The 45,898-nt window shown below is 63.9% G+C and carries 41 protein-coding genes; 20 read left to right on the top strand and 21 right to left on the bottom strand.

The window, feature by feature from the left end:
• Positions 1-121 precede the first annotated feature (121 nt).
• Positions 122-1,096 (bottom strand): Bug family tripartite tricarboxylate transporter substrate binding protein, encoded by a 975-nt coding sequence (locus AC07ZH_RS18915; RefSeq protein ID WP_495200878.1) that lies wholly within the window; start codon positions 1,094-1,096, stop codon positions 122-124.
• A gap of 69 nt (positions 1,097-1,165) precedes the next feature.
• Positions 1,166-2,227 (bottom strand): CDP-6-deoxy-delta-3,4-glucoseen reductase, encoded by a 1,062-nt coding sequence (locus tag AC07ZH_RS18920; RefSeq protein WP_495200879.1) that lies wholly within the window; start codon positions 2,225-2,227, stop codon positions 1,166-1,168.
• Between the two features lie 41 nt (positions 2,228-2,268).
• Here AC07ZH_RS18920 and AC07ZH_RS18925 point away from each other — a divergent pair, with 41 nt between their 5' ends.
• The 4 genes from AC07ZH_RS18925 to AC07ZH_RS18940 all read left to right on the top strand — a co-directional run bounded on the left by AC07ZH_RS18925 (position 2,269) and on the right by AC07ZH_RS18940 (position 8,967).
• The gene (locus AC07ZH_RS18925) at positions 2,269-3,204 is read left to right on the top strand and encodes an NAD-dependent epimerase/dehydratase family protein (protein WP_495200880.1); all 936 of its coding nucleotides are present in this window, start codon (positions 2,269-2,271) and stop codon (positions 3,202-3,204) included.
• A 350-nt stretch (positions 3,205-3,554) separates the two neighbouring features.
• Complete coding sequence (locus tag AC07ZH_RS18930) at positions 3,555-4,979, top strand: AAA family ATPase (RefSeq protein ID WP_495200881.1); 1,425 nt, start codon at positions 3,555-3,557, stop codon at positions 4,977-4,979.
• Positions 4,980-5,021: 42 nt separating this feature from the next.
• A protein-coding gene (locus tag AC07ZH_RS18935) for an IS5 family transposase (RefSeq protein WP_495200882.1) occupies positions 5,022-5,788 on the top strand; the annotation gives its coding sequence in 2 pieces (ribosomal slippage) (positions 5,022-5,337 and positions 5,337-5,788; 768 coding nt in all).
• A gap of 77 nt (positions 5,789-5,865) precedes the next feature.
• Complete coding sequence (locus tag AC07ZH_RS18940; protein WP_495200883.1) at positions 5,866-8,967, top strand: hypothetical protein; 3,102 nt, start codon at positions 5,866-5,868, stop codon at positions 8,965-8,967.
• Positions 8,968-9,476: 509 nt separating this feature from the next.
• Here AC07ZH_RS18940 and ubiM read toward each other — a convergent pair.
• Positions 9,477-10,688 carry a 5-demethoxyubiquinol-8 5-hydroxylase UbiM gene (gene ubiM / locus AC07ZH_RS18945; protein ID WP_495200884.1) on the bottom strand — a complete coding sequence of 404 codons (1,212 nt, stop codon included), beginning with the start codon at positions 10,686-10,688 and terminating at the stop codon, positions 9,477-9,479.
• A 138-nt stretch (positions 10,689-10,826) separates the two neighbouring features.
• On the opposite strand from ubiM, the gene AC07ZH_RS18950 reads away from it, so the two are divergent.
• The 4 genes from AC07ZH_RS18950 (at position 10,827) to AC07ZH_RS18965 (ending at position 14,571) form a co-directional block, all read left to right on the top strand.
• Positions 10,827-11,759, top strand: coding sequence for a prenyltransferase (locus AC07ZH_RS18950; RefSeq protein ID WP_495200885.1), 933 nt, complete (start codon positions 10,827-10,829; stop codon positions 11,757-11,759).
• 38 nt (positions 11,760-11,797) lie between these two features.
• Positions 11,798-12,739 (top strand): ribosome biogenesis GTPase YlqF, encoded by a 942-nt coding sequence (gene ylqF, locus AC07ZH_RS18955; protein ID WP_495200886.1) that lies wholly within the window; start codon positions 11,798-11,800, stop codon positions 12,737-12,739.
• A gap of 84 nt (positions 12,740-12,823) precedes the next feature.
• Positions 12,824-13,855 carry an OmpA family protein gene (locus AC07ZH_RS18960; RefSeq protein WP_495200887.1) on the top strand — a complete coding sequence of 344 codons (1,032 nt, stop codon included), beginning with the start codon at positions 12,824-12,826 and terminating at the stop codon, positions 13,853-13,855.
• A gap of 74 nt (positions 13,856-13,929) precedes the next feature.
• Positions 13,930-14,571 carry an HNH endonuclease gene (locus AC07ZH_RS18965; RefSeq protein ID WP_495200888.1) on the top strand — a complete coding sequence of 214 codons (642 nt, stop codon included), beginning with the start codon at positions 13,930-13,932 and terminating at the stop codon, positions 14,569-14,571.
• 120 nt (positions 14,572-14,691) lie between these two features.
• On the opposite strand, the gene AC07ZH_RS18970 is transcribed toward AC07ZH_RS18965, so the two are convergent.
• Genes AC07ZH_RS18970 through AC07ZH_RS18990 form a run of 5 tightly spaced genes read right to left on the bottom strand, consistent with a single transcriptional unit; the run spans position 14,692 to position 20,604 of the window.
• Positions 14,692-16,065, bottom strand: coding sequence for a sigma-54-dependent transcriptional regulator (locus AC07ZH_RS18970; protein ID WP_495200889.1), 1,374 nt, complete (start codon positions 16,063-16,065; stop codon positions 14,692-14,694).
• On the bottom strand, positions 16,052-17,938 hold the full coding sequence (locus tag AC07ZH_RS18975; protein ID WP_495200890.1) for a sensor histidine kinase: 1,887 nt from the start codon (positions 17,936-17,938) through the stop codon (positions 16,052-16,054). The genes AC07ZH_RS18970 and AC07ZH_RS18975 overlap by 14 nt, the downstream gene beginning before the upstream one ends.
• Before the next feature lie 60 nt (positions 17,939-17,998).
• A complete protein-coding gene (locus AC07ZH_RS18980; RefSeq protein WP_495200891.1) occupies positions 17,999-18,796 on the bottom strand; it encodes an ABC transporter ATP-binding protein in 798 nt (265 codons plus the stop codon).
• A gap of 1 nt (position 18,797) precedes the next feature.
• Complete coding sequence (locus AC07ZH_RS18985; protein ID WP_495200892.1) at positions 18,798-19,616, bottom strand: ABC transporter permease; 819 nt, start codon at positions 19,614-19,616, stop codon at positions 18,798-18,800.
• Between the two features lie 10 nt (positions 19,617-19,626).
• A complete protein-coding gene (locus AC07ZH_RS18990; RefSeq protein ID WP_495200893.1) occupies positions 19,627-20,604 on the bottom strand; it encodes an ABC transporter substrate-binding protein in 978 nt (325 codons plus the stop codon).
• Positions 20,605-20,828: 224 nt separating this feature from the next.
• Between AC07ZH_RS18990 and AC07ZH_RS18995 the strand changes: the two genes are divergently transcribed.
• The gene (locus AC07ZH_RS18995) at positions 20,829-21,770 is read left to right on the top strand and encodes a M14 family metallopeptidase (protein ID WP_495200894.1); all 942 of its coding nucleotides are present in this window, start codon (positions 20,829-20,831) and stop codon (positions 21,768-21,770) included.
• A 17-nt stretch (positions 21,771-21,787) separates the two neighbouring features.
• On the opposite strand, the gene AC07ZH_RS19000 is transcribed toward AC07ZH_RS18995, so the two are convergent.
• The 4 genes from AC07ZH_RS19000 to AC07ZH_RS19015 all read right to left on the bottom strand — a co-directional run bounded on the left by AC07ZH_RS19000 (position 21,788) and on the right by AC07ZH_RS19015 (position 24,334).
• Positions 21,788-22,345, bottom strand: a complete 558-nt coding sequence (locus tag AC07ZH_RS19000) for a DUF924 family protein (protein WP_495200895.1) — start codon at positions 22,343-22,345, stop codon at positions 21,788-21,790.
• A 56-nt stretch (positions 22,346-22,401) separates the two neighbouring features.
• Positions 22,402-22,626, bottom strand: coding sequence for a hypothetical protein (locus tag AC07ZH_RS19005; RefSeq protein ID WP_495200896.1), 225 nt, complete (start codon positions 22,624-22,626; stop codon positions 22,402-22,404).
• A gap of 94 nt (positions 22,627-22,720) precedes the next feature.
• On the bottom strand, positions 22,721-23,602 hold the full coding sequence (locus tag AC07ZH_RS19010) for a DMT family transporter (RefSeq protein WP_495200897.1): 882 nt from the start codon (positions 23,600-23,602) through the stop codon (positions 22,721-22,723).
• A 264-nt stretch (positions 23,603-23,866) separates the two neighbouring features.
• Positions 23,867-24,334, bottom strand: coding sequence for a tellurite resistance TerB family protein (locus AC07ZH_RS19015; RefSeq protein WP_495200898.1), 468 nt, complete (start codon positions 24,332-24,334; stop codon positions 23,867-23,869).
• Positions 24,335-24,441: 107 nt separating this feature from the next.
• Between AC07ZH_RS19015 and AC07ZH_RS19020 the strand changes: the two genes are divergently transcribed.
• The 5 genes from AC07ZH_RS19020 (at position 24,442) to AC07ZH_RS19040 (ending at position 31,971) form a co-directional block, all read left to right on the top strand.
• The gene (locus tag AC07ZH_RS19020) at positions 24,442-25,365 is read left to right on the top strand and encodes a DHH family phosphoesterase (RefSeq protein WP_495200899.1); all 924 of its coding nucleotides are present in this window, start codon (positions 24,442-24,444) and stop codon (positions 25,363-25,365) included.
• Positions 25,366-25,408: 43 nt separating this feature from the next.
• The gene (gene rarD / locus AC07ZH_RS19025; protein WP_495200900.1) at positions 25,409-26,305 is read left to right on the top strand and encodes an EamA family transporter RarD; all 897 of its coding nucleotides are present in this window, start codon (positions 25,409-25,411) and stop codon (positions 26,303-26,305) included.
• Between the two features lie 68 nt (positions 26,306-26,373).
• Complete coding sequence (locus AC07ZH_RS19030; protein ID WP_495200901.1) at positions 26,374-26,937, top strand: DUF2242 domain-containing protein; 564 nt, start codon at positions 26,374-26,376, stop codon at positions 26,935-26,937.
• 57 nt (positions 26,938-26,994) lie between these two features.
• Positions 26,995-30,939, top strand: coding sequence for an EAL domain-containing protein (locus AC07ZH_RS19035; protein WP_495200902.1), 3,945 nt, complete (start codon positions 26,995-26,997; stop codon positions 30,937-30,939).
• A gap of 84 nt (positions 30,940-31,023) precedes the next feature.
• Complete coding sequence (locus AC07ZH_RS19040) at positions 31,024-31,971, top strand: CBASS cGAMP-activated phospholipase (RefSeq protein WP_158606131.1); 948 nt, start codon at positions 31,024-31,026, stop codon at positions 31,969-31,971.
• Between the two features lie 8 nt (positions 31,972-31,979).
• Here AC07ZH_RS19040 and AC07ZH_RS19045 read toward each other — a convergent pair whose 3' ends face one another.
• Positions 31,980-32,897, bottom strand: a complete 918-nt coding sequence (locus tag AC07ZH_RS19045) for a peptidoglycan DD-metalloendopeptidase family protein (RefSeq protein WP_495200903.1) — start codon at positions 32,895-32,897, stop codon at positions 31,980-31,982.
• A 56-nt stretch (positions 32,898-32,953) separates the two neighbouring features.
• Positions 32,954-33,202 (bottom strand): hypothetical protein, encoded by a 249-nt coding sequence (locus AC07ZH_RS19050; protein ID WP_119108168.1) that lies wholly within the window; start codon positions 33,200-33,202, stop codon positions 32,954-32,956.
• A 144-nt stretch (positions 33,203-33,346) separates the two neighbouring features.
• Between AC07ZH_RS19050 and AC07ZH_RS19055 the strand changes: the two genes are divergently transcribed.
• Positions 33,347-33,811 carry a methyltransferase family protein gene (locus AC07ZH_RS19055; RefSeq protein WP_495200904.1) on the top strand — a complete coding sequence of 155 codons (465 nt, stop codon included), beginning with the start codon at positions 33,347-33,349 and terminating at the stop codon, positions 33,809-33,811.
• Between the two features lie 35 nt (positions 33,812-33,846).
• Here the strand turns inward: AC07ZH_RS19055 and AC07ZH_RS19060 are convergent, their stop codons facing one another.
• A complete protein-coding gene (locus tag AC07ZH_RS19060) occupies positions 33,847-34,275 on the bottom strand; it encodes a DUF6691 family protein (RefSeq protein ID WP_119108166.1) in 429 nt (142 codons plus the stop codon).
• Entirely contained in the window at positions 34,272-34,745 is a 474-nt protein-coding gene (locus tag AC07ZH_RS19065) for a YeeE/YedE family protein (RefSeq protein ID WP_495200905.1), read from the bottom strand. The genes AC07ZH_RS19060 and AC07ZH_RS19065 overlap by 4 nt, the downstream gene beginning before the upstream one ends.
• A gap of 59 nt (positions 34,746-34,804) precedes the next feature.
• Between AC07ZH_RS19065 and AC07ZH_RS19070 the strand changes: the two genes are divergently transcribed.
• From AC07ZH_RS19070 to trhO, 3 genes are all read left to right on the top strand, one after another.
• Positions 34,805-36,361: a class I adenylate-forming enzyme family protein gene (locus AC07ZH_RS19070; protein ID WP_495200906.1), complete on the top strand. Its 1,557-nt coding sequence runs from the start codon at positions 34,805-34,807 to the stop codon at positions 36,359-36,361.
• A gap of 117 nt (positions 36,362-36,478) precedes the next feature.
• Positions 36,479-38,887, top strand: a complete 2,409-nt coding sequence (locus AC07ZH_RS19075; protein ID WP_495200907.1) for a protein kinase domain-containing protein — start codon at positions 36,479-36,481, stop codon at positions 38,885-38,887.
• A gap of 202 nt (positions 38,888-39,089) precedes the next feature.
• Positions 39,090-40,103, top strand: a complete 1,014-nt coding sequence (trhO, locus tag AC07ZH_RS19080; protein WP_495200908.1) for an oxygen-dependent tRNA uridine(34) hydroxylase TrhO — start codon at positions 39,090-39,092, stop codon at positions 40,101-40,103.
• 138 nt (positions 40,104-40,241) lie between these two features.
• On the opposite strand, the gene AC07ZH_RS19085 is transcribed toward trhO, so the two are convergent.
• From AC07ZH_RS19085 to AC07ZH_RS19095, 3 genes are all read right to left on the bottom strand, one after another.
• Complete coding sequence (locus AC07ZH_RS19085; RefSeq protein WP_495200909.1) at positions 40,242-40,574, bottom strand: hypothetical protein; 333 nt, start codon at positions 40,572-40,574, stop codon at positions 40,242-40,244.
• A 248-nt stretch (positions 40,575-40,822) separates the two neighbouring features.
• On the bottom strand, positions 40,823-41,806 hold the full coding sequence (locus AC07ZH_RS19090; RefSeq protein WP_495200910.1) for an FHA domain-containing protein: 984 nt from the start codon (positions 41,804-41,806) through the stop codon (positions 40,823-40,825).
• A complete protein-coding gene (locus AC07ZH_RS19095) occupies positions 41,803-43,275 on the bottom strand; it encodes a S1 family peptidase (RefSeq protein ID WP_495200911.1) in 1,473 nt (490 codons plus the stop codon). Before AC07ZH_RS19095 ends, AC07ZH_RS19090 begins: the two co-directional genes overlap by 4 nt.
• A gap of 108 nt (positions 43,276-43,383) precedes the next feature.
• On the opposite strand from AC07ZH_RS19095, the gene AC07ZH_RS19100 reads away from it, so the two are divergent.
• Both AC07ZH_RS19100 and AC07ZH_RS19105 read left to right on the top strand, forming a co-directional pair.
• Positions 43,384-44,079, top strand: a complete 696-nt coding sequence (locus AC07ZH_RS19100; protein WP_495200912.1) for a M14 family metallopeptidase — start codon at positions 43,384-43,386, stop codon at positions 44,077-44,079.
• Positions 44,076-44,327, top strand: coding sequence for a hypothetical protein (locus AC07ZH_RS19105; protein WP_495200913.1), 252 nt, complete (start codon positions 44,076-44,078; stop codon positions 44,325-44,327). Before AC07ZH_RS19100 ends, AC07ZH_RS19105 begins: the two co-directional genes overlap by 4 nt.
• 161 nt (positions 44,328-44,488) lie before the next feature.
• On the opposite strand, the gene AC07ZH_RS19110 is transcribed toward AC07ZH_RS19105, so the two are convergent.
• Positions 44,489-45,400 carry a bifunctional GNAT family N-acetyltransferase/nucleoside diphosphate kinase regulator gene (locus AC07ZH_RS19110; RefSeq protein ID WP_495200914.1) on the bottom strand — a complete coding sequence of 304 codons (912 nt, stop codon included), beginning with the start codon at positions 45,398-45,400 and terminating at the stop codon, positions 44,489-44,491.
• Between the two features lie 219 nt (positions 45,401-45,619).
• Positions 45,620-45,898, bottom strand: a 279-nt coding sequence (locus AC07ZH_RS19115) for a hypothetical protein (protein WP_495200915.1), incomplete at its 5' end; no start/stop codon positions are given.

Consider the following 45,898-nt stretch of genomic DNA (forward strand, 5'->3'; position numbering starts at 1 on the left):
TTTGATCTGCTCGTATGTTTTCTTGCTCATGGATACCTCAATTCTGGAAGGTGTTGCACTTCAGATTTGAGGTCGCCAAGCGCTAGCAGCCGTTTTATTTAAAAAATTCAACGGTAGCCGGTCAATCCACCGTTGCGCCCGACGCCTTCACCAGCGTCTTGTATTTCGCGCGCTCGGCTGCCATGAAGTTGTCGAACTGCTCGGGCGTGGTCGGCACAGGTTCGGCCAGCAAATGGCCGAAGCGGGTCTTGGTTTCTGGCGCCTTCAGCGCGGCGACAAACGCCTTGCTCAGCTTGTCGAGGACAGGTTTTGGTGTGCCAGCGGGCGCCACCAGGCCCCACCAGGTGTCGATTTCAAAACCTTTGAACGTGTCGGCCACGGGTGGAACACCGGGCAGGGCAGGGCTTGCCTGGGCGCTCGTCACGGCCAATGCCAGGAGCTTGCCGCTTTTGATGTTGGGTGCTGCGGTGGCGAGGTTGTCAAAGTTGAAATCGACCTGGCCCGAGAGCAGGGCAAGCTGCGCCGGCTTGCCGCCGTTGTAGGGGATGTGCACGGCAAAGATGCCCGCCTGCTGCTTGAACATCTCACCGGCCAGGTGGCCGGCACTGCCGTTGCCGCCGCTGCCGTAGTTGAGTTTTCCGGGGTTGGCACGGGCGTAGGCAATCAGGTCGGCCAGGGTGGCGATATGGCGCTGTTTGGCTATGTCGGCATTCACCACGAGTACGTTGGGGATGCGCACCATCTGGGTGATGCCAGCAAAATCCTTGGCGGCGTTGTAGGGCATGCGCTTGAACAGCCAGGGGTTCACGGCATGCGTGGCGGTGGCGGCGATGCCGATGGTGTTGCCGTCCGGCGCGGCCTTGGCAACGATGTCAGCGCCGATGTTGCCGCCCGCGCCGGGTTTGTTCTCGACGATGACTGTGCCAAGGGCGTCTTTGACAGCTTCAGCCAGCACACGTGCGGTGACATCCACCGGGCCGCCGGGGCCGTAGGGGACGATGAGGCGAATCGGGTGCGACGCGTCTTGCGCCTGCGCGCCGGTGGCAAACAGCGCGGCTGCGGCGGCGCTGGCAAGGAGGAGGGTGCGGAGTTTCATGGCCCCATTGTGCAAAAAATGCCCTACGCACGCTGTCTGCACCCACCGCCGGGACGGCAGGAGCCGTTTTCAAGCCCCGTGCTTGTCGGCCTCTGAGGTGAAGGCATCGGCGAAAAACTCTTCTGCCGGCAGTCCGCGCTGGCTGCAGTAGGCGTCGCGCGCGCTGTCCACGACGATGGGGGCGCCGCAGGCATACACCTGGTGGCCCGAGAGGTCAGCAAAATCGTCGAGCACGGCCTGGTGGACAAAGCCGGTGCGGCCGCTCCAGCCGTCTTCGGGCAGGGCGTCGGAGACGACCGGGATGTAGCGCAACTGCGGCAGCTCGGCCAGGCGCTCTTGCACCCAGGCGTCCATGTACAGGTCGCGCGGGCGCCGTCCGCCCCAGTACAGCGCCACGGGCCGGGTGCTGCCGCTCTTTTGCAATTGCTCGATCAGCGCCTTGACGGGCGCAAAGCCGGTGCCCGACGCGAGCAGGACGATGGGTTTGTCGGAATCTTCACGCAAGTAGAAGCTGCCATACGGCCCTTCGATGCGCAGGATGTCGCGCTCTTTCATGCCGGCAAACACATGGTCGGTGAATTTTCCGCCGGGCATGTGGCGCAGGTGCAGTTCCACGCCGCCCACGGCTTCCTGCGTGTGCGGCGCGTTGGCGATCGAGTACGAACGCCGCACGCCGCCTTGCAGAATGAATTCGACGTACTGGCCGGCGTGGTAGCGGAAGGCTTCGGTCGCTGGCAGTTGCAGGCGCAGGCGCATCACGTCGTGCGAGAGCTGCTCCAGCGCGGCAATGCGCACCGGGAGCTTGCGGATGGGGAAAGCGCCTTCGTCGGTCACTTGGCGCGATTCGAGCACCACGTCGGTCTGCGCCACGCCGCAGCAGGTGAGCACGAAGCCGGCGGCTTCTTCCGCCGCGCTCAGGGCTTTTTCCTGGTGCTCGCCGTGCACCACGGTGCCCGATATTTTCTTGCACTTGCAGGAGCCGCAGGCGCCGTCCTTGCAGCCGTAAGGCAGGCCAACACCGGCACGGATGGCGGCCGTCAGCATGGGTTCGTTCGCTTCGGCGGCAAAGGCGCGGCCACTCGGCAGCACGGAAATCTGGAAGGGTGGTGCTGCGGGCGCGGCGCTGGTCATGCTTTGGGTATCCTCAAGGTTCTGCAAAAGGCGGCTCAATTTTGCCCTCAAACCAAAACCCCTCCGGCGCGCTGCCCGCGCGCTTTCGCCGCCCCAGGCTGCTCATCGTCGGCTGCGGCGACGTAGGCGTGCGCGTGCTGCGCGCGCTCTCGCAAGGCGGCCATGCCCCGCGCCTGCGCGTGCTGGCGCTGACGTCGAGCCCCGAGCGCGTGGCCGAGCTGCGCGCGCTGGGCGCCGAGCCGCTGCTGGGCAACCTCGATGCCCCCGCCACGCTGCGCCGCCTCGCGGGCTTGGCCACCCATGTGCTGCACCTGGCACCGCCGCCGCAGGCCGGGGCGACGGACCCGCGCACCGTGGCGCTGCTGGCCGCCTTGCGCCTGCGTACGCTGCCCAGGGCGTTGGTGTATGCCTCGACCAGTGGCGTGTACGGCGACTGCGGCGGCGCCTGGGTGGCCGAGACGCGCGCCGTGGCGCCGGCGACCGCCCGCGCCCGGCGCCGGGTGCATGCTGAGCAGCGCGTACGCCGTTTCGCCCGCGCCGGGGTGCGCGCCAGCGTGCTGCGTGTGCCGGGTATTTACGCACCAGACCGCGCGGGCGGCACGCCCGAGGCGCGCCTGCGCCGGGGCACGCCGGTGCTGAGGGCGCAGGACGACGTGGTTACCAACCACATCCATGCCGACGACCTGGCTCGCGCCTGCCTGGCGGCCCTGTGGCGCGGCGCGCCGCAGCGCATCTACAACCTGAGTGACGAAAGCCAGTTGCCCATGGGCGACTACTTCGACCTGGCTGCCGACCTGTACGGCTTGCCGCGTCCGCCGCGCATCGCGCGCAGCGAGATGGCCGAGCAGTTGGGTGCGATGCAGATGAGCTTCATGAGCGAATCGCGCCGTCTCGACACCACGCGCATGGCGTGCGAACTGGGTCTGCGGCTGGTCTACCCGACGGTGGAGCAGGGCCTGCGGGCAGCGAGTGCGTAGAAATGCCCCATGGGCACCCTTGGGCTGTTGTTCCTTGCCATTAATGTCCGAAACAGCGCATTAAAGCCTGAGGCATGGGGACAGACCGGAACGTTTGCTATGCAGCGGGAGCGGCTACTGGCCGACGGCTGCTTACTGGAAGTTCAAATTCAAACGTTAACGGGCCAGTCAGCGGTCGTTCGTGGCTGCCAGAAAAGCGCCCTTTAACCGACAATGAATTTTTTTGAAGTGCCTGCCCAATGCCAGTTATTGAGTCCGAATTGACGTTCAATGGAACAGCGATTGGGCAGCCGCCGCTTAAGCTTCTGACTTGATCAGGCGAACGAGCAGTATTCAACAGAAATCAACAAATGAGCAAAGCAGGCATTCAATCCAATCGAGGTGATGGCTACCAGACATTAGTGGCCTTTGACTGGGCCTTGACCGTTCTGTCAGACTCTGCATACCAATGGATTGAAGTCGATTCAGTGACATGGTCGGTGGACGACGTGGTGGTCGGGAAAGGCGATGGCACAAAAATTTGCTGCCAGTGCAAAAAAAATCAGACATCACATAAGGCTTGGTCTATTCCTGACCTCGCCGACGAGTTGCACAAGGCAAGCCGCTTGTTGGCCAGTGACTCAAAAGCGGTAGTTCGATTCTTTTCTCGCAGTGCCTTTGGCGAACTTGCCTCACTGCGCGAATACAGCACCAGCTATGCCGATGAATTGGCCTACCAAGACAACTTGGGCAAGGCGCATAAAAAAACAGATGCCGAGTTGACGGCGCAGATCGCATTACAAGCGCCCAATTTGACGACTTATGAATTCCTATGTCGTACGGAGTTTGTTATCAGCGACGAACTGGATCGCATGGAGACATTGCTGCACGAACGTTTGCGGCAGTTGGCAAGCAACCCATCAGCGGCTTACAACGCCCTATGGACATGCCTTGACCACCTTGGAATGCGCGTCAATGGCAACAACAGCCAAAGTGCCGCTACACAGCATCGACTGACCAAAGCCGACCTCAAAGCCCTACTGGCCAAAGCAGGTGCAATGCTGATTCCACCCATGGACATAGAGGAAGTCCGTGCTTCATTCCAAAGTACCTCCGCCATCGGTCGTACATGGCGCAGAGACATTGGTAACCAGCGCATACCGAGTCCAGTGATCAACGAGCTCATCGCAGCCATTGAGGCAAAAGAGAGCTCCATCTTGCTCACCGGCTTGCCCGGCTCTGGCAAAACCTGCGTGATGTTGGCCTTGCAAGAAAAACTGGAACAACTTGCCCAAACCCGCTCGGACCTGCTGCCCCTGTTCATCCAATCGCGCGAGTTCGCCGATATGGTCACTGCACAAGACCGCCAAGCCCAAGGCCTGCCTGCGCAATGGGTGGAAAAAGTGGCACGCATGGCAGAAGATGCGCACGTGGTCGTGGTGATCGACTCATTGGATGTGCTTTCCATCGCCCGCGAGCACAGCGTGCTGACGTATTTTCTAGCCCAAATTGATCGCCTGCTGCTGATCCCCAATGTCACCGTTATTACTGCCTGTCGTGATTTTGACCGCCGCTACGACCACCGCATTGCCCAGCGGACGTGGAACAAAGAATTCACTTGCCAGCCACTGGACTGGGACACCGAGATTGCACCGCTGCTCGCCAACCTCAGTATTGACGCATCTGTTACGGATTCGGCCACCCGCGAGCTGATTCGCAATCCGCATGAATTGGCCTTGTTTGTGGAACTGGCACAGCAAGGCGGCAGCTTCAATGTGGTAACTAGGGCGTGTTAACACTAATTGTCAGATTGGAGTTGCCCGGCGACACTGTCGGGCATGGAAATCACGCCCGAACAGTTTGCTCGTATCGAACACTGCCTGCCGACTCAACGCGGTAACGTGAGCATGACCAACCTTCAGGTGGTCAATGCCATGCTTTACGTGGCCGAGCACGGTTGCAAATGGCGTGGCCTGCCCAAGAGGTTTGGCAACTGGCACACCATCTACACGCGCATGCGCCGGTGGGAGAAAGCCGGTGTGCTGGACAAGATGTTTCAGGAGCTCCAGCGCGAGCAGGTGGTGCGCATTCGCATCGAGGCTGTCTCGCTCGACTCCACCAGCATCAAGGTTCACCCTGATGGGACGGGCGCGTTAAAAAAAACGGACCACAATCCATCGGCAAGTCCCGAGGCGGATGGAACACCAAGGTTCATCTGGTTGCCGCGGATGCTCGAACGGCCGTGACATTCAGCCTCTCGCCTGGACAGGCCCATGACGCCCCTGAGGGTCGCCGCCTGCTGCAAAGCCTGGGGCCAACGAGCAGGCCCATTCACCTGCTCATGGACCGAGCGTACGAGGGAAACGAGACACGGCAATTGGCGCTGGACCTGGGATTCATTCCGGTCGTTCCTCCAACGCGGACACGGCTCGACCCCTGGGAATACGACCGTGCCATGTACCGCCGTCGCAATGAGGTAGAGCGTTTGTTCCGGCGATTGAAGGGTTACCGCCGAATCTTCTCCCGGTTCGAGAAGCTTGACGCCATGTTCCTCGGCTTCCTCAGCTTTGTGCTCGTCGCGGATGGACTGCGCGGTTTGTGTTAACAGGCCCTAGTCAAGCGCTGGCACAGCGATACCTCTCCACAATCGTCCAAGCCAATAGCTCGCTAGGCGACCCCGCCATGCAAGCCATTGAGGCCATCGCTGCTGAAATGCTGAAGTTGCGCAGTCTGGCAGTGCCGCACCAGCGGTTTACCGCCTCGCAAGAGATTCAGCGCGCACTGCTCAGTCATAACGTGTTGCACAAAACGCAAGCCGGGCAGCTGACATTCGGGCACCAGACTCTATTGGACGTGCTGGTAATCAGCGGTGCAGTGCGTCAAGGTGTGACATTGAATGAGTTCATTCAAGGCTTGCCGCCCGTCCCCTTTGTGCGCCCCAGCATCCGCAGCTTTGTTGCGCAGTTGGCCACAGGGGATCGTCGCGAGTTCCGAAAGCAATTGCGCACCGTTCTTACGGGCAACAACGCCTTCCATATTCGCCGTCTGGTGGCAGAGTGTTTGGCGGAACAAATCCCGCTGGACGAGGATTGGTCACTAATACGCGACCTACGTGGCCCGCATCGCGACGTGTTTCAGGTGATCTATACCCAGGCGGTTCATCTTGAGTGGCACTACTTCTGGTTTAAGCATCTGGTCCCGGTATTAAGAGATGCACGAGATGTAGATGGATTAACGATGCATATGCATCGAGTGTCGCAATGGAAAAACGACGACGCTGCAGGGGTACTCAATTTCTGGGTCGAGGTGTTGGAGCTGGACGGTGTGGACAAAACCCAGTTTGCCAATTCAATGGCACATGCCATCACACAAGTTCATGCCAGCCATTCGGCGTTGCTTGTGCCCTTGCTGGTGGTCTTACTCAAGTTGCCGCGGCAGGAGCACAGCTTTCTCGGGCATGCGCTCGCTCACTGCATGAAAGCCGGTGGTCTCCCTGATGACGTGCTGTGGCGCTATGTCGCGGGTGACGTCAGTGACGAGGATGTGCTCGCCTATCGCTTTGACAAGAAACTGCATTGTCAACCGCATGAATTTGGCAACAGTAATGAAAAATTTCTCGCAGAACGAATGCAGCAGTCCACCGCATTGCTAGACCTAGCCGTGGCGACGATTGAGCGATGGAGTCAAGTCAAAAGGTCGCGTTATGGTGAAACACTCACAAGCTATTCGAGTGGCTTCCTGCGCGAAACTTCCTACAACGATAAACATAGCCAAACCAACCATCGGCACATAGACAGCGAGCGAATCCTGCTGGATGCCGTTGAAGTGGCTATCGTGCATCACGCAAACACTCAATCCGATTGGTGGCAAAACAACCGCGAACGCCTATGCTTCAGCGCTGAGGGGGCGTTTCGCTATTTCGCCATTCTGGCGTGCATCGCAGCACCAACGGTCAATCTTGACGCCATTGGCCGCATGCTGAGTGACAAAACATTGCTCGAATCCGATTTGTCGTATGAACTCGGCACGCTGCTACAACTCGCGTTTTTGCATCTTGATGCGGCTGGGCAAGACGCGGTACAGAAAACCGTATTGACCCTTCATCAGGAAGCGAGTTCCGACCTTGCACATCGCGCATGGATGATGCGAAAACAAGCGCAACTGGTTATCACTATCCCATGTCATTTGCGTTCTCCGGCCGCACAATCGGTATTGGACGAATGCGAAAAGGCGGCATGGCCGCTGGTTCGCCAGCCGGACATTGGAATGCGTGGCGGCATGGTTAGCGCGCCGTTTTCTTTTAAGGTGTTTATCGCCATAAACGATAACGCAGTGCTGCGCTTGCTGGCCCACTACAACGGGTATGCCCGAAATTCTTTTGATGATTTGCTGATGGGTGGCGAGCGAGAGGTAGGCTCGCAATTGGGCGAGGCCGTTTCTTGCAACCCCACTCGGTTTTTGAAGCTGTTGCCAGCGCATTGGAACCGGATAACTGACAGCTTTTGCGATGACATCATGGATGGCGTTGCCACCTATCTGGCTCACCGCCACGGCAACTTGCAACCCAACGCCACCTGGTCGCCCATTGAGGAGCCCAATGCTGCAACGCTGGCGCAACAAATCCTGGACGAGTTGGAAAGGCACCCTGCCCACTGGCACCACAATCGTGCCGCATCCAATGCGCTGCAAGCCTGCGCACACGTAGTTCAAGACACGCAGGATGCCGGGCGACTAGTGTTTTGGGCAATCGACTTTTCAACGCTACGCGAGAAAAGTTCTATCTCAGGTGATACCGTTGATCTGGTCACCACCGGCATCAATATGGCGCGAGGCCACGTCGCCGAAGCCTTGATGCTCGTCGCCAGTCAGCTTCAAAAGAACAGCGTGCCTTGGCCCGAGTTGCTCGCTCCCACGCTACGCGTATTTGCCGCTGATGAAAACGCTGCCATTCGCGCCTTACTTTTGCGGCGCTTGCCCTATTTTCAGAGTCTTCACCGTGAACTGGGTTGGGAGTTGTTTCACCTTGCCATGCAAGAAAATGCCACGGGGCTTTGGGCAACGGCAGAGCCGTGCCTGTATCACGCCTACCACCAACAATTTGAAATTGTCGCCCAATGGCTGGCACACCTTTACCGAGAAGGGAACGGTAAAGATATGGAAAGCTGGGGACGGATCTCGGCGTTGGCAGCATTTACAAAACAACTGGATTTTCCCACTTTGGTCGGAGAGCTCAAGACGCTGGACAGCGCCGAAGCTTGGCGGGGTGCGGCGAGCGTTTGGGCCCACGTTCAAAATGTACAGCAGCACAGAGCACAATGTTTCTCCGGCCTTGAGGCAGGGTTGAATGCAACAAGCCAACATGCCCATGCGGTTGCACGCAAATACACCAACCTTTTCCGAGAAACGACGCCATTGGTCTCTACGCCGATTTATTTGCTTCGGCGTTGCTTTGCCTTGCTTGAAGCCGAGGCCGAGGCCGAGTCTGCACGAAGCGACTTTTATGGGTTCGATGCATGGCTGAATGCCACTTCACTTCGCGATCCAATGTATGCACTGGAAGCGACCGAGATTTACCTTGAATTTGCTCGGCGCACAAAACCTAATTTGTACGACCACGAGAACAACCTCACGCAGTTACTGACCCGCCTTTTTGCGCAAGCCGAAGAGCAAGAAGATTCGGACAGCGGCGCAATGCTGCAGCGCGTGGTAGCGGTGCAGGATGCGCTGCTTGCTTTGGGCGTCAGTGGAGTGAATGAGTGGCTTAAGGCGGCGGAGCGCCCATAAATAGCCAAACATCGACTGACATAGATACAAGCATACATTTTTCTGCTGTCTGGAAGCCCGACACGGCAGCATTCGATTCTGGTTGGGCACCGATGGTCTTTAAGATGAGATCGTTGCCAGATGGTCGAATCCCCCTCAGTCAATGTCTATGACCGCTATAGAGGTACCAGATTGGAAATCCCTACAGCCGCACGCAGCCTGAAGCGATCGTCCTCGTTGCCTCACACATTGCCGCCGTGACTGCTCGCGAGTGGCCGGCTGGGAGCCTCCTGTCTCAGACTTCCGCAGCGAAAGAGCGGGGACCGCGTCACCGGGCCAGTTGTCTCAGGCTCCATTGGCCGTGAACAGTTGTCGCTGGGCACGCTGCCGGAACGCAGGGCGCAGCGTTGGCGCAACCACAATCCCGAATTTTGGCAGCACGCCCAACAGCGCATGGGCGGCTAAATATTTGAAGGAAATAGGCCTCTAGCGCTTATCTGGTAAGCGCTAGCAGCTATTGTTTTGGTATCTCAGTGGCTGCCCGACAGCGATGCCGCCACCATCCGCTTGAACGGCGGAAAGTTCTGCGCCAGCCGCAGCGCCGCGCCGCGCAGCAGGCGGGCGGGCCCGGCGTCGTCGGTGTAGAGGCGCGCGACCAGGTTGGTGGCCAGGTACAGCGGTAGGGTCGCGCGGCGGTGGGCGCGTTCGTAGTCGGCCAGCAGCCGGTGCGCGGCGATGTCGCCGGCATTGAGCTGGGCCGAGCGGATGGCGTCGGACAACGTCGCAATGCCCAGCAAGCCGAAATTGAAGCCGTGCGCCGTCACCGGGTGCATGCCCACCGCGGCGTCGCCCACGCAGGCAAAGCGCTGCGCCACCAGGCGGTGCGGCCGCACGCCGACCAGCGGGTACAAATGGCGCGTGCTGGCCAGTTCCATGCGGCCCAGCCGCTGCGAGAAGCGGGCCGTCAGCGCATCGCCAAACTCGGGCGCGGGGAGCTTTTCCAGGCCGTCGAGCTGGTGGTGCGGCAGCGTCAACACCACGCAGGAGCGGTGTGCGCCGGTCTCTGGCGCGTCGTTCATGGGCAGCAGGGCCAGCGTCTGTCCGTAGCCGAACCATTCCCAGGCGACATGGTGGTGCGGTGCTTCGTGCGTCATGGTGCACAGCAGCATGGAGCGGCCATAGTCGTGCATGTCGGCGCTGATGCCCATGGCCCGGCGCGTGCCAGAAAACCGGCTGTCGGCCGCCACCAGCAGGCGTGCTGTGAGTTCCTTGCCGCTGGCGAGCGTGGCGTGGGCCGCCTGTTCGTCGGTGTGCGCCTTGGCCACACTCTCGCCGGCAAGCAGGGTAATGTCGCCGTGCTGCTCTTGCGCCGCGCGCATTTCGGCGAATGCGGCCCGGCGGATCAGGTGGTTGGACACCAGCCAGCCGAGCTCGTCGTGGCGCGACAGGCCGTGGTCGATGCGCATGGCGTAGCGCGAATGGCCGTCGAGCACCTGGGCGTCGCGCAGCGCCGAAAAGGCGGTGGGCTCGTAGCCCTCGATGCGCTCCCACAGGCCCAGCGCGCGCATTTGCTGCGCCGAGCGCTGGGTGAGCGCAATCTCGCGCCCGTCGTAGGCGGGGGTTTCCAAGGCAGCGAGCGGCTGCGGCTCGACCACGCCAATGGAGAGACCACAGCCCGAGAGCGAGCGCGCCAGACACAGACCGGCAGGGCCGGCGCCACTGATGAGAATGTCGTAATCCATGGGGTGCAAGCCTAACCGCTGGCGCGGTCCCACGCGACAATTCGGGTCAATTGGGCTTGCGGCTTGCGGGAGCGTGGGGGCATGGGCTCCCGTGACGTAAGCTTGCCGCCTGCCTGTTCAATGGGCTCTGCTACCTCTGTGAATTCGCCCGTTCCCCTTTCCCCCGCCTCCTGGAGGCTCTGGCTGCGCATGGCGCGGCCCGGTTTTCTCGTTGTCACGGCGGTGGGCTGCGCCGTGGGTATGGCGTCTGCCGCAGCCTGCGGCTGCGGCTTTTCCTGGCCACGCGCCGTGGCCACGTTGGCGCTGGCGCTGCTGGCGCACGCCAGCGCCAACATGCACAACGATTTTGCCGACGCCGTGAGCGGTGCGGATGCCGCCAACACCGCCGGCCTGTACCCCTTCACTGGCGGCTCGCGCCTGGTGCAGGGCGGCGTGGTCACGGCGCAGGACATGCGCCAGGTTTCGCTCGGGCTCGGCATGATCGTGGCGCTGGGTGGGCTGCTGCTGGCGTTCCAAAGCGGCGGAGGGCTGCTGCTTATTGGGCTTGCTGGTCTGCTGCTGGCTTGGGCGTATTCCGCGCCGCCTTTGGCGCTGATGTCGCGCGGGCTGGGGGAAATCGCGGTTGCGCTGGCCTGGGCGCTGGTGGTGGTGGGCGCTGACTATGTGCAGCGCGGCCGTTTCTTCGTCATCCCGGCGGTGGCGGCGCTGGGCTATGGTTTGATGATAGGCAACGTGCTGCTGGCCAACGCCTGTCCCGATGCGGTGGCGGACGCCCGCGTGGGCAAGCGCACGCTGGCGGTGCGCCTGGGCCTGGCGCGTGCGGCCTGGCTGTATCTGGCCGTGGCGCTCGCGGCGCAGGCTTGGGTGGTGGCCATGGTGGCGGCACTGGTGCTGCCGCGGCCCACGCTCGCGGCGCTGGCAGCGGCGCCCTTGTCGTTGGCCGCTGGCGTGCTGCTGCGGCGCCATGCAGGCCAACCTGGCCGCTTGCGTCCGGCGCTGGTACTGGGGATCGCGGCAGCGCTGGTGTACGGCCTGGGGTTGGCTTGGGGATTCTGGATGGTGCGCGCGTGAGTGCGCCCTGCAAACAAACACGAGGGTGAGGCAGACGGATGGCGATTCAGTGGTTTCCAGGGCACATGCACCTGACAAAGAAAGCGATTGCCGAGCGCATCAAGGACATTGATGTGGTCATCGAGGTGCTCGACGCACGCTTGCCGGGATCGAGCGCGAATCCCTTGCTGGCCGAGCTCACCGGGCACAAGCCGACGCTCAAGGTGCTCAACAAGCAGGACGTGGCCGACCCGCTGCGCACGCCCGAGTGGGTGAATTGGTACAACGCCCAGCAGGGCACGCGTGCCATGGGGCTGGATGCATCGGAGGCCGCACCGGCGCGCCGGCTCATTGACGCCTGCCATCTGCTGGCGCCCAACCGGGGTGGCATGGCCAAGCCCATGCGGGTGCTTATTTGTGGTGTGCCCAACGTGGGCAAATCAACGCTTATCAACACGCTCTCGAACAAGCGCCAAGCCAAGACGGGCGACGAAGCCGGCATCACCAAGCTGGAGCAGCGCATCACCCTGGCGGACGATTTCTACCTCTGGGACACGCCGGGCATGCTCTGGCCGCGTATCACCGCGCCCGAGAGCGGCTACCACCTGGCGGCAAGCGGCGCCGTGGGGCGCAACGCCTACGATGAGGAGCTTGTCGCCCTGGAACTGCTGCGCCGTCTGCAGGCGCACTACGCGGCGCTGCTCGAAGCGCGCTACCGATTGGGCCTCGCGGAGGCGGCGCTGGCGGACATGCTGGACGAAGACTTGCTGGCTGCGATCGGAAGAAAGCGCGGCGCGGTCATGGCCGGCGGACGTGTCAATGTGCAAAAGGCGGCAGAAATCGTGCTCACCGACTTTCGCAGTGCGGTACTTGGACGCATCACGCTGGAGACGCCCGAAGAATTCGAGGGCTGGCGTGCGGCAGGTGCGCTCGAAGACGCAGCGCGCGAAGCGAAAAAGGCGGCCCGAAAGGGCCGCAAAACCCAAGCAATGGGTGAGTGAGCGAGAAGGGTGAGTTTGAGCGCGAACCTTGTGGTCGCGTGGCACCTCTATGATTCGTGTCTGGTGTTTTGAGAGGACTGGTGCATGCGAGCAGGTTTTTGGGTGCGCTGGGTGCTGTGGCTGGCACTCGCGCTGGGTGGGGTCGCCAGCGCCGTGGCGCAGGATGTGGCGGGGGGGCAAGACCACCCGCTGATTCAGCGGTATCCCGGTGCCACGCTGGTGGGGTATGCGCAACTGCACCATGGCAGCATCGATTTTCAGAGCACCAGTTACACCGGCTTTGACCTGGACACAGGCCGGCGCCGCTACGCCGAAGCGCCGCTCACCCTCGATGGCCGCGTCACGCGCCTGTGGTACGAGGCGGCAGGCAAGACCACTTCTGCGCAGATCTACGACTACCAGGCACGGGCGCTTACGGCCCAAGGGTTCAAGGCGCTCTACGATTCCACCAAGGACAGCGGCGCGGGCGCCGGCAAGTGGGTCAATTTTCTGGCCAGCTTTGCCAATGGCAAGCGCGACGCGTTGGTGAACAACCGTTCGTGCCAGGTGTTCTCGTCGGCGCGCACGGCCAGCCTGCGCACCGGCACGTTCCAGAAGGACAACACGACGGTCCGCCTGGTGGCGATCGACTGGCTACAAGGGGATGCGGCGTCCAAGGCCCGCAAAGGGGCTTATATCGCCATCGACATCGTGGAGGCGCGCGTGTTGCAGGAACCTGCGGTGCGCACCCTGGCGGCGCCGGCAGACGATGCCCTGATCCGCACCCTGGCCAGTAGTGGGCGTGTGCTGCTTGCAGGTGCAGGTTTTGGCTCGGGCAGTGCGGTGATGGACGAGACGACGCACGCTGTGCTGGCCCGTGTGGCCACCTACCTCAAGGCCAACCCGGCTGTGCGTCTCTATGTGGTGGGGCATACCGATGGCACGGGCGACCTGGAAGACAATCTCGAACTCTCGCGCCAGCGCGCGCAAGTGGTGGTCGATACGCTGGAACACGACTTCGAGATCGACCACAGCCGCTTGACTGCGCATGGCGTAGGCCCGCTGGCACCTGTTGCCGACAACAACACAGCCGCCGGCCGGGCGAAGAACCGGCGGGTGGAGCTGGTGCGGCACTGAGGCTTGGGGGCTTGTCCGTGCAGCGCAAGTTAGGCCTCTTCATTTAACCAGTTGCAATCAAACTCGGAGAAAAAATGCCCGTCCGTGATTGGAATCCAGAAAAAATTCGCAAGTCACACGTACGCCAAGCAGCCCGCACTTGGCGCGAAGATGGCCGCTATTTGAACTTTCGCGACTCGACCTCATACGATGTCCTCATTGATGGCAAGCCGTACCCACCCAAGGCCATATCTAGCAGGGCACACGAGCTAGCCACAGGAACTGCGCTACTCCCTAGCGAGTTTGGGGGAGCCCGTGATGGCTTATGGCATCGTCGCCTGAAGGAGCTTGGGTTTGACATCGTCGAGAAAGGGAGCGACGCATCGCTTTCATACGACGTAGCAAAGAGCCTCAAACTGTCACGAAAGACTCGCCTCGCAAAGATTGCAGAAGAAGCAAAAAAACCGCCCACTCAGTTAAAGGTTGAGGTTACTCGCTTCGTGCGTAGCCCTCATGTTGTCGCTGAGCGGCTATTTCTTGCTCAAGGGCACTGTGAGCAATGCAAAAAGCCAGCTCCTTTTCGCCGCTTGGTTGATAACTCGCCATACCTCGAGGTGCATCACGTCGAGCCCTTATCCAATGGCGGCTTTGACATCGTCGTTAACACTCAGGCGCTTTGCCCGAACTGTCATAGCGAAATTCATGATCGCCTTCGCATTGAACGGCAGGTTGAGTAGGTTTTATGCCTAGTCATCCGAAGCGGCAGCATAGCTTCAACTTGCAAGTGCACCACAACAGCCTTCGCATCTGTCACCAGCCTAACTGTAGGCCAACCTTGGCGTTGGCAGGGCCTCGGCTCAGAGCCGCATTCGGCCCGTGTTCAACGCGTGCTTCTTGAGCTTGTCGTACAGCGTTTTTTTGGGCAGGCCAAGGTGCTCTGCCACTGCCGCCACGTTGCTGTCGTGTGCTGCCAGCGCTTGCGCGATCAGCGAGCGCTCGTAGGCGTCCACTTGCTCGGAGAGCGTGTGTGGGCCACCCGCGCCCCATGCGTCTGAAGGCCGGGCGCTGGTATCGCCTTCCACCACTTTGAGCACCAGACGGTCGGCGAAATTGCGCAGCTCGCGAACGTTGCCGGGCCAGTCGCGCGCTTGCCAGGTGGCCATTTGCTGCGCGCTCCACTGGGGCGCCGGCATCTGGTAGCGCACGGCAGCGCCCTGGACAAAATGTGCCAGCAGCAGGGGGATGTCCTCACGGCGCTCGGCCAGACTGGGCAAATGCAGGCTGACCACACCGATGCGGTAGTACAGGTCTTCGCGAAAAGCGCCTTGCGCACTCATCTGCAGCAGATCGGCCTTGCTCGCGGCGACGATGCGGCAATCGATGCTGACCGGGTCGTTGCCGCCCAGCCGCTCCAGCCGCCGCTCCTGCAGCACGCGCAGCAGCTTGACCTGCAGGGCCATCGGCATGCTTTCGATCTCGTCCAGAAACACCGTGCCGCCGTTGGCGTATTCGAGTTTGCCAATGCGGCGTTTCTGCGCGCTGGTGAAGGCGCCGGCTTCGTGGCCGAAGATCTCGCTCTCAAAAACCGATTCCGGCAACGCCCCGCAGTTGATGGCGACAAACGGGCCCTTGCGGCCGCTGGCGGCGTGCAACTGGCGTGCGACCACTTCCTTGCCGGTTCCGGTCTGGCCATTGATCAGCACATCGGCCGGACTCGGACCAACCGACCCGATCAGGGTGCGCACCCGCTGTATGGCGGCAGACTGGCCGAGCAGCGGGGGAAGATCCGGCTGTTTCAGCCACACCGCCTTTAACAGGCGGTTTTCCATGATGAGGCGGCGCTTTTCCTGCGCCCGGCTGACGGCCTCCACCAGGCGCTCGGCAGCGAAAGGCTTTTCAATGAAGTCGTAGGCGCCGCGCCGCATCGCGTCCACCGCCATGCTGACGTCGCCATGGCCGGTGATGGCAATGACCGGCAAATCTGGATCGATGGCGACGATCTGGTCCAGCAGTTCGAGGCCGGATTGCTCTGGCAGCCGGACGTCGGTGACGACTACGCCGGCGAATCCGGCATGCAGCCAGGGCTGAGCCTGCCTGGCCGTGGCACAGGGGTGCACGGTGAAGCCTCCCAGTTCGAGCGTCTGGGCAATCGCCAGGCGCACTGCCTGCTCGTCTTCCACCAGCACGGCCTGGCATGCGCTTACCGGAGCGTGGTCGTTAGGGACTGTCAACGGTCGCTCCTGGGCTGGGGGGGTTGTCATTGTCACGCAGCGGAAGTCGCAGCGTGAACTCCGCGCCGCCGCCCTCCAGGTTCTGCGCATGCAGTTGCCCGCCCATCGCCTGAACGATGGACGAGGAAATGGCCAGCCCCAGCCCCAGCCCCTTGCCGGAGGCCTTGGTGGTGAAGAAGGGCTCGAACAGGTGCTGCGCCGCATCTATGGCAATACCAGGGCCGGAGTCGCGCACGTTCACCACGGCTTCCTGCGCTTCACGGCGCAGCACCACGTCCACGCGCCGCAGCGGCGCGTCTTCCACGGCATCCAGCGCGTTTCTCAGCAGGTTGATCAGGACTTGCTCGATGCGCAGTGCGTCGCCTGTCACCTGCACCTGCTCGCGTGCGTCGATCGCAAGCTGGGTCTGCTGGCGCCGGAAATCACCCTGAAGCAGCATGGCGGACGCTTCAATCGCTTGCGCCAGGTCCACGCTGGCAACGCTGCCGTGGCTCTTGCGCGCGAAGCCCTTGAGCTGGCCAATGATGGCGCCCATGCGCGCAGCCGCAGCACTGATGTGCGCCAGGTTCGCACCGGCCTGTTCCGCCTGGTTGCGCTGCAGGAACACCACGGCGTTGTCGGCAAAGGCGCGGATCGCTGTCAGGGGCTGGTTCAGCTCGTGCGTGACGCCGGCCGCCATCTGGCCCAGCGTGGCCAGCTTGCCAGCCTGCACCAGCTCGGTTTGCGTGCTGCGCAGCAGACGTTCGGTCTCCTGAAGCTTGGCGTAGCGGGCTTCGAGGTTGTGGTTGGTTTGCAAAAGCTCCCCGGTGCGCAGGGTGATCTGGCGCTCCAGCTCTTGCGCCGCGTGCTGCAAGGCCTTGCGCGACTCATGCCGCTCTTCCAGCCGCCGGCGCCGCTGGTGCATGGCCCAGAGCGAGACGATCGCCACCGCCAGCACCAAGGCCGCCGCCAGTGCCGAAAGCAGTGCCGAGCGCGCAACCCTTGCGGGGGAGGGGAACAGCATCAAGGACCAGCCCAGGCGGCCCACCGGCTTGCTGACGTACCCGCCAAAGCCGGTTTTCTCGTCTTGCGGCAGGGCCGAGATGGCGCCAATCACCTGGCGGGCGTATTGCTGCGTATGGGCCAGGTGGACCTGGGCTTCGCCGCCCAGCACCTGCATGCTGTGGTACTTCCACGGGCTGCGATTGCTGAGAAAGACGACGCCGTTGCGGTCCGCCAGTGCCAGCGGCTCTTCGCTGCTGGCCCAGGCGAGCTCGAACTCCGCCAGACTGATCTTGACCGCGATGACGCCTACCGGCGCCGCGCCGGCCGGTGCGCCCAGCGGGTACACCGGCTGGGCTATGAAATAGCCGGGTTCGCTGGTAGCGTTGCCAATGCCATAAAAGCGCCCGGCGCCGCCTGCCAGGGCGTCACGGAAATAGGGGCGAAAGCCGAAGTTTCTGCCGACGAAACTCAGGGCTTCGTTCCAGTTGCTCGACGCCAGGGTGTTGCCATCCCGGTCCATCAGGTAGATCGCGCTGGCTTTGGCATGCTCCTGAATCGCTTGCAGCGTCAGGTTGAGGCGGTGGATCAGGGCCGCGTCATCGGGTTGCGCCAGTGCTTGTACGACATCCGGGTGGAAGGCAATGGCAAAGGGCAGGGTTTCGAACTTCTCCAGCATCGACTCGAGGTCGAGGGCAATGATCTGCAACTGCCGGTCGGCAGCGGCATGGATATCGTTCGCCGCCTTGTGGGCAGCGACGCGGTAGACCAGAGAGATCAGGGCCACGGCCAAGGCCACCGCCAGCAGCGCCCACCCGATGCGCCGCCGCAGGCGCGGGCGATGCCCCGCCACAGCGGGCGTGTGTTCCTGCGCGGCGGGGTTGTGCTGCATGGCAGTGGTTTTGGCTTGGGTGCGCGCGCTCCAGCGACGACAAGGTTCAGGGAAAGAGCCTCAATCGATCGCCGCCAGCCGCAATTCGTCATTGTGATGGCGCTGCTGCTCTTCCATCACCAACTGGCCCAGCTCGCGCTTCAACTGGTTGAATTCCGGCGATGCCGGATCGCGCGGTCTGGTCAGTTCGATGCGCATGTCGCGCTTGACGGTGCCGGGTCGGTACGTCATGACGACGATGCGGTCGGCCAGGTAGATGGCTTCCTCGATGCTGTGGGTGACGAAGAGGATGGTCTTCTTCAGCTCTGCCCAGATGCGCAGCAGTTCGTCTTGCAGGTTACGGCGCGTCAGCGCGTCCAGCGCACCGAACGGCTCATCCATCAGCATGATGGGCGAGTCGAGCGCGAGCACCCGCGCAATCGCCACCCGCTGGCGCATGCCGCCGGACAGATCCTTCGGAAAGCGGTTGCGAAAATCGCTCAGGCCGAGTTTTTCCAGCAGGGCGCTGACACGCTGGCGCCGCTGCGCGGGCTCCATGCCACCGATTTCCAGGCCGAACGCAATGTTCTGCTCGACCGTCATCCAGGGAAACAGCGCGTATTCCTGGAACACCATGCCGCGGTCTGGCCCGGGGCCCGTCACGCGCTTGCCGTCTGTGGTGATGGTGCCGCTGGTGGGGGGAGAAAAACCGGCGACGGCGTTGAGCAGCGTCGATTTGCCGCAGCCCGACGGCCCCAGCAGGCAGACAAATTCGCCGGCCGAAATATCGAGGTTGATGTCCTTCAGCGCCACCACTTCCTTCTGGTCGGCCTTGAAGGATTTGTTGACACCGCAGACCTTGATTTGCGCAGTACCCATGTCAGTTCTCCAGGCCGCGGTGCCACCGCAGCAAATGGTTGTTCAACCGGTTCATGCCGATGTCGATGGCCAGCCCGAGCAGGCCAATGCTGATCATTCCGGCGATGATCTTGTCGGACCAGAAATATTCGCGTGCTTCGAGAATGCGAAACCCCAGTCCGTTGTTGACGGCAATCATTTCCGACACGATCACCACGATGAAGGCGGTGCCGATGCCGATGCGCACGCCCGTCAGCACGTAGGGAACTGCCGCCGGCAGCATCACGCGCAGAAAAATGGTGCGCTGGCTGGCCCCCAGGTTTCTCGCGGCGCGCAGGTAGATGCCATCGACATGGCGCACGCCTGCGACCGTGTTCATCAGCACCGGGAAGAAGGCACCCAGCGCAATCAGGAACACGGCGGGCGGGTTGCCCAGGCCGAACCACAGAATCGACAGCGGGATGTAGGCAATCGGTGGGATGGGCCGCACCACCTGCACCAGCGGGTTCAGCCACCGGTACACGCGCTCGCTGGCACCCATGGCCAGGCCTATGGGCAGCGCCAGAACGGCACCGGCCAGGAAACCCATGACGACGCGGTACATGCTGCACACGGCGTCGTACGGCAGTTCGCCCGACACGGCCCAGGCCAGCCAGTTGCCGCTGCCCTTGTAGGGCTCCAGGGGCAGCAGGTATTCGACCCATTTGCGTACCACGGCCAGAGGGGACGGCAGGATTTGCGGGTTCACCCAGCCCATCGCGGCCACCGCCTGCCAGAGCGCCACAATGACCACCGGCACCACGAGGCCGGTGCCCACCTCGCGCCATTTGATTTGCAACATGGCGCGCCCTTTACTGGATGTTCAGGCTCGCTTTGGCCTGTTCCAGCAAATCCGTTTTGACCCAGTCCATGGCGCGCGGCGGCTTGGCCATTTTGCCGACACCGTATTTCTGCATCAGGTCCGTGGTGGTCTGGATATGCGCCGGGCCAACGTCGTAGGAATAGGGCGAGTTGGCGATGGCATTGACGAAATCTTCCGGCGTGATCTGGTTCTTGAAGATGGTCTCGCGCACGTACTTTCCTGCCGTAGCGGGTTCGCGGATGAAGGTCGCGGTCGCCTTGACGAAGCACTGCATGAATTTCTCCGCAAGCGGGCGCTGCTCTTTATAGAACTTTTCGGTCATCACGAGCGTGCGCACCGGCTCGCCGATGGGCGTGTCGTAAGGCTTGATCACTTCCACGCCGTAGCCCTTGTTGATCGCCTGCGACGATTGCGGCTCGCTTTGCATGATGGCGTCCAGGTTCTTGCCCAGGAGCGCCTGGTTGAGGTCGGCAAAGGCCAGGTAAATGATCTGCACATCCTTGCCCGGCTGCTCCGACATCGTCAGGCCGTTCTTCGCCAGTTCGGCGGCGAGCAGGATTTCATGAATGCCGCCGCGGGTGACGCCGACTTTTTTGCCCTTGAGGTCCTTCACCGATTTGATGCCCGAGTCGGGCCGTGCCACGAGGCGTGCGCCGCCCTTGGCAAAGCCGGCCACCACGTAGATCGGCGCGCCGTTGGCACGCGCCGAAATCGCCGATTCAGAGGCCGCCGCACCCACATCGAGTTCGCCTGCCATGATGGCCTGCATGATGTCGGGGCCCTTGGCAAATACGTGTTCCTCCACTTTGATGCCGCAACTTGGCGCGATCTCCTTGATGTACGAGACGGCCCCGTAATGGGCAAACTTCAGATTGCCAAGGCGGACGGTGTCCTGGGCGTGCGCCGCCAGGCTGGACGCCAGGGCCATGCAGCCGAGAATCAGATGGGTGCGGGTGATGTGCTTCATGCGTAGTCTCCTTTGGGTTGGGTTGCCCGCTCCATAGAGCAGCCTTCGTGCCAGGGAGAGCCGCATTTGCAAGTAGTTGATTTGATTCACATTTGTTCACGCGACATGGAATAGGGACGTAGGTGTCTGCGAAAATCCGCAATGAAATCCCGCAAAATTCCGGTTTTCCGCGCAACCGTTCGTCGGACGGGCGCCGCTGATCGCACACATGAAGGTTGTGGTCCATGAAGCGAGCTGCCATGCCGTTTGAACTCCTGCCGCGTGACCTCTCGGCGTGGCGTGTCGGCAATACCGGCGTTGACTATGTGCACCGGTTTGACTCTGGCAAGCCCGGCCCGCAGGTGCTCATCAATGCGTTGACCCACGGCAACGAGTTCTGCGGCATGGTGGCCGCGCTGCACCTGCTGGAGTCGGGCGTGCGCCCGCGCATTGGCGCGCTCACGGTGAGCTTTGCCAACGTGGCGGCCTACGAAAGCTTTGACCCGGCGCGGCCGTTTGAGAGCCGCCAGCTCGTGCACAACCTCAACCGCGTGTGGTCGGCGGCCGATCTGGATGGCAGCGCCCTGAGCCCGGAGCTGGTGCGCGGACGCGCATTGCGCCCGGTGGTGGCGGCGGCCGACCACATTCTTGACCTGCATTCGACGAGCCAGGACGTCGAGCCCTTCTGGGTCTACCCCGCTTTCGAGCGCAACGCGCGCGCTGCGCTCGCCATTGGCATCCCGGCGGTGCATCTGGTGATGCCCAGGGGCCTGGGCACTGGTGTGCCGCTGATCGAGCACGGCCGCCACGGCCAAGTGGGCGGGAAGGGCGTGGGCCTGGTGGCGGAATGCGGCCAGCACTTTCGCAAGGCCTCGGGGGACACGGCGATTGCGGTCACGCTCGGGTTTCTGGCCCATTTCGGATTGGTAGCACCGCCTGAGCCGCCCCTCGCACTGGCTCCAGCCCGGCGCTTTGAGCTGCTCGATGTCTGCCTGGTGAAGACGGCCAGCTTTGCCTTCGTGCGCCCGCTGGTGGGGTTCGAGACCTTTGCCAGCGGCGAGCTCATCGCCACCGATGGCGCGCGCGAGATTCGTGCGCCGTGTGGCCACTGCACGGTGTTCATGCCGACCCGTGAGCCTGTCGTTGGGCGCGAGGGGGTTTACCTCACCCGCCCGCTGGCCGCCTGAGGGCTTGCGTCACGGGGTCAGAACGACGACCCCGGTTGCGCCAGGAACGCCAGTTCCTGCGCCGTCGACCTGCGGCCCAGCACCGCGTTGCGGTGCGGGTAGCGGCCAAAGCGTTGCAGGATTTCCAGGTGCGCCCGCTCGAAGCGCAGGTTGTTCTCCAGCCCGGGCTGGTCGAACAGCACCAGCGCCTGGGCGTGGAGCGCGAGCGATTCGCTGTGCATGAAGGGGAGGTAGGCAAAAGCGCGCTGCTCCACGGGCAACTGGCGGTCGTGCGCCCCTGCCACCAGCTCCTGCGCCAGCGCGAGCGCCAGGGCATCGTTGGCAAAGGCGCTGGCCTGGCCGCGGTAGATGTTGCGCGAGAACTGGTCGAGCACGATGATTTCAGCCAGCCGCCCGCCTGCCGTGGCGCGCCAGGCGGCGAGTTCGCAGCGCTCGGCCGCCCGCAGCAGCGTGCCAAAGCGCTCGGCGATGCGCGCGTCCAGTGCCGCGTCTTTGGCAAAGTGCTGCTCTGCCGTGAGCTCGCCGAACCAGAAGGTGAGAACGTCTTGCGCGCTGGGCAGAAAAATATCAGTCAAATTGGCCTCTAGCGCTTATGTAGATTGCGTAAGCAGCTATCAAAACTGATAGCCATTCAGGTGGGTTTGTCACCAAGCGCAATTTTGCCTTCACTCACATAGCGTTCGAACTCGGTACGCGGTATGGCGGCAGAGCCTGCCGCGTTGTTGTCCGCCGTCCACGATAGCGTGGCGCTGTCTTCGCTGTGCTCTATTTCTACCGGGCCGCGTGGAATGGCAATGGGCGCGCCGTCGCCGGGCGTGTAGGTGACGTCGCCGCAAATGGTGGCTTGCTGGGTCATGAACAGATCCTCCGTAACAGCATATTGGAAGCCGTCCGGCCCGCAGGCCTTGTGGGACGAGCGCGCAAAAGGCTGCGCACCCTGTCGCCTTCGGTCATGTCGGCGCGCGCCGCCGCTCGCCGTGTACCAGGTAGATGCCGCTGCCGATGATGATCGCGCCGCCCAGCAGCGTGGCGCCGTCGGGCAGTGCCTGCCACAGCAGCCAGTCGAGTCCCACGCCCCAAGCGAGCGCCGTGTATTCAAAAGGCGCAATCACGGCGGCCTGGCCATGGCGGAAGGCCTCGGTAATGGCGGTCTGTCCGAGGAAACCGGTCACGGCAAGGCCCACGACCAGAGGCCAGTGCTCCCTTGACACGGCCACCCAGCCAGGCAACGCCAGGATGCCGGCGCCGATGGCCAGCATGGTGGTGGTCCAGAAGACGATGGTGGCGCTGGAATCGGTGCGCGTCAGCACACGGCCGGCCACCGCGGATACAGCGTAGCAGGCTGCTGCCGCCAGCACCGCGAGGCCGCCCAGTGTCAGCATCGCGCTCTGCTCGGGCCGAAGCGCTACCAGCACGCCGAGCAAGCCCAGGCCAATGGCCAGCCAGTGGCTGGCCCGCACGCGCTCGCCCAGCACCGGGGCAGAAAGTGCCGTGATCAGCAGCGGGGCAATGAAAAACAGCGTGTAGGCCTCGGCCAACCCCAGGCTCTGCAGCCCGTATGTGAACAGTGCCAGCATCACCACCACCAGCATGCCGCGCAGCAGGTGCAGCCGCCAACGGGCCTGCAGCAGGGTATGCGCTTGGCGCTGCCAGAGAACGTACGCCAGCACGAGCGGCAAGGCGGCAAGCCCGCGCAGCGCGGCTACCTGCATGGGCGGGTAATGGCCTGCCAGGGTTTTCAGCAGCGCGTCCATCAGCGAAAAGCAGCCGACGGCGGCCAGCATGGCGAGCACGCCGCGCAGGTTGCCGTGGCCGTGGATGGGCTGAGACATCAAGAAGATGGGACCGTGGGCGTGCGTGCCAGCGCCAGAAGTGCCAGGGCACGAGCCTTCGATGGCGTTTTGGGGTGTACGCAATGTAGCGCAGGCGCCGAGGTATGGCCTGTCCCGCGCGGGTAGGCTTCAAATCCGTGGCTGCGTTCTGAGGTGCTGCTGGCCGCCAGCGTTTGCCGATACCTGACCCAGTGCAAAAAATCAATCAAAATGGCCGGCAGCGCCTACGCATGAAGCGTCTGTAGCTATTGTTTTAGATATTCGCTACTCGATATGCGCTGCCGCCTTGGCGCGCATCTTGGCGGCGATGTATTCGCCGTGCGTCACGTACAGCAGCCCGGCGATCTTGCTGATGGTGTGGTTCTCGTTGGCATCGACATGCGCGTCGGCATAGGCCACCTGCCACAGCGCCTCGACCAGGCGCACCTTGTCGTCGTGGCTGAAGGCGTCGTTGATGCGGCCGGTGAACTGCTGGTAGTCGTAGGCGGTTTGCGAGCTGTCCTGGGCATGTGTCAGCAGTTCGTCCAGCGCCTGGGGCGTGAGGTCAAAGCGTTGGTGCAGTGCGGCGAGCGCGACCGCGCGCTCCCTGACATCCATGCTGCCATCGGCACGCACCACTTCCACCAGTAGAACCGCCGTTGCCAGTTGCAGGCGCTGCGCGCGCTCCTCGGGCGTGGGCTCAGTGACAGCGCCGGTGATGTCGGCGAGAAAATCCTTGAAGCTCTGGAACATGGGACGGGTGCGAGGTAGCGAAAAGGGGCAGAAATGGGCTTGATCCGTCCTGGCGCGGCAAGGTTCCCTGCCCTGTATTTCAGGTAGCGGGCGACAATCGGAGGGTCATGAAAACGATACTCCCTTTGCAACTTCTTGTGGCGCCGCGCCACGACGACCCTGCGCCTCTGGTGCTCTACCACGGCCGCAACTGCCCCGACGGCTTTGCCGCGGCGCTCGCCGCCTGGCGCTTCTATGGCGGCCAGGTCGAACTGCGCGGGCTGGACCATGGCGAGGTGAAAACCCTCGCCGACCTGCCGGCAATCGACGGCCGCACGGTCTACATCCTCGATTTTTCCTTCCCGGCCGAGCTTCTGCGCGCCATCGACGAGCGCGCCGTGCGGCTGGTGCTGCTGGACCACCACAAGAGCGCCGCCGACGCGCTGGACGGTTTTGCCTGCCGCTGCGGCGTGGTGCACTTCGACATGGCCAAATCCGGCGCGCGCCTGGCCTGGGAGTTCTTTTTGCCTGAGGCGCCCGTGCCCGACCTGGTGCGCTACGTTGAAGACCGCGACCTGTGGAACTGGCAGTTCCCCGAAAGCCCGGCCTACCTCGCCGCCCTCGATATGGAGCCGCAGGAGCTGGCGCGCTGGAGCGAGTTGGCCGCGTTCACACCGCAGCAGAGCGCGCAGTTCATGGCGCGTGGCCAGGCCATGGACGAGAAATTCAGCAAGTTGGCCGCCGACATTGCCGAAGGCGCCGAGCCGCTGGTGTTCAACGGTGAGGCGGGCCTGATGGTGAATGCGCCCGGCGTGTTCCACAGCCTGGTGGGCGAGCTGCTCTCGCGCCGCTCGGGTACGTTTGCCTTGATGTGGACGGCGGGCAAGGGCGGCGTGGTCAAGGTGGGGCTGCGCTCGCAGCGGGGCTACGACTGCATCCCGCTGGCGCAAAGCATGGGCGGCGGCGGGCACGCGCAGGCTTGCGGTTTCAAGACCAGCGCTGCACGCCTGCCCGAGCTGCTGGGTGGGCGCTTCGACGCGGCCGGGCTGTGATGGCCAGGCTGACAGGGCAAGCGCTGGCCGGTAGAGGCGCACCATGCTGAAGGGTGTCATCGCGTCGGTGCTGGCGTCGGTGCTGTTTGGTGTCATCTACTGGATATCGCCGTCTCTGAAACCTCTGACGGGCGAGCAGATTTTTGGCTGGCGCATGATCGCGACACTGCCGTTCACCACCGTGCTGCTGCTCTGGCGCGGCGAATGGTGCCAGGTGCGCGCCATTGCAGCGCGGGTGCGCGCCCGGCCCCTGCTGGGCGCGGCGCTGCTGCTGAGCGCCGCCATGGTCGGTGTGCAGCTGTGGCTGTTCATGTGGGCGCCCATGGCCGGCCGTGCGCTGCCGGTGTCGCTGGGCTACTTTCTGCTGCCGCTGGTGATGGTGCTGGTCGGCCGGGTGCTGTACCGCGAGCGCCTCTCGGGCCCGCACAAGCTGGCGACGGTGCTGGCAAGCGCTGGCGTGGGGGCGGAACTGCTGCGGGCTGGCGGTGTGTCCTGGGAGACCTGGCTGGTGGCGCTGGGCTACCCGCTGTACTTCGCCCTGCGCCGGCGCCTGCGCACCGAGCAGCTCGGCGGCCACTGGGTGGACATGGCCCTGGCCCTGCCTGTGGCGGCGTGGTTCGTGTTGCGTGCGCCGTCCACCGTGCCCACGGTGGCGGGCGATGGCGCCCTGGCCGCGCTGGTGTTGCTGGTCGGCGTGCTCAGCGCGGTGGCGCTGGCGCTCTACATGGCTGCCAGCGGTCTGTTGCCCATGGGGCTGTTTGGCTTGCTGACTTACGTGGAACCTGTGCTGCTGGCGCTGGTCGCATGGTGGCTGGGCGAGCGCCTGGCGCCGGGGCAGTGGCTGCTGTATGGCCTGGTGTTCGCGGCTGTCGGTGTGCTGGTGGCGGATGCGCTGCGCACGATGCTGCGTGCACAAGTGCTTACGAAGAATGTTGGTTAAAAGTGCCATCAGCGCTTATTTGGCCTAGGTTTGTTGCTATTCTTTGAAGAGTTTTTTTGCGGTTTGACATGGCTTTCTTTGTTCAATTGCGTGCCGTGCTGGCGGCTCTCCTGTGCGCGGTCTTGCTGGCCGGCTGTGGCTCTCCGGGGCACAGCGCTGCCACGCAGGAGCGCTTTGGTTCGGGCAACATGCATTCGCGCCTGTTCGATGCCACGCCAGCGCGCACCTGCGAGGCTGGGCGGCGTGCCTTGCTCAGCCAGGGCTATTTCGTCAATGTCGCCAGGCCCGATCTGGTCGAAGGCAGCAAGAGCTTCCAGCCGGACGCCGAGTCGCATATGCAGATGACCATCCGCGTGGTTTGCGTGCCCGATGGCGGCCAGGGCAGTGTCTCACTGGGCTTCGTGACGGCGCTGCAGGACAGCTATACCGTCAAGAAGGCCAACAACTCTGCCAGCCTTGGCGTGCCAGCGCTGGGCTCGCTCTCGCTGCCGTTCATGGCGGGCAGCGAGTCCCTGGTGAAAGTGGGGAGCCAGACCATCAATTCGGAAAAGTTCTACGACAGTTTCTTTGACATCGTCAAAGGCTACCTGCGGGATGATCCCGTGGATGAACCCGCTGCCGAGGCGAAATAGGGTTTCCATGGTCCGCAGGCCTGGAAAGCTGGGCCCCAGGCCCGCCATAATGGCCGGATGGACGTGCCTGAGCCTCAGCCCGAAGATTCTGGACAGTGGACCGAGGCGGTAGAAGAGTCTTTGCCCCAGTTGGGCGAGATGCTCGATCTGCTGCGGCGGCTCTGCGGGATCGATTTTGCCGGCTACAAGACGACTACGCTGACCCGCCGGGTGCGCCAGCGCATGGTCCGGCTGGGCGTTGAAAGCCCCAGTGACTATCTCGATCTCCTGCACCAGCAGGCTGCTGAGCGCGAAGTGCTCAGCGCCGAGCTGCTGGTGAACGTCACCGAGTTTTTCCGCGACCCCGAGGTGTTCGAGCAACTGGCCAGCGCAGTGCTGCCGGATTTGCTGCGCGGGCGCAACCCGGGCGAGGATCTGCGCATCTGGTGTGCCGGCTGCGCCAGCGGCGAGGAGGCGTATTCGATCGCCATGCTGGCCCTCGACGCCGCAGGGCGCCTGGGGTTTCATGGCAATGTGAAGGTCTTCGCCACCGATCTGGCGCCAGAAGTTCTGGCACAGGCCTCGCGTGGGCGCTACGCCGCCGACGCCCTCGCCTCGGTGCCGGAGGACTTGCAGCGCCGCTTCCTGCAGGCCGACTCTGCAGGCAGCCTGCGCGCTGATACCAGCCTGCGCCGCCACCTGGTGTTTGCCCGCCACAACCTGCTCTCAGATCCACCATTCACCAACATTGATCTGGCGCTGTGCCGCAATTTGCTGATTTACCTCAAGCCCGAGGCGCAGTTCCGGGCTTTGTCGCAGTTGCATTTCGCGCTCAAGCAACAGGGTCTTCTGCTGCTGGGTGCCAGCGAGAACGTCGGCGCGTTTGAGTCCAGCGCGTTTTCGGTCGTGGACCGCACGCACAAGCTGTTTCGCAAACAACCGGCGGTGCTGCACCGCAATTTTGATGCCCACACGGTCAATGCCCAGGCGGTTCCGGCGATTCCGTCCATGCCGCCTTTGGAGTCCGCGCAAACGCCTGAAGGGCTGGCAGCCGAGTTGGACGCGACGCGCGAGCGCCTGCACGAGATGGTGCTGGAACTGCAAGCCAGCCACGAGCGCCTGGACCTGGGCAACGAGGAACTCACGGCGTCCAACGAGGAGCTGCAGAGCACCAATGAAGAGCTCAAATCCGTGAACGAGGACTTGTACGCACTCAATAAGGAACTGGAGAAGCGCAACGACGAACTCGATGCCCTCAACCGCGATTACGACCACCTGCTTGACAGCACCGAGATTGGCACCGTCTTCCTTGACATGAACCTGTGCGTACGGCGCTTCAGCCCCGGCGTGAACGACTTCCTGGCGCTGCGGGCCAGTGACATCGGCCGCTCCGTGGGGGATATCCGCTACCGCCTGGGTGCGCAGGAGGCATTCCTGGACGATCTGCGCCGCTGCGCCAGCGGCGAACAGCGCGTAGAGCGCGAAGCCATGCTGCCCGACGGGCGCTGGGTGTTCGAGCGCATGCTGCCCATTTTCAACGCCGACCGCCAGGGCGACGGAGTGGTCCTGACCTGGACCGAAATCAGCAAGATCAAGCACATCGAGTCGCTTGCAGAAAAGCTCGCCGCCGAGCGCCAGCGCCTGCTCGATATTCTGGAGGCATTGCCCGACGGGGTGTACATCGTCAATGCCGAGTACGAGATCGAATACATCAACCCAGCGCTGCAGCGCGAATTTGGCGACGTGATGGGGCGCAAGTGCCACGATTATTTTCACCAGAATGCCTCGCCATGCACCTGGTGCAAGAACCCCGAGGTGCTCGCCGGCAAGATGGTGCAATGGCAATGGGTGTCTCCCAAGGGGCGCACCTACGATCTTTTTGACATTCCGCTGAAGAATGCGGACGGCAGCATCAGCAAGCTGGAGCTGTTCCATGACATCACCGAGATGCAGGAAGCACGGCGCGGCATGCGCGAAGCAGCCCGCATTGCACGCGTGGGGCACTGGGAATGGAACATCGCCAGCCAGGAGTTGCACTGGAGCGACGAAACCTTTGCCTGCTTTGGCTATGCGCCGGGCCAAGTGAAACCAAGTTTCGAGGGTTTTCTCAGCCATGTCGAGCCTGCGGACCGGTCGCGGGTGCGCAAGGCCGTGGACGATGCGCTGGCGGGTGACGCCGCCTACGAAATCGAGTTTCGCTTTCGCCGTGTCGACGGCAGCCTCAGCGTTGGCTTTGCCAGCGGCAGCGTGCAGCGCGACGGCGAAGGTCAGCCGCTCTCATTGGGCGGAGCACTCCAGGACATCACCAGCCTGCGCGAGAGCGAGATGCGCTTCAAGGTTGCTTTCCGCGCCAGCCCGCTGGCCGCCTCCATTTCACGCGTACGCGATGGCATGTTCGTGGAAGTGAACGATCGCTACACCACCTGGTTCGGCTGGTCGCCTGCCGAGCTGGTGGGGCGCACCATCTTGGAGGTGGGTTTGTGGGCCGATCTGGGGGTGCGCGAGGCTTGGCGCGAGGAATTGCGGCGCAAAGGCTCCACCTTGGAGTTCGAGGCCGTATGGGTCTGCAAGAGTGGCGAGCACCGGCAGGTCAGCCTGTCGGCGGAACTCATTGAGGTCGACGAAGAGCAGCACGTGGTTGTCTTTGTGCAGGACATTACCGAGCGCAAGGAAAATGCCGCCCGCATTGAATTTCTGGCGCACCACGACCCGCTCACCCATTTGCCCAACCGCGTGTTGTTTCGCGACAGGTTTGACCTGGCCAAGGCATGGTCCGAACGCAGTGGCAGCAAGCTGGCACTGATGTACCTGGACCTGGACCATTTCAAGACCATCAACGACACCTTGGGCCACCCGGTGGGAGACCTGCTGCTGCAGCAGGTGGCCGAGCGGCTCACCACCACCTTGCGCGACACCGACACCATCAGCCGCCAGGGCGGCGATGAGTTCCTGATTGCGCTTACCGACGTGCAGGACGTGGAATCGGTCGGGCGCATTGCCGACAAGGTGATCGAAGCGCTCGCCCGACCTTTTCATATTGAAGGCCACGAGCTGGCGGCGACGCTCTCCATGGGCATTGCACTCTGGCCCGACGATGGGGCCGACTTCGATACCCTGCTGCAACGTGCCGACACGGCGATGTACCGCGCCAAGGACGCCGGACGCAACACCTACGTGTTCTACACCGGCGAGATGAATGTCCAGGCGCTGGAAAACCTCAAGATGCGCTCGGCCCTGCACTGGGCGCTGGACCAGCGGGAATTTGTGCTGCATTACCAACCGCAGATCGACCTGGCGAGCGGGGTGGTGGTGGGTTTTGAAGCTTTGCTGCGTTGGCAGCGCAGCGACGGCGAGCTGATTCCGCCCGGCCGTTTCATCCCGGCGGCCGAAGACAGCGGCCAGATCGTGCCAATTGGTGAGTGGGTGCTGCGCGAAGCCTGCGCGCAGGCCATGCGCTGGCAGCAGGCGGGCCTGCCCGAGTTGACCATGGCAGTCAACCTCTCGGTCGTGCAGTTCAAGCGCGGCGACCTGCTGGCCAGCGTCACGCAGGCGCTGGAGGAATCGGGCCTGGACCCCGGCCGGCTGGAGCTGGAACTGACCGAATCGCTGCTGCTCGACGACGCCGACCACAACCTGGAGACGGTGCGCCGCCTCAAGGCGCTGGGGGTGTGCCTGTCGATCGATGACTTCGGCACCGGGTATTCGAGCCTGGCCTACCTGCGCCGTTTTTCGGTGGACAAGCTCAAGATCGACCAATCCTTCGTGCGCGACATCGTCAGCGATCCGGAAGACGCTGCCATCGTGCGCGCCATCATCAGCATGGCGCGCAGCCTGAAACTGCGCGTCATTGCCGAAGGTGTCGAGAGTGAGGAGGTCGCGCGCATCCTGGGCCTCTACCACTGCCATGAAGCGCAGGGTTACCATTTCGCCCGCCCCATGCCTGAGCAGGCCGTGACCGACTGGATGTTTGCGCGTGAGGGCGGCCCTGAGGTAGTTTCAGGTCGAAATTCCACGCGGACCTGATCCTGCCAGACGCAGCAGTGCCCAAGACTTTGTCCGGGCGAAGCAAGCGCTGTTCTTTTTTATGCCCCGCCCGCAATGCCCAGCATGACCAGCCCCAACGAATTTCGCATCCTATCGCTCAGCGGGGGAGGGTATCTGGGCCTGTATACCGCCGTGGTTCTTGCTGACCTGGAAGCCCGGGTGGGGGAACCGCTGGGCCGGCGTTTTGACCTGATTGCCGGCACTTCCGTTGGCGGCCTGCTGGCGATGGCCTTGGCCTTCGAAGTGCCGATGGCGCAGATCGTGCGGCTCTTTGTCGAGCGTGGCGAAGAGGTGTTTTCCTCACGCCGCCTGCCCGGTGGCACGGTCACGCGCCTGCTGGACATGACGCGTTCGGTGCTTGGCCCCAAGTACACCGGAGAAGCCCTGCGGCGCGAACTGGCGAAACATTTTGGCGACCGCACCATGGGCGACGCCCAACACGCCGTGGTGGTTCCGGCGGTGGACGTCAGCCGCAGTGTCACCAAGGTGTTCAAGACGCCCCATACCCAGGGCTCGCTGGGCGACGAGGCACTGTCCGCGGTAGACGTGACGCTCGCCACCTGCGCTGCGCCGGCGTATTTTCCGTGCGTCAAGGTGGGAGAGCGCTTGTACGCCGATGGCGGGCTTTTTGCCGTGGCGCCAGATCAGGTGGCGCTGCACGAGGCGCAGCACTTCATGGGCGCCAAGCAGGCCAAGGTGCGCATGCTCGCCGTAGGCACCGCCACCATGGGCTACCAGCCCGCCGACAATGTGGAGGCCGACGCCGGAGCTGTCGGTTGGCTAAGCGAGGGGCGTTTGATCCTGACTCTGATCTCGGTGCAGCAGCAGCATGTGGAGGCAGTCATGGAAGACCTGTTGGAAGAGCGCTACCTGCGCATTGACGCGCACTGGCCGGCGCAGGCAGGCCTGGGGATTGACGTTGCCACGCCAGAAGCCACCAAGACCCTGATGGCACTGGGGCAGAAAACCCTGAGCGAACTGGACCGGGATCGCCTGGCGATGTTTCTCTGATGCCCGCGTCAAGCTGGCAGAAACAGCGCAGGGTCCACCATGCAGCGGTTGAGCATTACGCCCCAATGCAGGTGTGGCCCCGTCACGCGGCCGGTGGCGCCGACAGCGCCCACACGCTGACCTGCGTCCACGGTGTCTCCCACTTGCACGTCGATGGCGCTCAGGTGGCAGTCCATGGTGAGCAGGCCGCCTCCATGGTCCAGCCACACGGTGTTGCCGTTGAAAAAGTAGTTGCCCGTGTCGATGACGCGTGCCGGGAGCGGCGCTAGCACCGGCGTTCCGGTAGCGGCAGCGATGTCCATGCCGCTGTGCGGATTGCGCGCCTGGCCATTGAACACCCGGCGCAGCCCAAATGAGCTGGAGCGCCGGCCCGGCACCGGCACTTGCAAGGCCAGGCTGCGCGGCAGCGGCGTGCTGAACGTGGCCATCACACCGGCCTGGTGCGCGCGCTCGCGTTCCCAGCGGGCTTCGTCCTCGGGTGACAAATCCACCGTGTGCGGTGCCACCGTCAGCCGCTGCTCGCGGTACTGCTTGGGCGCGATGGTGTAGGCAATGGTGCGGCTGCTGCCGCCTGCGTCCTCCACGCGGATCTGCGCCGCGCCGGTACTGGCCGAGAGGGCAATGCCCAGCACTGCCGTCCAGCCCCTGGGGTCCCCCAGCACCAGCAAAGGCACCTCGCTGGCACCGTCCGTGGCAGCCGTGAAGGCGCGTGGGCGTGCAGCCGCCGGACCGAGCGCCAGGCGCGCCACGCCGCCGGGCACCTGCAGCGTGCGCGGCAGCGGGCCGTCAGTGCGATTGGCGGGGGCTGCCCAGGCAGGCCGCAGTGCCGGCCAGGTCGCCACCGCGAGCGCACCGGCCAGTGCCCAGCGACGGGACGGCATACCAAGCGTGGGGGATGAATCGGGGGTGTAGCGCAGTGCAGGCATGGTTGGCAAGCCTACCAGTGTGCGCACGCGGGCGCTGGCTGGCTAAGCTATGTGCTTCAGTGCGTCACGAATTCATAGCGCACGAGCTCGCTGTCCACCATGTCCAGCAAATCGTTCAGTACTTCGTCATCGTCGGCGCTGGCCCAGGTGTCTTCCGGGTTGGCGGCAAACAGGGGTTCGATGGTCAGATCGAGGTAGGTGCCATCGGGCAGCTTGAGCACGGGCGTGCCCTCGGAGGTGTCGGCCAGTTCCCAATCGTCGGGAACGGACATTTCGAGTTCGATGGTGACGTGGAGTTTTTTCATGGTGGGATGGTGCGGGTTTCGACACGAGGAGCATACCCGGCGCGTCGGGCTTGGAGCAGTGCGCTAAAGTGCCTTATACCCTTTGTGTGCCCGATGAACAGCTTGCATCATGGTGGGTACCACCCTTTGAATGTTGTGCCGCTCATGTCTGCCCTCGAACTCAAAATTCCTCCGCCACTGGTCGCTGCCATTACGGCTGCAGCCATGGTGTCTGCGTCGCTCTGGCTCGGGCCTGTACTGGCGCTGCCGGCAGGTGTACGCGTAGGCGGCGCTCTGGTCCTTGCTGCAGTGGGCGTCGGCTGTGACCTGGCGGGCCTGGTCGCCTTCAGGCGGGCAAAAACGACCGTCAACCCCATGGCGCCGCACACCAGCACGCATGTCGTGACGACAGGCATCTACCGCATCACGCGCAACCCCATGTACCTTGGGTTGGTGCTTATTCTGCTGGGTTTGGCGCTGTACCTGGCCGCACCCTGGGCCTTGCTCGGGCCGCCAGCGTTTGCGGCCTACATCACACGTTTTCAGATCTTGCCGGAGGAGCGCGTGCTCACCGAGCGCTTCGGCGCCGCCTACACCGCCTACCGCAGCCAGGTGCGCCGGTGGCTGTAGTGCAGAAAACTGGGGTCTGACCCCAATTTACCAATTTATTGGTGCCTGGCGCGCAGGCCCTGGGCCAGTGCGCCCAGGGCAATGCCGGCCAGCGCCCACAAGAGCGTCCAGTTGCCAGTGCCCAGACCCGCAATGGCCGGGCCGGGGCAGACGCCGCACAGGCCCCAGCCGATGCCGAACAGGGCAGCGCCGCGCACGGTGTCGCGGTTCCACACGCTGGCGTGGTGGTGAAAGCGCTCTCCGATCAGTGGGCGCGAGAGCATGCGCGGCGCCAACTGGTAGGCGACCAGCGTGACCCCCATGGCGCCGCCCATCACGAGCATCAGCCCGAAATCCTGAAAGCGCAGGAAACCCAGTACCACTTCGGGCCGAACCATGGTGGAGACGGCCAGGCCAAAGCCAAACAGCGCGCCGGCCACCAGCACGGTGACAAAGCGCGGCAGGTTCATGCGTTGCGCGCTCATGCCAGCCACCTTGCGGCCAAATTGGCGGTGAGGAAGGCCGTGGCCATGAAGGTCAGCACGGCCAGAAGCGAGGGCCACTGCAGCGAGCCCAGCCCGCAAATGCCATGGCCTGAGGTACAGCCATTGCCCAGCCGCGCGCCGTAGCCCACCAGGACACCCCCGAGCAGCAAACGCCATGCCGGCAGGCCCGTGGTTTGCGGTGCGCCATGGGCAAGGACCAGCCACCACAGCAAGGCGCCGAGCACCAGTCCCAGCGCAAAGACCAACCGCCAACCGCGCGAATCGGTGAATCTGGCTTGCTGAAAGAATGGCCGCTGGACCACGAACGACCAGGTGGATGAGAACACCGTGCTCATGCCGCCCACCAGGCCGGTGAGCACAAACAACAGCGCCACGCCGGTGCCAATGAGTACGCCGCCGAGCAGGTAGTGCTGCCAGCCCAGAGGAAAGAGGGAATGCGCCAGGTCCATGGGCTGCATTATCTGGGCGGGTCTGCACGCTGTCTGCGGGGAGCATGGAAAATGCTGGCATGAGCCTCATTCACCTGTTGCAGCGCCACGCCCGCCTGTCCCCCGATCGCCCCGCCATCTTCGAAGGCCGCAAGCCCTGGGCGAGCTACGGCGAATGGGCCGCGCGCAGTGCCGCGCTGGCCGGGCGCATGTGCGCCGCGGGTCTGGTGCCCGGCGACCGGGTGCTGCTGTTCATGCGCAACCACCCTCGGTATCTGGAGGTGCTGTGCGCCGCCTGGTGGGCCGGCCTGGTGGTGGTGCCGGTCAACGCCAAGCTGCACCCGCGCGAAACCGAATGGATCGTGGACAACGCCCAGGCGCGCTGGGGCTTCGTGACCGCCGATGTGGCGCCCGGACTGCTGGCTGGGCTGGAGCGGCAAATCGACGTCGAGTCGCCCGAAGCCAACGCCTTGCTGGCGCCGGTGAATGACCCGTGGGCCGTGCCCACCGCCGAGCGTGCCCCGGACGACGTCGCCTGGCTGTTCTACACCAGCGGCACCACCGGCCGGCCCAAGGGCGTGATGCTCACGCACCGCAACCTCATGACCATGGGGCTGACGTACTTCATCGACGTGGACCCGGTGGCCGCGCAGGACGCCATCGTTTACGCCGCGCCCATGTCGCACGGCGCCGGGCTGTATGCCATCCCGCATTTGATGGCGGGTGCGCGCCACGTGGTGCCCCAGTCCGGCGGGGTGGACCCGGCCGAGCTGTTTGCGCTGGGCTGGGAACTGGGCGGCCTCTCCACCTTTGCTGCCCCCACCATCGTCAATCGCCTGGTGGACCACGCGCAGCAGGCGGGACTGGACCAGCAGGCCTGTGCCCGCGCCTTCAAGACCATTGTCTATGGTGGTGCGCCCATGTACGTGGCGGACATCCAGCGTGCGCTCCAGGTCATGGGGCCCCGCTTTGTACAGATCTATGGCCAGGGCGAAACGCCCATGGTCGCCACCGCGCTCTCGCGTGCGCAACTGGCGGACGCCGCGCATCCGCGCTACCTGGAACGTCTCGCTTCGGTGGGCGTCGCCCAGACACCGGTGCAGTTGTGCGTGGCCGACGAACACGGCGCTGAGCTGCCGCTGGGCGAGGTGGGTGAGGTGCTGGTGCGGGGCGACAGCGTCATGGCCGGCTACTGGCGCAATCCCGAGGCCACGGCGGCGGCCTTGCGCGGTGGCTGGCTGTTTACCGGCGACGTCGGCTGTCTGGACGCTGATGGCTTTCTTACGCTCAAAGACCGCAGCAAGGACCTCATCATCAGCGGTGGCTCCAACATCTACCCGCGCGAGGTGGAAGAAGTCCTGCTCACCGCCCCCGGCGTGGCAGAAGTGGCCGTAGTGGGCGCGCCGGACCCGGCCTGGGGCGAAGTGGTCGTCGCTTTCGTGGTGTTGCAACCCGGCGCCGCGACCACCACCGAAACGCTCGACCAGCACTGCCTGGCGCAGATGGCGCGCTTCAAGCGGCCCAAGCACTACCGCGTCGTGCAGGCGCTGCCCAAGAACAACTACGGCAAGGTGCTCAAGACGGCGCTGCGCGAGCAGTGGCTGGAATCTGCCGAGGCTGTTTCAGGCCATCGCTGACGGCATTTACACCGTTTGTCGGCCATTGCGCGGTAGTGCTTTCAGGGTTTCGGCAGGGGCGCGAGAGGCGCAGCACATGCCATACTTCACAGAGATATTTGGTCAGCCGCAACTCCCATGAAAACCCACATCGGTCGTTTTGAGCTCAAGCGAATGTTGGGGCAGGGGGCACAGGCACAGGTCTGGCTGGCATTTGACCCGCGCCTGGAGCGCGAGGTCGCCATCAAGCAGATGAAACCGGTGCCCCCGCAGGAGGCATCCGCCGTCCAGCAATGGCTGCAGGAAGCGCGCAGCGTCAGCCGCCTGACGCACGCCAACATCGTGCCGGTGTTTGAAGCCGATGTGCACGAGCACCAGCCCTATCTGGTGTTTGAATACGTGGCAGGGCAGACCTTGGCCCAGCGCCTGGCAGGGCAAGGCGCAATCCCCGCTAACGCGGCGGTACCCATCTTGCAGGACGTGCTCAGTGCCCTGGTGGTAGCGCACGCCGGTGGCGTGGTCCACCGCGATCTCAAGCCCTCCAACGTGCTGCTCGATACCAATGGGCGGGCCAGAGTCATGGATTTCGGCATTGCCGCCCGCATGGGCCGCGCGCAGGCAGGCGCCAAGGGGCAGGATGCGGCCGGAAGCCCCGGCTACATGGCGCCCGAAGCGATTCGGGGCGAAGCCATTTCCTCGTTGATGGACGTGTATGGCGCCGGGCTCCTGCTGGCCGAAGTGCTGTGGGGCAAGCCCATCAGAACCGGGACGGATGCCATGAAAGCCCTGCAGCGTGCTGCCCGCGAGCCACTGCAGCTGCCCGCAGGGCTGCTCGAAGGGCTGGACGATGCCCTGCGGGCCATCGTGCTGCGCGCCACGGCCTTTGATCCCCAGCAGCGCTACGCAGGCGCACAGGCATTTCTCGATGCCTTGCGCAAGTGGTCCGGCGCGCACACGGATGAGGCGCAAGCGCCCAGCTCCGCCATGCAGAACAGCACCCTCGAATTTCTGCTGCGCCGCATGCGCAGCAAGAGCGATTTCCCGGCGCTGTCCGAGTCGATTGGCAAGATTCAAAGCATGGCGTCTTCCGACAAGGAAAGCGTCAGCAGCGTCACCAACGAAATCCTGAAAGATGTGGCGCTGACCAACAAGCTGCTGCGCCTGGTCAACAGCGCGCACTATGCACGCGGCACCAGCATCGGCACGGTCTCGCGCGCGGTGAGCCTGGTGGGCCTGAACAACATTCGCAACATGGCGCTCAGCCTGGTGCTGCTTGAACACATGCAGGACAAATCCAACGCGCATCTGCTCAAGGAGGAATTCCTGTGTGCCCTGATGGCCGGGTCGGTCGCGGGCGAAATGGGTCGCTCTACCAAAGAAGGCGAAGAGGCCTTCATTGGTGCTTTGTTTCAGAACCTTGGACGCATGCTGGCGCAGTTCTATTTTCCAGAAGAGGCAGCCGATGTTCGCAAGCTGGTCACTGCGGTGCGCGAGCCTGTCGATGAGGATGTCGCCTCCACCCGTGTGCTGGGCATTACCTACGAGGCGCTCGGTCTGGGGATCGCCAAGGCCTGGGGCCTGCCCGAGAGCATCCAGCGCTGCATCGTGCGGCCGCCCGGCGAGCCACCCGGCCGGGTTCCAGCCGACGCACTGGAACGTTTGCGCTGGAGCGCACGCGCCGCCAACGACATGGCCGATGCCATGCTGCACACCGATCCACGGGAGGTGGACGTGCGCATTGCCCGGGTCGCCCGGACCTATGCAAGGACCCTGGGGCTGAGCGTGGACGCTATGCAGGCTGCCACGGCTACGGCGCGCAAGAAGCTCGTTGAGTTGGCGCAGGCCATGGCCATTACCGTGCGCGCCAATTCCCGCGCGGCGCAGTTGCTCCAGGGAGCCGGCGACGCACCAGTGCCAGCGCCGGCAACGTCCACCGGGGGGCAGGATGCCCTTGCCGCGACCGAGCTACAGGCCACCCAGAAACTGCCCGCCTCGCCGGAGGCGGACCCGCAAGGCAACGAGCAAGTCTCGGAAATCCTGGCCGCCGGTATTCAGGACATCACCAATGCGATGGTGGAAGAGTTCAAGCTCAGCGACGTGCTGCGCATGATTCTGGAGACCATGTTTCGCGCGCTGGACTTCCACCGCATCGTGTTCTGCATGCGTGAGTCCAAGAGCGATATTCTGACGGGTCGCTTTGGGCTGGGCGTGGGCGTGGAGGGCGCCGTCAAGCTGTTTCGCGTGCCCGTGGGCAACATCGGTGGCGAACAAGACCTGTTCGCCACCATTTGTGCCAAGGGGGCGGACACCCTCATCAGCGACGCCAGTGCACCCCGCATCGCCGAGCGCCTGCCCGATTGGTACCGCAAGGCTGTCGACGCCCCCACTTTTCTGATCCTGCCGTTGCTGCTCAAGGGGCGTGCGTTCGGCATGATCTATGCCGACAAGGCAGAGCTGGGCAGCCTGGTGGTCGATGAAAAAGAGCTGGCCATGCTGCGCACCCTGCGCAACCAGGCGGTGATGGCGTTTCGGCAGTCGTCGGGCTAGCGCTTTTTGTATAAGTGCTAGGGACGTTCATGTAAGAACCTCCCTAGAGGACGATTTGACTGCCATTGTTTGAACCCGAAGCGCCGGTGCTTTCACGCGTATTGGATGTGTGGGCGCTGAGCCACTCCACTGCGCGCACGCTTGGCCCGCAGGGCCGGGCAGCGCGATGGCAGCCGGGTGCCCTCGCTATGATTTCCCTCCAATGCCCCACTACCTCACCGCCGCCCTCTACCAATTCGTCGATCTGCCCGACTACGCCGCATGGGTCGCGCCGCTGCAGGCCTGCTGCGATGCGCACGGCGTCAAAGGCACCTTGCTGCTGGCGGAAGAAGGTATCAACGGCACCATTGCCGGCTCGCCTGAGGGGGTGCACGCGGTGCTGGCCTGGCTGCGCGCAGACCCAAGGCTGGCGGGCCTGCAACACAAGGAAGCCACCGCCGAGGTTCTGCCTTTTTACCGGATGAAGGTGCGGCCGAAGCGCGAAATCGTCACGCTGGGCGTGCCAGGGCTCAACCCCGCGCAAAACGCCGGCACCTACGTCAAACCCGCCGACTGGAACGCGCTGATCGACCAGCCCGACGTGGTGCTGATCGATGTGCGCAACGACTACGAAGTGAAGATCGGCAGCTTCGAAGGCGCCATTGATCCGCTGACCAAAACCTTCTCCGAACTGCCCGGTTGGGTCGAGCGCGAGGCCCAGCCCGGCGGTGCGCTCGCTGGCGCTGGTGGCCAAAAGCCGCGCGTGGCCATGTTTTGCACTGGCGGCATTCGCTGCGAAAAATCAACCGCCTACCTGCGCACGCAGGGCTTCGACGAGGTGTACCACCTCGAAGGCGGCATCCTCAAATACCTCGAAACTGTTCCGGCCGAGCACAGCCGTTGGCACGGCGATTGTTTTGTCTTCGACGAGCGTGTGTCCGTCGGCCATGGCCTCGCGCCCGGCCACCACGAGCTGTGCCGCTCATGCCGTTGGCCGCTCGGGCCCGACGAGATCGCCTCGCCGCTGTTCGAGCGCGGCATCAGTTGCCCTTACTGCCACGGCACGCGCAGCGCGCAAGCGTTGGTGGGCCTGGCCGAGCGGCAAAGACAGGTGGATTTGGCGCGCCAGCGGGCGCAGCCGCACATCGGTGCGCGCATGCCGGAAAAAAACGGTCCTGGCGCCAAGAGTGAAGGGCAGACGCAGTGCGAGTCGCCGCTCGATAACGGTGGCGATTGAGCGCGCTGGCGTCAGACGAGCAGCGCAGGCATGGGGGTCGGATCACGATTTCGCGCAGCGAAACGCGTGCTCAGACCCCCATCCCGGAACCTTGGGTGCGGCGCTGGCAAGCCGAAAGCGCAACGGCCTTCCCAGCCCTCACGCCTGCCACACCCCAAACCCCGCAGAGCGCAAGTCGATCCCCACCTCGATCTCCTTGTCCACGGCGTCCTCGTAGCCCATGGGGTTGAAGCCTTCGTACAAGTCCGGCAGCAGGCGCAGGCCGTACCGCGTGACGTAGCGGTTGGCCTGAATGCCGGCCTTGTGCTTGTCGAAGCGCACGTCCGGGTCCAGGCCCGTCATGCCCACGTAAACACAAGGTTTGCCGTCGATATAGCCTGGGTTGTTCTTGCGGAACTTGGCCTCCAGCAACACGTCCGGGTGCAGTTCGACCACATAGACATGGTGGTGGGCGCGGCGGCGGCGGGGCATGCGGCGCAGTGTAATCGTCCGCGCATTTATTAGGTCAAATCGGCCTCTAGCGCTTACGCAGCAAGCGCAAGCAGCTACCAATTTTGAATTTTTAACAGCAGGCGGTTCGCTTGGCTTGCGGCGACGGGCCGCGCGCCGTGCAACCCACGCGCCGCATCAACCGCCAGCCTGCCGGCAAATAATGGGTGTGGCGCCCCGCCATTAAGCCTTTCAGCAAGAGGGGGCGGGGCGAACCGCCTACGGCGCTGCTATTTGTCGTCGTCCGCATGGCCATCGCTGAGCAGACGGCGGTCCAGCCGGCCGCGCAGCGCCTGGGTTTCCTGCAGAAACTGCGGAATAGGGACAGCCGGCGCAACCCGCAGACTTGGCGGGAAAAGGCTGCTCATGTAGAGCTCGTTCGACAGGCGCATGCGATCGAGCCACTGCGTCCCGAGCCACGCCGGCACGGCCAGCAGCACCATTGCGCCCACGGCCCACGCCAGGCCGGCACGGCGGCGCGGCAGTACGGCGGCCAGGTGCGCATAGATACCAGCCGCCAGGACCAGCGATGTCAGCAGGTAGTCGAAGCGCGAAAGCGCCTCCCACGAGAAGGCAAAAGCCGCCAGACTGGCCGCCCCATCCACCGCCTCGACCGCCAAGACCATCGTGCAGGCGATGCGCACGTGGCGCCAGAACTGCAAACGGTGGTCGAACACCTTGTTGGCAATCGCCCACAGGCCACACCAGGCGCCCAGCACCACCACCAAGGTGAGCAGCAAGCCGGGCAGCGATTGGAGGTATTTCGAAACGTCGTTGGCCTCCAGCCACGACGAGCCAAGGGCTGCGGCCACGGTTAGCGCCACCAGGAGCACCGTGGCAGCCACGTTGTGCCGCGAGGATGGGGGCAAGGCTTGCTCGGCGGCAACCGGTGCGTCGGCCAGACGCAGCGCAAGGCGGGTGCGGCCGATTTCCAGCGGTACGCCGCCGGGCCAGTCAAACCACTTGCCGCTGCCATAGCGCTTGCCCCTCAGCGTGGCACCGTTCACGGTCTGGCCCACCTGAATACTCACCAGGCGCGGGGCTTCCATCGGGCGATCGGCGCGCAGGTGCACGGGCGCAATGTGCGGATCGTCCAGCACCAGGTCGCAGTCGAGGCTTCGGCCCACGGTGAAGGGCCAGCGCGTGACGGGCGCGCGCGCCAGCAGGGTGCCGTGGCGGTCAAAGGCTTCAATGAGCGCGAGTAGCTGCGTCATGGCGCTGCCTCCCAGCGAAACGCCCGCAGGTAGTGGTCCGCCAGCTTGAGGCCGTTGTCGAAAGCGACACCACGCACGTCCAGGCGGCCGAGCACGCCTCGCGTCGGTTGGTTGACGGTCGCGACCAACACGGTCATGTCGTACAGGCTGCGCAGCTTGCGGTAGGCCGACATGCAGATCACCGCCCGCAGTGGCAGGCTGCCCTGGTCCACGTAGCGCTCGGTGCACTCGACAGCGGTCTGGCGGCCGTTGCCGCGCTTGAGAAAGGGCTCGTTGCCAAAGCTCTGCGAATAGGTGCGGGCGAAACGCGCGGCGCCCAGGGTTGGCGCGTCGTAGGCTTCGTAGCTCAGCCGCACCATGCCCGTGCTGAAGTCGCCCGCGACCACATCGCTATCGACCTGGCACTTGGTGCGCTCCAGGTTCAGCGCATGAAAGTCCGGGTCGCGCCCCGAGCCCCAGCAGCGCGCAAGCGTATCGTCTGGCACCGGCACCAGGTAACTGCCGTGGCGCTGCTCCTTGAACGGCGTTTGCAAGAAGCGCTCGGTCAGCAGTTGCTGGTGCACCAGCAACTGCCGCGTCACCTCGGCGTAGGCCGGTTGGGCGATGGGCTGGGCGTGGGCGGCGCGCTGCACCAGCGCCTGGGCGAACTCGGCGGGTATCAGAAAGCTCACCTGCTCGCCATCGAGTCGCTTGGCCACGTTGACGCCCAGCACCCGCCCCGCATCGTCCACCGCCGGCCCGCCGCTCATGCCGGGGTTGAGCGTGCCGCCAAAGAAGATGCGCGGGTAAAAGCTGCGCCGCACCAGCCCGTTGTAGGTGCCCTCGGTCACGGCAAAACCGATGTCCAGCGGGTTGCCCAGTGAATAAATGCGCTCGCCCTGGGCCATGGCGTCGGCCGCAGGCCGAAAACTCAGCACCGGCGCGGGTGCCGTCCGGGCCTTGGCGCGCAGCACGGCCAGGTCGTGCTGAACGTCAAACGCCAGCAGCTCGACCGCGCCTTGCTGCCCATCAATCGTGACGTACACGCCGCTGTAGCGCTCGGGCTCCAGCGCGAGCTGGCTCGCCACATGGAAGTTGGTGACGATCAGCCCATCGGCCGACACAAAAAAACCCGAGCCGGTGGACGCCTGGGTGTTGGAGTTGCGCAGCAGCGTGCGGATCTGCACCAGCTTGTCGCGCGACAGCTCATAAATGCGTCGGGCGTTGCCTGACAGCGCCTCTGCAGGGGCCGGCGCTGAAGGCACTGCTGCGGGTGCAGGCGGTGCGGTGCCCGGTGCGATGGCGGGTGCGATGACTGGCGTGGGCGCCGCACCCGCTTCGCTTGCGCCCGGCGGCACAGCGGCCTGCTCGCGAACCACCGGAGCACCCGTAGAGGCCTCGTTTGGAGCGTTTTGGGCGCTTGCCAGACCGCAGGCCAGCAAAAGAAAGGGGGCGACAAGCTGGAGCGGCCAGCGGGTGGGGGAGGGCATCGCGGCATTTTAAGAACGTCCTGCGACAAGCCCTTTGGCCTCGTTGGGCCTGTCTACCCCGTCAGTCGCGGGTTTGCCCATTCACCAGCCACTCCATCCCACGCACCCATGCCATCGACCGCCCACTATCCCATCGGCACGCCCGGCCAACTCTGGGGCGCCGCAGAACGCGACCAGTGGCGCGCACGCCAGTTGCGCCAGCGCAGCTACGCCGACGACGTGCTCACGGCCATTGAGGCACTGCGGGGCCGGTTGGATGTGGAGATGTACGGCGATGTGATTTATGCCGACACACAGCACCCGGCAGAGCGCTTTCCCCTGCTGGCCCTGCGCAGCCGCCACTGGCAACCCGGCCTGCCCAGCGTGCTCGTCACCGGTGGGGTGCACGCCTATGAGACGAGTGGCGTGCACGGCGCGCTGCGGTTTGTGGACACGCAGGCCGAGCGCTTTGCAGTCCGCGCCAACCTGCTGGTGGTGCCCTGCGTCAGCCCCTGGGTGTACGAGCGGTTTCAGCGCTGGAACTTAGACGCCATCGACCCCAACCGGTCGTTCCGCGATGGCTCTCCCGCGCAGGAGTCAGCCGCCCTCATGCACCTGCACCGCCGCAGGGCCAGTTCGCCGCCCACATTAACCTGCACGAGACCACTGATACCGACGAATCCGCATACCGCCCCGCCGTGGCCGCGCGCGACGACAAGGTGTTCGAGCCCGGCAGCATCCCCGACGGCTTCTACCTGGTGGACGACACCGAAAACCCCCAGCCCACGTTTCAGCAGGCCATCATTGAAGCCGTCCGCCGCGTGACGCACATCGCGCCCGCGGACGACAAGAACGAAATCATCGGCTCGCCCGTGGTGGCCCCGGGCGTCATCCACTACCCGATGAAGCAGTGGGGCCTGTGCGCGGGCATCAGCGGCGCACGCTACACGACAACGACGGAGGTGTACCCCGACAGCCCGCGCGCCACGCCCGAGCAGTGCATTGAGGCGCAGGTGGCTGCGGTGTGTGCGGCGGTGGAGTTTGTGTGCCAGTCCAGCCCTTCGCCAGATTGAGGCTGATTTGAGGTAAAATTGGCCTCTAGCGCTTGATGGGTAAGCGCTGGAAGCTATGAAATTGATAGTTATCAAGTGAGCGTATTTACCCGCCAGCCGAATGCGTAGCCCCGCACCGAAGGCGCTTGCCTGGGCAGCCTGATGGCGGCGCTAAGCACCCCCTACAGGTGGTAGTGGCCCGCCGCTTCGGGCTGGTACAGCACCTTGCCGATCCGGATGTGGCAGGTGCGATTCGGCATCCGCCAGCTGAAGGCATCGCCCGCTCGGTAGCCCAGGATCGCGGTGCCAATGTCGGAGAGCACCGAAAGCTTTCCGGCGCGCTCGTCTGCGTCTTCGGGGTACACCAGCGCGACCTCGCGCTCCTCGTCGTCCACGTGCAGCAGGGCCTTGGAGTTCATCGTCACCACATCATCGGCCACGTTCCACGGATCGACCACGATGGCGCGCTCGATCTCATGCTCCAGCTCAAACACGGTGGGGCCGTGCTCTACCTCCACCAGATTCTTGAGCCGGGCTTTGTCGATCTCGGTGATGTAAATGTCTGAGGTATGGGCTGCAGGGCTTTCCCGCAGAAGCCTCAGATAACGTTCCGAACTCATCGACAACGACTTCATCACTGGCGACTCGCTCTCCAGCACAAAGCCGCCATGCAGAAACGCTTTGACCGAGCGCACGTTGTCCGGGTGGATCTTGGCGATGAGCTTCTCGGCCTGCATGTCAAAGAAAGCGAGCTTCAAGCCCTCGCGGATGGCGCTGGCGCCCAGTTTGCGGCCCCAGTTGTCGCGGTTGCCGATGACCAGCACCATCTCGCACTCCGTCCCCTGCTTGACGAGGCGCACAAACCCCACAGGAACGTCGTGGCGGTCATAGGCCATGAAGAAGCGGCCGCCCTGGTTGAATAAATGCGTCAAGATGGGCAGTTGCACCCGCCCGATGACCTGCTCGATGAAGCGGGAAACGTGGCGCGAGTCGCTCAGGAAGCGCGTCACGTCCTCGTCTTCCAACCAGTCCATCAACGTCAGCGCGTCGGCCCGCGTGATCTCCGGGCACAGAGAAATGAAAGGCTTGTCCATCTTCACCCCCATTGGGTCCAAAGTATGAAAGCCTTCCATGGGCATGGCATGGCCATGACGGTTCTTTCGAAGACCGCGGATTCTAGCGGGGTTGGCAATTCCGCAAGTGCCACCGGTGCATCGGCTGGCTCCGCCGGGGGCATTCAGGGGGGAGCTACTGCCTGACTGTTGCTGGTGGTGCCTCCAGCGGTAGGGTTCGTGCCTTTCTTTCGGCAGCGCTTAGCGCTGGTCGCCCAGAGCGCCAAGCAACCGCGCGCTCACCTCAGCCGCGTCGGGCGTGGCGAACTGTATGTTGTGCTGCTCCGTCAGCGGCCCATGGCCAGGCTCCATGCGGCCAGAAGCGTCGTAACCCATGGCCTTGAACTTCCACACCCCGCCGACCAGCTTGAGCGAGCCCACATGCGCGCCGTCGGTTGTGTGCACCGCCACCACGGCGGCGTTGACGGGCAACAACTGCAAGGAGCCCGCCAGTGGGCCGGGCGGCACGGGGGCGAAGGT

The sequence above is a fragment of the Simplicispira sp. GW247-4R2A genome (assembly GCF_059424465.1).

Excerpts from the sequence above, each read along its gene's own strand:
- AC07ZH_RS18920 (WP_495200879.1), bottom strand. The coding sequence starts at position 2,227 with ATGACCAGCGCCGCGCCCGCAGCACCACCCTTCCAGATTTCCGTGCTG.
- AC07ZH_RS18975 (WP_495200890.1), bottom strand. The coding sequence starts at position 17,938 with ATGCAGCACAACCCCGCCGCGCAGGAACACACGCCCGCTGTGGCGGGG.
- AC07ZH_RS18960 (WP_495200887.1), top strand. The coding sequence starts at position 12,824 with ATGCGAGCAGGTTTTTGGGTGCGCTGGGTGCTGTGGCTGGCACTCGCG.
- AC07ZH_RS19055 (WP_495200904.1), top strand. The coding sequence starts at position 33,347 with ATGTCTGCCCTCGAACTCAAAATTCCTCCGCCACTGGTCGCTGCCATT.
- AC07ZH_RS19100 (WP_495200912.1), top strand. The coding sequence starts at position 43,384 with ATGCCATCGACCGCCCACTATCCCATCGGCACGCCCGGCCAACTCTGG.
- trhO (WP_495200908.1), top strand. The coding sequence starts at position 39,090 with ATGCCCCACTACCTCACCGCCGCCCTCTACCAATTCGTCGATCTGCCC.
- ylqF (WP_495200886.1), top strand. The coding sequence starts at position 11,798 with ATGGCGATTCAGTGGTTTCCAGGGCACATGCACCTGACAAAGAAAGCG.
- AC07ZH_RS19020 (WP_495200899.1), top strand. The coding sequence starts at position 24,442 with ATGAAAACGATACTCCCTTTGCAACTTCTTGTGGCGCCGCGCCACGAC.
- AC07ZH_RS19085 (WP_495200909.1), bottom strand. The coding sequence starts at position 40,574 with ATGCCCCGCCGCCGCCGCGCCCACCACCATGTCTATGTGGTCGAACTG.
- AC07ZH_RS19005 (WP_495200896.1), bottom strand. The coding sequence starts at position 22,626 with ATGACCCAGCAAGCCACCATTTGCGGCGACGTCACCTACACGCCCGGC.
- ubiM (WP_495200884.1), bottom strand. The coding sequence starts at position 10,688 with ATGGATTACGACATTCTCATCAGTGGCGCCGGCCCTGCCGGTCTGTGT.
- AC07ZH_RS19040 (WP_158606131.1), top strand. The coding sequence starts at position 31,024 with ATGACCAGCCCCAACGAATTTCGCATCCTATCGCTCAGCGGGGGAGGG.
- AC07ZH_RS18930 (WP_495200881.1), top strand. The coding sequence starts at position 3,555 with ATGAGCAAAGCAGGCATTCAATCCAATCGAGGTGATGGCTACCAGACA.
- AC07ZH_RS18965 (WP_495200888.1), top strand. The coding sequence starts at position 13,930 with ATGCCCGTCCGTGATTGGAATCCAGAAAAAATTCGCAAGTCACACGTA.
- AC07ZH_RS19060 (WP_119108166.1), bottom strand. The coding sequence starts at position 34,275 with ATGAGCGCGCAACGCATGAACCTGCCGCGCTTTGTCACCGTGCTGGTG.
- AC07ZH_RS18985 (WP_495200892.1), bottom strand. The coding sequence starts at position 19,616 with ATGTTGCAAATCAAATGGCGCGAGGTGGGCACCGGCCTCGTGGTGCCG.
- rarD (WP_495200900.1), top strand. The coding sequence starts at position 25,409 with ATGCTGAAGGGTGTCATCGCGTCGGTGCTGGCGTCGGTGCTGTTTGGT.
- AC07ZH_RS19045 (WP_495200903.1), bottom strand. The coding sequence starts at position 32,897 with ATGCCTGCACTGCGCTACACCCCCGATTCATCCCCCACGCTTGGTATG.
- AC07ZH_RS19090 (WP_495200910.1), bottom strand. The coding sequence starts at position 41,806 with ATGACGCAGCTACTCGCGCTCATTGAAGCCTTTGACCGCCACGGCACC.
- AC07ZH_RS19095 (WP_495200911.1), bottom strand. The coding sequence starts at position 43,275 with ATGCCCTCCCCCACCCGCTGGCCGCTCCAGCTTGTCGCCCCCTTTCTT.
- AC07ZH_RS18915 (WP_495200878.1), bottom strand. The coding sequence starts at position 1,096 with ATGAAACTCCGCACCCTCCTCCTTGCCAGCGCCGCCGCAGCCGCGCTG.
- AC07ZH_RS18940 (WP_495200883.1), top strand. The coding sequence starts at position 5,866 with ATGCAAGCCATTGAGGCCATCGCTGCTGAAATGCTGAAGTTGCGCAGT.
- AC07ZH_RS19050 (WP_119108168.1), bottom strand. The coding sequence starts at position 33,202 with ATGAAAAAACTCCACGTCACCATCGAACTCGAAATGTCCGTTCCCGAC.
- AC07ZH_RS19035 (WP_495200902.1), top strand. The coding sequence starts at position 26,995 with ATGGACGTGCCTGAGCCTCAGCCCGAAGATTCTGGACAGTGGACCGAG.
- AC07ZH_RS19010 (WP_495200897.1), bottom strand. The coding sequence starts at position 23,602 with ATGTCTCAGCCCATCCACGGCCACGGCAACCTGCGCGGCGTGCTCGCC.
- AC07ZH_RS18990 (WP_495200893.1), bottom strand. The coding sequence starts at position 20,604 with ATGAAGCACATCACCCGCACCCATCTGATTCTCGGCTGCATGGCCCTG.
- AC07ZH_RS18980 (WP_495200891.1), bottom strand. The coding sequence starts at position 18,796 with ATGGGTACTGCGCAAATCAAGGTCTGCGGTGTCAACAAATCCTTCAAG.
- AC07ZH_RS18995 (WP_495200894.1), top strand. The coding sequence starts at position 20,829 with ATGAAGCGAGCTGCCATGCCGTTTGAACTCCTGCCGCGTGACCTCTCG.
- AC07ZH_RS19070 (WP_495200906.1), top strand. The coding sequence starts at position 34,805 with ATGAGCCTCATTCACCTGTTGCAGCGCCACGCCCGCCTGTCCCCCGAT.
- AC07ZH_RS19015 (WP_495200898.1), bottom strand. The coding sequence starts at position 24,334 with ATGTTCCAGAGCTTCAAGGATTTTCTCGCCGACATCACCGGCGCTGTC.
- AC07ZH_RS19065 (WP_495200905.1), bottom strand. The coding sequence starts at position 34,745 with ATGGACCTGGCGCATTCCCTCTTTCCTCTGGGCTGGCAGCACTACCTG.
- AC07ZH_RS19110 (WP_495200914.1), bottom strand. The coding sequence starts at position 45,400 with ATGGACAAGCCTTTCATTTCTCTGTGCCCGGAGATCACGCGGGCCGAC.
- AC07ZH_RS19030 (WP_495200901.1), top strand. The coding sequence starts at position 26,374 with ATGGCTTTCTTTGTTCAATTGCGTGCCGTGCTGGCGGCTCTCCTGTGC.
- AC07ZH_RS19075 (WP_495200907.1), top strand. The coding sequence starts at position 36,479 with ATGAAAACCCACATCGGTCGTTTTGAGCTCAAGCGAATGTTGGGGCAG.